48 protein-coding genes, 1 other RNA gene and 2 pseudogenes (2 of these 51 only partly in view) are annotated in these 56,623 nt (G+C 71.4%); 24 read left to right on the top strand and 27 right to left on the bottom strand.

The window, feature by feature from the left end; all coding sequences use genetic code 11:
* A protein-coding gene (locus ABZ490_RS33095) for a nuclear transport factor 2 family protein (RefSeq protein ID WP_358998357.1) crosses the window boundary here: on the bottom strand, nucleotides 1-385 show its 5' portion. The gene continues 62 nt to the left of window position 1, outside the view; the window shows 385 of its 447 coding nt (coding positions 1-385); its start codon is at nucleotides 383-385; its stop codon lies beyond the left edge, outside the window.
* Nucleotides 386-510: 125 nt separating this feature from the next.
* The gene (locus ABZ490_RS33090) at nucleotides 511-1,536 is read right to left on the bottom strand and encodes an MBL fold metallo-hydrolase (RefSeq protein WP_358998354.1); all 1,026 of its coding nucleotides are present in this window, start codon (nucleotides 1,534-1,536) and stop codon (nucleotides 511-513) included.
* A 105-nt stretch (nucleotides 1,537-1,641) separates the two neighbouring features.
* On the opposite strand from ABZ490_RS33090, the gene ABZ490_RS33085 reads away from it, so the two are divergent.
* Together ABZ490_RS33085 and ABZ490_RS33080 are read left to right on the top strand one after the other, a co-directional pair.
* Nucleotides 1,642-3,099, top strand: a complete 1,458-nt coding sequence (locus ABZ490_RS33085; RefSeq protein ID WP_358998351.1) for an aldehyde dehydrogenase — start codon at nucleotides 1,642-1,644, stop codon at nucleotides 3,097-3,099.
* 7 nt (nucleotides 3,100-3,106) lie between these two features.
* Nucleotides 3,107-3,340, top strand: coding sequence for a ferredoxin (locus tag ABZ490_RS33080; RefSeq protein WP_055635455.1), 234 nt, complete (start codon nucleotides 3,107-3,109; stop codon nucleotides 3,338-3,340).
* Between the two features lie 275 nt (nucleotides 3,341-3,615).
* Here the strand turns inward: ABZ490_RS33080 and ABZ490_RS33075 are convergent, their stop codons facing one another.
* The 3 genes from ABZ490_RS33075 to ABZ490_RS33065 all read right to left on the bottom strand — a co-directional run bounded on the left by ABZ490_RS33075 (nucleotide 3,616) and on the right by ABZ490_RS33065 (nucleotide 8,011).
* Nucleotides 3,616-5,697 carry a tetratricopeptide repeat protein gene (locus tag ABZ490_RS33075; RefSeq protein ID WP_358998347.1) on the bottom strand — a complete coding sequence of 694 codons (2,082 nt, stop codon included), beginning with the start codon at nucleotides 5,695-5,697 and terminating at the stop codon, nucleotides 3,616-3,618.
* A 218-nt stretch (nucleotides 5,698-5,915) separates the two neighbouring features.
* A complete protein-coding gene (locus tag ABZ490_RS33070; protein WP_358998344.1) occupies nucleotides 5,916-7,328 on the bottom strand; it encodes a pentapeptide repeat-containing protein in 1,413 nt (470 codons plus the stop codon).
* A 5-nt stretch (nucleotides 7,329-7,333) separates the two neighbouring features.
* Nucleotides 7,334-8,011 carry a TetR family transcriptional regulator gene (locus ABZ490_RS33065; RefSeq protein WP_358998341.1) on the bottom strand — a complete coding sequence of 226 codons (678 nt, stop codon included), beginning with the start codon at nucleotides 8,009-8,011 and terminating at the stop codon, nucleotides 7,334-7,336.
* A 220-nt stretch (nucleotides 8,012-8,231) separates the two neighbouring features.
* Here ABZ490_RS33065 and ABZ490_RS33060 point away from each other — a divergent pair, with 220 nt between their 5' ends.
* Genes ABZ490_RS33060 through ABZ490_RS33050 form a run of 3 tightly spaced genes read left to right on the top strand, consistent with a single transcriptional unit; the run spans nucleotide 8,232 to nucleotide 11,421 of the window.
* Entirely contained in the window at nucleotides 8,232-9,614 is a 1,383-nt protein-coding gene (locus ABZ490_RS33060) for a glycosyltransferase family 4 protein (protein ID WP_358998338.1), read from the top strand.
* Complete coding sequence (locus ABZ490_RS33055) at nucleotides 9,608-10,354, top strand: class I SAM-dependent methyltransferase (RefSeq protein WP_358998335.1); 747 nt, start codon at nucleotides 9,608-9,610, stop codon at nucleotides 10,352-10,354. Before ABZ490_RS33060 ends, ABZ490_RS33055 begins: the two co-directional genes overlap by 7 nt.
* A complete protein-coding gene (locus tag ABZ490_RS33050; RefSeq protein WP_358998332.1) occupies nucleotides 10,351-11,421 on the top strand; it encodes a prenyltransferase in 1,071 nt (356 codons plus the stop codon). The genes ABZ490_RS33055 and ABZ490_RS33050 overlap by 4 nt, the downstream gene beginning before the upstream one ends.
* 55 nt (nucleotides 11,422-11,476) lie before the next feature.
* Here ABZ490_RS33050 and ABZ490_RS33045 read toward each other — a convergent pair whose 3' ends face one another.
* The 8 genes and pseudogenes from ABZ490_RS33045 to ABZ490_RS33010 form a co-directional block, all read right to left on the bottom strand.
* The gene (locus ABZ490_RS33045) at nucleotides 11,477-11,767 is read right to left on the bottom strand and encodes a hypothetical protein (RefSeq protein WP_358998329.1); all 291 of its coding nucleotides are present in this window, start codon (nucleotides 11,765-11,767) and stop codon (nucleotides 11,477-11,479) included.
* Between the two features lie 187 nt (nucleotides 11,768-11,954).
* On the bottom strand, nucleotides 11,955-12,965 hold the full coding sequence (locus ABZ490_RS33040) for an LLM class F420-dependent oxidoreductase (RefSeq protein ID WP_358998326.1): 1,011 nt from the start codon (nucleotides 12,963-12,965) through the stop codon (nucleotides 11,955-11,957).
* 102 nt (nucleotides 12,966-13,067) lie between these two features.
* Nucleotides 13,068-13,877, bottom strand: a complete 810-nt coding sequence (locus ABZ490_RS33035; RefSeq protein WP_358998323.1) for a DUF5336 domain-containing protein — start codon at nucleotides 13,875-13,877, stop codon at nucleotides 13,068-13,070.
* 169 nt (nucleotides 13,878-14,046) lie between these two features.
* A pseudogene (locus tag ABZ490_RS33030) lies at nucleotides 14,047-14,223 on the bottom strand (N-acetylmuramoyl-L-alanine amidase); the annotation flags it as partial.
* A gap of 97 nt (nucleotides 14,224-14,320) precedes the next feature.
* Complete coding sequence (locus ABZ490_RS33025; RefSeq protein ID WP_358998320.1) at nucleotides 14,321-14,839, bottom strand: hypothetical protein; 519 nt, start codon at nucleotides 14,837-14,839, stop codon at nucleotides 14,321-14,323.
* A 144-nt stretch (nucleotides 14,840-14,983) separates the two neighbouring features.
* The gene (locus ABZ490_RS33020) at nucleotides 14,984-15,892 is read right to left on the bottom strand and encodes an N-acetylmuramoyl-L-alanine amidase (protein ID WP_358998394.1); all 909 of its coding nucleotides are present in this window, start codon (nucleotides 15,890-15,892) and stop codon (nucleotides 14,984-14,986) included.
* 154 nt (nucleotides 15,893-16,046) lie between these two features.
* The gene (locus ABZ490_RS33015) at nucleotides 16,047-16,862 is read right to left on the bottom strand and encodes a hypothetical protein (RefSeq protein ID WP_358998317.1); all 816 of its coding nucleotides are present in this window, start codon (nucleotides 16,860-16,862) and stop codon (nucleotides 16,047-16,049) included.
* Nucleotides 16,862-17,404: a SigE family RNA polymerase sigma factor gene (locus ABZ490_RS33010; protein ID WP_358998314.1), complete on the bottom strand. Its 543-nt coding sequence runs from the start codon at nucleotides 17,402-17,404 to the stop codon at nucleotides 16,862-16,864. Before ABZ490_RS33010 ends, ABZ490_RS33015 begins: the two co-directional genes overlap by 1 nt.
* A 268-nt stretch (nucleotides 17,405-17,672) precedes the next feature.
* On the opposite strand from ABZ490_RS33010, the gene ABZ490_RS33005 reads away from it, so the two are divergent.
* Both ABZ490_RS33005 and ABZ490_RS33000 read left to right on the top strand, forming a co-directional pair.
* On the top strand, nucleotides 17,673-19,403 hold the full coding sequence (locus ABZ490_RS33005; RefSeq protein WP_358998311.1) for an MFS transporter: 1,731 nt from the start codon (nucleotides 17,673-17,675) through the stop codon (nucleotides 19,401-19,403).
* A 216-nt stretch (nucleotides 19,404-19,619) separates the two neighbouring features.
* Nucleotides 19,620-20,273, top strand: coding sequence for a class I SAM-dependent methyltransferase (locus tag ABZ490_RS33000; protein WP_358998391.1), 654 nt, complete (start codon nucleotides 19,620-19,622; stop codon nucleotides 20,271-20,273).
* 54 nt (nucleotides 20,274-20,327) lie between these two features.
* Here the strand turns inward: ABZ490_RS33000 and ABZ490_RS32995 are convergent, their stop codons facing one another.
* Together ABZ490_RS32995 and ABZ490_RS32990 are read right to left on the bottom strand one after the other, a co-directional pair.
* Complete coding sequence (locus ABZ490_RS32995) at nucleotides 20,328-20,960, bottom strand: response regulator transcription factor (protein ID WP_358998388.1); 633 nt, start codon at nucleotides 20,958-20,960, stop codon at nucleotides 20,328-20,330.
* A gap of 32 nt (nucleotides 20,961-20,992) precedes the next feature.
* The gene (locus tag ABZ490_RS32990; protein WP_358998385.1) at nucleotides 20,993-22,276 is read right to left on the bottom strand and encodes a sensor histidine kinase; all 1,284 of its coding nucleotides are present in this window, start codon (nucleotides 22,274-22,276) and stop codon (nucleotides 20,993-20,995) included.
* A 394-nt stretch (nucleotides 22,277-22,670) separates the two neighbouring features.
* Between ABZ490_RS32990 and ABZ490_RS32985 the strand changes: the two genes are divergently transcribed.
* The 3 genes from ABZ490_RS32985 (at nucleotide 22,671) to ABZ490_RS32975 (ending at nucleotide 25,763) form a co-directional block, all read left to right on the top strand.
* A complete protein-coding gene (locus ABZ490_RS32985; protein WP_358998308.1) occupies nucleotides 22,671-23,528 on the top strand; it encodes a MaoC/PaaZ C-terminal domain-containing protein in 858 nt (285 codons plus the stop codon).
* Between the two features lie 117 nt (nucleotides 23,529-23,645).
* Entirely contained in the window at nucleotides 23,646-24,722 is a 1,077-nt protein-coding gene (locus ABZ490_RS32980; protein WP_055636572.1) for a Zn-dependent alcohol dehydrogenase, read from the top strand.
* Nucleotides 24,723-24,818: 96 nt separating this feature from the next.
* On the top strand, nucleotides 24,819-25,763 hold the full coding sequence (locus ABZ490_RS32975) for a 3-oxoacyl-ACP reductase (protein ID WP_358998382.1): 945 nt from the start codon (nucleotides 24,819-24,821) through the stop codon (nucleotides 25,761-25,763).
* An 80-nt stretch (nucleotides 25,764-25,843) separates the two neighbouring features.
* On the opposite strand, the gene ABZ490_RS32970 is transcribed toward ABZ490_RS32975, so the two are convergent.
* Together ABZ490_RS32970 and ABZ490_RS32965 are read right to left on the bottom strand one after the other, a co-directional pair.
* A complete protein-coding gene (locus ABZ490_RS32970; protein WP_358998305.1) occupies nucleotides 25,844-26,002 on the bottom strand; it encodes a hypothetical protein in 159 nt (52 codons plus the stop codon).
* Between the two features lie 96 nt (nucleotides 26,003-26,098).
* A complete protein-coding gene (locus ABZ490_RS32965; protein ID WP_358998302.1) occupies nucleotides 26,099-27,265 on the bottom strand; it encodes a hypothetical protein in 1,167 nt (388 codons plus the stop codon).
* A 544-nt stretch (nucleotides 27,266-27,809) separates the two neighbouring features.
* Here ABZ490_RS32965 and ABZ490_RS32960 point away from each other — a divergent pair.
* Genes ABZ490_RS32960 through ABZ490_RS32950 form a run of 3 tightly spaced genes read left to right on the top strand, consistent with a single transcriptional unit; the run spans nucleotide 27,810 to nucleotide 30,964 of the window.
* Complete coding sequence (locus ABZ490_RS32960) at nucleotides 27,810-28,664, top strand: Nif3-like dinuclear metal center hexameric protein (RefSeq protein WP_358998298.1); 855 nt, start codon at nucleotides 27,810-27,812, stop codon at nucleotides 28,662-28,664.
* A complete protein-coding gene (locus ABZ490_RS32955; protein ID WP_358998379.1) occupies nucleotides 28,661-29,404 on the top strand; it encodes a C4-type zinc ribbon domain-containing protein in 744 nt (247 codons plus the stop codon). The genes ABZ490_RS32960 and ABZ490_RS32955 overlap by 4 nt, the downstream gene beginning before the upstream one ends.
* A 12-nt stretch (nucleotides 29,405-29,416) precedes the next feature.
* Complete coding sequence (locus ABZ490_RS32950; protein ID WP_358998295.1) at nucleotides 29,417-30,964, top strand: bifunctional RNase H/acid phosphatase; 1,548 nt, start codon at nucleotides 29,417-29,419, stop codon at nucleotides 30,962-30,964.
* Here the strand turns inward: ABZ490_RS32950 and eda are convergent.
* Nucleotides 30,936-31,583, bottom strand: a complete 648-nt coding sequence (eda, locus tag ABZ490_RS32945) for a bifunctional 4-hydroxy-2-oxoglutarate aldolase/2-dehydro-3-deoxy-phosphogluconate aldolase (RefSeq protein ID WP_358998292.1) — start codon at nucleotides 31,581-31,583, stop codon at nucleotides 30,936-30,938. The genes ABZ490_RS32950 and eda overlap by 29 nt on opposite strands.
* A gap of 113 nt (nucleotides 31,584-31,696) precedes the next feature.
* Nucleotides 31,697-32,479: a peroxide stress protein YaaA gene (gene yaaA / locus ABZ490_RS32940; RefSeq protein WP_358998289.1), complete on the bottom strand. Its 783-nt coding sequence runs from the start codon at nucleotides 32,477-32,479 to the stop codon at nucleotides 31,697-31,699.
* Between the two features lie 73 nt (nucleotides 32,480-32,552).
* On the opposite strand from yaaA, the gene ABZ490_RS32935 reads away from it, so the two are divergent.
* Nucleotides 32,553-34,010, top strand: a complete 1,458-nt coding sequence (locus ABZ490_RS32935; protein ID WP_358998286.1) for an RNB domain-containing ribonuclease — start codon at nucleotides 32,553-32,555, stop codon at nucleotides 34,008-34,010.
* Here the strand turns inward: ABZ490_RS32935 and ABZ490_RS32930 are convergent.
* Nucleotides 33,961-34,590, bottom strand: coding sequence for a hypothetical protein (locus ABZ490_RS32930; RefSeq protein ID WP_358998283.1), 630 nt, complete (start codon nucleotides 34,588-34,590; stop codon nucleotides 33,961-33,963). The two genes, ABZ490_RS32935 and ABZ490_RS32930, sit on opposite strands and share 50 nt — an antisense overlap.
* Entirely contained in the window at nucleotides 34,587-35,375 is a 789-nt protein-coding gene (locus ABZ490_RS32925; protein WP_358998280.1) for a MerR family transcriptional regulator, read from the bottom strand. The genes ABZ490_RS32930 and ABZ490_RS32925 overlap by 4 nt, the downstream gene beginning before the upstream one ends.
* A gap of 134 nt (nucleotides 35,376-35,509) precedes the next feature.
* Here ABZ490_RS32925 and ABZ490_RS32920 point away from each other — a divergent pair, with 134 nt between their 5' ends.
* The 3 genes and pseudogenes from ABZ490_RS32920 (at nucleotide 35,510) to rnpB (ending at nucleotide 37,648) form a co-directional block, all read left to right on the top strand.
* Nucleotides 35,510-36,331: an AraC family transcriptional regulator gene (locus ABZ490_RS32920; protein WP_358998277.1), complete on the top strand. Its 822-nt coding sequence runs from the start codon at nucleotides 35,510-35,512 to the stop codon at nucleotides 36,329-36,331.
* A 19-nt stretch (nucleotides 36,332-36,350) separates the two neighbouring features.
* A pseudogene (locus tag ABZ490_RS32915) lies at nucleotides 36,351-37,130 on the top strand (DMT family transporter); the annotation flags it as partial.
* Between the two features lie 115 nt (nucleotides 37,131-37,245).
* Nucleotides 37,246-37,648, top strand: an RNA gene (rnpB, locus tag ABZ490_RS32910) — RNase P RNA component class A.
* Between the two features lie 64 nt (nucleotides 37,649-37,712).
* Here the strand turns inward: rnpB and ABZ490_RS32905 are convergent.
* Nucleotides 37,713-38,969, bottom strand: coding sequence for a PE-PGRS family protein (locus ABZ490_RS32905; RefSeq protein ID WP_358998274.1), 1,257 nt, complete (start codon nucleotides 38,967-38,969; stop codon nucleotides 37,713-37,715).
* On the bottom strand, nucleotides 38,962-41,067 hold the full coding sequence (locus ABZ490_RS32900; protein ID WP_358998271.1) for an AAA family ATPase: 2,106 nt from the start codon (nucleotides 41,065-41,067) through the stop codon (nucleotides 38,962-38,964). Before ABZ490_RS32900 ends, ABZ490_RS32905 begins: the two co-directional genes overlap by 8 nt.
* A gap of 201 nt (nucleotides 41,068-41,268) precedes the next feature.
* Between ABZ490_RS32900 and ABZ490_RS32895 the strand changes: the two genes are divergently transcribed.
* From ABZ490_RS32895 to ABZ490_RS32880, 4 genes are read left to right on the top strand one after another with little or no spacing between them, the layout of a single operon-like run.
* A complete protein-coding gene (locus tag ABZ490_RS32895; protein ID WP_358998270.1) occupies nucleotides 41,269-42,891 on the top strand; it encodes a TIGR02677 family protein in 1,623 nt (540 codons plus the stop codon).
* A complete protein-coding gene (locus ABZ490_RS32890; RefSeq protein ID WP_358998267.1) occupies nucleotides 42,891-44,261 on the top strand; it encodes a TIGR02678 family protein in 1,371 nt (456 codons plus the stop codon). Before ABZ490_RS32895 ends, ABZ490_RS32890 begins: the two co-directional genes overlap by 1 nt.
* The gene (locus ABZ490_RS32885; protein WP_358998264.1) at nucleotides 44,258-48,508 is read left to right on the top strand and encodes a TIGR02680 family protein; all 4,251 of its coding nucleotides are present in this window, start codon (nucleotides 44,258-44,260) and stop codon (nucleotides 48,506-48,508) included. Before ABZ490_RS32890 ends, ABZ490_RS32885 begins: the two co-directional genes overlap by 4 nt.
* Nucleotides 48,505-49,794, top strand: a complete 1,290-nt coding sequence (locus ABZ490_RS32880) for a TIGR02679 family protein (protein WP_358998261.1) — start codon at nucleotides 48,505-48,507, stop codon at nucleotides 49,792-49,794. Before ABZ490_RS32885 ends, ABZ490_RS32880 begins: the two co-directional genes overlap by 4 nt.
* 129 nt (nucleotides 49,795-49,923) lie before the next feature.
* Here ABZ490_RS32880 and ABZ490_RS32875 read toward each other — a convergent pair whose 3' ends face one another.
* Entirely contained in the window at nucleotides 49,924-52,080 is a 2,157-nt protein-coding gene (locus ABZ490_RS32875; RefSeq protein WP_358998258.1) for a UvrD-helicase domain-containing protein, read from the bottom strand.
* A gap of 94 nt (nucleotides 52,081-52,174) precedes the next feature.
* Here ABZ490_RS32875 and ABZ490_RS32870 point away from each other — a divergent pair, with 94 nt between their 5' ends.
* From ABZ490_RS32870 to ABZ490_RS32860, 3 genes are read left to right on the top strand one after another with little or no spacing between them, the layout of a single operon-like run.
* Nucleotides 52,175-53,341 (top strand): DUF262 domain-containing protein, encoded by a 1,167-nt coding sequence (locus ABZ490_RS32870; protein WP_358998255.1) that lies wholly within the window; start codon nucleotides 52,175-52,177, stop codon nucleotides 53,339-53,341.
* Nucleotides 53,338-54,447, top strand: coding sequence for a DUF3696 domain-containing protein (locus ABZ490_RS32865; RefSeq protein ID WP_358998253.1), 1,110 nt, complete (start codon nucleotides 53,338-53,340; stop codon nucleotides 54,445-54,447). The genes ABZ490_RS32870 and ABZ490_RS32865 overlap by 4 nt, the downstream gene beginning before the upstream one ends.
* Nucleotides 54,448-54,463: 16 nt before the next feature.
* Entirely contained in the window at nucleotides 54,464-55,402 is a 939-nt protein-coding gene (locus ABZ490_RS32860) for a hypothetical protein (protein ID WP_358998250.1), read from the top strand.
* A gap of 19 nt (nucleotides 55,403-55,421) precedes the next feature.
* Here the strand turns inward: ABZ490_RS32860 and ABZ490_RS32855 are convergent, their stop codons facing one another.
* The 3 genes from ABZ490_RS32855 to ABZ490_RS32845 all read right to left on the bottom strand — a co-directional run.
* Nucleotides 55,422-55,931 carry a hypothetical protein gene (locus ABZ490_RS32855; RefSeq protein ID WP_358998247.1) on the bottom strand — a complete coding sequence of 170 codons (510 nt, stop codon included), beginning with the start codon at nucleotides 55,929-55,931 and terminating at the stop codon, nucleotides 55,422-55,424.
* A 51-nt stretch (nucleotides 55,932-55,982) separates the two neighbouring features.
* Nucleotides 55,983-56,378, bottom strand: a complete 396-nt coding sequence (locus ABZ490_RS32850; protein ID WP_358998244.1) for a hypothetical protein — start codon at nucleotides 56,376-56,378, stop codon at nucleotides 55,983-55,985.
* A 77-nt stretch (nucleotides 56,379-56,455) separates the two neighbouring features.
* Nucleotides 56,456-56,623 carry the 3' portion of a DEAD/DEAH box helicase gene (locus tag ABZ490_RS32845; protein ID WP_358998241.1) on the bottom strand. Its footprint extends 3,018 nt past the window's final position, so only the last 168 of its 3,186 coding nucleotides appear in the window; the start codon falls outside the window, past its right edge — the gene reads right to left on this strand; the stop codon is at nucleotides 56,456-56,458.

Here is a 56,623-nt window from a genome sequence, read left to right as displayed (position 1 = left end):
AGCCGTCGGTGGTGCGGCACAGGGTGTCCTCGTAATGCCCGATCCCCACGGGCGCCGGGGTCGGGGCCGGGGGTGTCGGCGGGGCGGTGTGCGTGCGGTACGTCGTGAAGTACGAGGTGGCGGTCGCCGTGTCCGGGGAGGTCACGTCGACCCGGACGTCCGCCATCAGCCGGCGGGCGTGCCGGTCGGCGGGACGGGAGCCGAAGTGGGCGCGCAGGGCGGCGCGGCCCTTGACCAGCCGGTCGCCCTCCGGCCAGACCCAGACGCCGTCCTCGGTGAACAGCTCGGCCACGGAGCCGGGTTCGCCGACGTCGAGGCGGACGACGAGGTCGAGGAGCAGCCGCAGGCAGGCACGTTCCGCGTGAAGCTGGGCGATCGGGTCCATGGGTGACGGCACCTAGGGGTCCGGGACAGAGGTGGGAGCACCGTAGGCCCACGGTGTGAACGGAGCGGTTCCCTCCCGTGAACGGCACCGCTCCCACGCACCCCCGGCTTCCCCTGGGGCAGGCCCTAGGTGGCCGCGTACGTCACCGGGTCGCTCCCCGGCACCGCCTCCGCCCGCCCCAGCTTCACCAGGCGCCGCAGATGGGACTCCGCCTCCGAGACGGCGATGGTGCGGGAGCCGTAGGGGATCTGCTCCCAGGGGCGGTTCCACTCCATGCGCTCGGCGAGCTGCCAGGGGGTGAGGGGAGTGGCGAGGAGGGTGAGGAGACCGGTGAGACGGGCCTCGTGATGGGTGAGCAACTCCCTCACCCGGGACGGGGCGTCGGTGAAGGGGTACTGGTGGGCCGGGAGGACCTCGGCGGGGGCGAGCCGGCCGACGCGTTCGAGGGAGTCGAGGTAGTCGCCGAGGGGGTCGGTGACCGTGGTGTCGTCGGGGTCCTCGTAGAGCCCGATGTGGGGGCTGATCTCGGGGAGCAGATGGTCCCCGGAGAACAGCCGGCCGTGGCCCGGGAGGCCGGCCGGGTGCTCCTCCTCCAGGTGGAGGCAGACATGGCCGGGGGTGTGGCCCGGCGTCCAGATCGCCCGCAGCCGGCGGCCGGGCAGGTCGAGGAACTCACCGGGCACGATCTCCCGGTCGGGCAGCGCGGGCGAGAGCCCGGGGAGCGTACGCCGCCGGGCCGTCCGCATCGGCGCGATGTGCTCCTCGGGGGCACCGGCCGCGGCCAGCTTGTCCGCCATGTACGTGTACCAGCGCTCGGCGCGGGTCTCACGCGCCCGGCGCACGATCGAGGCGTCCGCCGCGTGCATCGCCACCCACGCCCCGGACTCCTCCCTCACCTGGCCCGAAAGCCCGTGGTGGTCGGGATGGTGGTGCGTGATGACGACCCCGTGCACCTCCGACACGGCCGTACCGCAGCCCGCGAGCCCGTCGACGAGCGCGTCCATCGACGCCGGGTCGTCCCACCCCGTGTCGACCAGCACCGGCCCCCGGTCGGTGTCCACGACGTACACCAGCGTGAACCCCAGGGGATTGTCCGGAATCGGCACCCGCAGGGACCGCACACCCCCGCCGTGATCGAACGTCGCCGCCATCTGCCCTCCGTCCCCCGGCCGATCCATGGCCATTGCCCACTATAACTAGAACTGGTATCAGTTTCTGAAACACCGTCAGAAATGATGCGGACGAAGGCAGTGGCCATGGCTGAGCTCGTGGAACACGGAAAGCTGTTCATCGGCGGAGAGTTGACGGACCCCCTGGGCGATGCCGTCATCGAGGTGATCTCGCCGCACACCGAGGAGGTCATCGGGCGGGTGCCGCATGCCTCGGCGGCCGATGTGGACCGGGCCGTCGCCGTCGCCCGGCGGGCCTTCGACGAGGGGCCCTGGTCCCGGCTCTCCCTTGACGAGCGGATCGCGGTCGTCAGCCGGATCAAGGACGGCATCGCGATGCGCCACGAGGAGATCGCCCGCGTGATCTCCTCCGAGAACGGCTCCCCGTACTCCTGGAGCGTCCTCGCCCAGGCGCTCGGCGCGATGATGGTCTGGGACGCGGCGATCGCCGTCGCCCGGAACTTCACCTACGAGGAGCGCCGCGACGGCGTGCTCGGGAAGATCCTCGTACGGCGCGAGCCGGTGGGCGTGGTCGCGGCCGTCGTCCCCTGGAACGTCCCCCAGTTCGTCGCCGCCGCCAAGCTCGCGCCCGCGCTGCTCACCGGCTGCTCGGTGATCCTCAAGCCGTCGCCGGAGTCGCCGCTGGACGCCTATCTGCTCGCGGACATCGCGCGGGAGGCCGGGCTGCCGGAGGGTGTGCTGTCGATCCTGCCGGCGGACCGCGAGGTCAGCGAGTACCTGGTCGGGCACCCCGGCGTCGACAAGGTCTCCTTCACCGGCTCGGTCGCGGCCGGCAAGCGGGTCATGGAGGTGGCCTCCCGCAACCTCACCCGCGTCACGCTGGAACTCGGCGGCAAGTCGGCCGCGATCGTGCTGCCGGACGCCGACCTGGAGTCCGCGGTCGCCGGGATCGTCCCGGCCGCCTGGATGAACAACGGGCAGGCCTGTGTGGCCCAGACCCGCATCCTGCTGCCGCGCTCGCGCTACGACGAGTTCGCCGACGCCTTCGCCGCCGCCGCGAGCGCCCTCGTCGTCGGTGACCCGCTGGACCCGGCCACCCAGGTGGGCCCCCTGGTGGCCGAGCGCCAGCAGCGCCGCAACCTCGACTACATCCGCATCGGCCAGGAGGAGGGCGCGAAGGTCCTGACGGGCGGCGGCCGTCCGGCGGGGCTGGACCGCGGCTGGTACGTCGAGCCGACCCTCTTCGGCGACGTCGACAACTCCATGCGGATCGCCCGCGAGGAGATCTTCGGCCCGGTGATCTGTCTGCTCCCCTACGGCGACGAGTCCGAGGCCCTGAAGATCGCCAACGACTCCGACTACGGGCTGAGCGGCAGCGTGTGGACGGCCGACGTGGCGCACGGCATCGGGGTCGCCCGCCAGGTCCGTACCGGGACGTACTCCGTCAACACCTTCAGCCTCGACATGCTCGGCCCGTTCGGCGGCTACAAGAACAGCGGACTGGGGCGGGAGTTCGGGCCCGAGGGCTTCGGCGAGTACCTGGAGCACAAGATGATCCATCTGCCGGCGGGCTGGGAAGGCTGACCCGGCCATGGGGGACCGCTGGCACGTGGAGGTCGACCGCTCGCTGTGCATCGGCTCGGCCCAGTGCATCCACCACGCCCCGGACGGCTTCCGCCTCGACACCGCCCGTCAGTCCCACCCGGTCGCCCCGGACGCGGACGCGAACGAGCGGGTGCTGACGGCGGCGGAGAGCTGCCCGGTGGAGGCGATCGCGATCACCCTGCTCGACAGCGGGGAGGCGGTGTTCCCACCGGAGGACTGAGAGCCGGGCCGAAAAATCTTGACCTCCGGGGGTTTCATCCCCCTCCGTCCGGCTTATCCTGTTAGTGGCCTACGAGGCGAGTGAGGGAGTCCGACCGGAGTAGCCGACCGCAGCGCGACGCGAAGGCATCCGCTGAGGCCGACGTCGACGGTAGGGCTGAGAGGCCGGAAGGCAGCAGTCGGGCCGGAAGGCGACCCCCAACACCTGATCCGGACCATGCCGGCGAAGGGAACCCGTCTCGTAGGTTTCTCCATGCCCAAGGCGCTCGTGCCCTGTCACGGGATGCTGTTCAGCAGGTCCCGCACCTCCTCGGCCCGCGGATCCTTCAGCAGCTCCATGATCTTCAGTGCCTCGGTCAGTGCTTCGCGGGCCACATCGAGGTTCGACTCGATCCGCAGTCGGCCCAGCGCCATGAGGGATTCCGCGAGACCGGGACGGTCGTCCGCCCTGCGCCGGATGGCGACGGCTTGCCCGTACCAGTCGAGGGCCGAGGTTCGGTCCTCCAGGCGAGTACCGGCCTCGCCCATCTGGTGGAGGACCGCGGCCTCCGTCAGCAGGTCCTCCGCCTCCCGGCACAGGGGGAGCGCGGCCAGGAGATGGTCAAGGGCCCGCTGCGGTCGGTCGAGGACGAGACTTATGGTGGCGAGCTCGTTGAGGCTGATCGCCTGACTGCGCTGGTTCGCCTCGTCGGTGTGCCGTTCCAGGGCTTGTTTCTGCTGGATGTACGCCTCCTCGTACCGGCCGGCGACCCGCAGTGTCCACGCCAGGTTGTAGCGGGCGATGGATTCCCACTTCAGGTCGCCGGTTCTCGTGCTGAGGTTCAGCGCATTGGTGAAGTGCGCGGCGGCCTCGGCGTGCTTGCCGACCTCGCCCGTCGCTCCGCCCAGACAGATCTCGGCCCAGATCTCCGCCCACGTGTTGTGGCTCAGACGAGCGGCCCGCAGAGCGATGGCGGACAGATCGTGCCGGTAGGTGTGATGGTGACGGACCACGAAGTAGTAGATGAGGGCGATCGGGATCTTCCAGGCCATGTCGTGCATGCGGCGTTGCGCGGCCTGGTCGACGGCGGCCGCCAGGCTGACGATCTCCGCGTCGCACCAGGCGAGTGCCGACGTGTGGTCCCCGAGGACGGGGCGCGACAGCGGCCCGCCTTCCTCGTCCTCCTCGTCCAGCGGGACGTGCTGGCGCTGCGGAGCGAGGACTCGGTCGATGCTGTCGCAGCAGTGGAGGTAGAAACGGAGTTCGCGGCGGATCGCGGCGTCGCGCACGGCCTCGGGCTCCTCGGCGAGGACCCGTTCCTGGGCGTAGTCGCGGACCAGGTCGTGGAACCGGAACCGCCGGTCCGACACCTCTTCCAGCAGATTGTCGGACTTGAGGGCGCGCAGCAGACGCAGTGCCGCCCCGGTCCGGACACCGAGCAGCGCTGCGGCGGATTCGGGGGAGAAGTCGGGGCCCGCGTGCAGCGCGAGCAGCCGGAAGGCGTGCGCCTTCTCCGGAGTGAGTCCGTTGTACGACCACGAGAGCACCAGCCGCATGCCCGTCTCCTCGTCGGCGCTGTTCAAGGCGGCCAGCCGCTCACGGGGGTCGGTCAGGTCCTCGATCAGGTCCGCGATGTCGTCGGGGGCCTGGCTCCGCTGAGCGACGATCCGTACGGTGAGGGGCAGCCTGCCGCACTGCCTGATCAACGTAGCGACCTGCTGGGTCTCGCTCTGTCCTGACACGCGGGAGAACAACTCGACGGCGTCCCGCTGCGGGAGCGGCCGCAGGGGCACCCGACTGGCTCCGTGCGTCGCGGCCAGGGAACTCAGGTCGCTGCGGCTGGTGACGACCACACAGCACTCGGGGGTGCCGGGCAGGAGAGGCACGATCTGTTCGGCGTTGCGCGCGTTGTCGGCGACGATCAGCACCCGTTTGCCGTGCAGCAGGGAGCGGAATCTCGCCGACATGGCGTCGAGGTGTCCCAGGAGATTGTCCATCGGGGAGTTGAGGGCCAGCAGGAAGGAGTGGAGCGCCTCCTCGGGTCGCTGCGGGGGCAGTGTGTGATAGCCGCGCAGGTCGGTGTAGAGCTGACCGTCCGGGAATCGGTCCTTCATCCTGTGCGCCCACCACACCGCCAGTGCGCTCTTGCCGACACCGGCCTGCCCGGACACCACGGTGAGGCCGTTGTTCGCGTGGGCTGCCGCGTCCAGCCGTGTGATCTCCACGGTGCGGTCGGTGAAGTGCGTCGCCGCTCGCGGCAGTTGACGAGGAGCGGCGGGACCGGAAGGCAGCGGGGCCGGGGCGTCGGAGGCTGCCCCGGACGCCCCGGCCCCGCCGCCCGGCTGTCCTGCTCCGGAAGGCGTGCTGTGCTCCTCCATTTACCGGCTTCCCTCCTGCGCTGCCGCCGCACGTGCCATGTCTCCAGGGCGTGTTGAAGGCTCAGTATCCTGCGCCACCGCCTCCAGGCGGGCGGCGGCACCTCGTTCGGCAACATGCCCCAGGGGGATATGTGCCGGACCGGTGGCACCGAAACGCCCGGCGGCGGGCCCCGTCCCACCGGAGTCCGCGTCGCCGCCCGCGCGGGTTCCCCGGGTAATCAGGGAGTAGTCGCACGCCAGGCCGGTGGCACGGCGAGCCCGCTCGGCAAGGGGGAAGCCGGTCCGCCCGACGGCAGCAGTGCCGCCGGTGCGGTGCCGCGGGCACCGGAGAAGTCGACGGCGCCACCGGAGAGGGTTCTGTGTCCGAAGTCGACCATGGAGCCGATGAACGCCGCGTTGTCGAAGGCGACCGTCCCGCCGGAGAACATCGTGTCGGTGAACTTGGCCGTTCCGGCGGAGAACACGGTGTCGTTGAAGTTCACCGTGCTCCCGGAGAAGCGGGCGCCGGCGAAGCCGACCCGGGCGCCGGAGAACTCCGCGTACGCGAAGGTGACCAGGCCCCTGGAGAACGTCACCCCGTCGAGCACCAACCGCCCGGAGGAGAACGCCGCACCACCGAAGTCCACCGTGGCGCCGGAGAACTCCGCGTCGCCCGAGGCGGCCAAGGACAGGGTGTTGCTGAAGGAGACCGTGCCTCCGGTGAACCGGGCCCCGTGGAACAGGACCGTTCCGCCCGCGAAGGCACAACCGCTGAAGTAGACCGTTCCTCCCCGGAATTCCGCTCCGGTGAAGTCCGCCGTGCCGCCGGAGAAGGAGGAGCCGCCGAAGTCGGCCGCCCCCGCGGCGAAGACGGCGTGGGTGAAGTCCGCCGTGCCTCCTGAGTGGAACCGGGCTCCCGCGAAGGAGACGGGCTGTCCCGCGAAGGTCGCGCCGGTGAACCTGGCCAGGCCGTCGCGGAAGACCGCGTGGGAGAAGTCGCCCCCGTCGAAGACGACGCCCGTGAAGTCGAAGTCGTGGCCTTGCCAGGAGTGCTGGTGCTCCGGTGGCAGCCGCAAGTGGTCACGGACGACCCGGATGACGGTGTGCCGGACCTCCCGCAGCGCCCGGTAGGTGTGCTGGGCGTCCGGGGCGCCGGAGGGGAGGTCGCCTTCGGCCGTGTAGGGGAGTCGCAGATAGGCGCACAGGACGTCGATGCAGGTCTGGCGGAGCGCACGGGTGGGAGCGTCGTCGGCGAGACCGGCGAGGGCGTGCACCCCGCCGAGACGGACGGCGGCCGATTCGGTGCCGAGCTGGGAGACGGCGGTCGTGAAGCGCTCGGTGTGCAGCCGGGTGGCCTCCCGCAGGGCGCCGTCCTCGTCGACGCGCTGACGCCGGTAGGCGACGACCAGGGCCACCAGGGCTCCGGCGCCGGCCACGACCCCGAACGACAGTTTGACGAGGTCGAACAGGGTGCTGGAGTCGATGCGCCGTTGAGGCTTGAGGCCGTGGGCGTCGAGGAGGTCCCACCCGGTGAGGAAAACGGCGGCGGCGACCACGACCGCGGTGGTGAACGTGACGCCGAGCGCGACGCCGACAGGCCACAGACGCAGGCCGCGCCGCTCGGGGCGGCGCCGGGATGGACGAGAGATCACTCCTGTCAGGACTGCGCTCGCCCGCGGTTGGTTGCGGTGGACGCCGTTGCCTGCGGCGACGGGAGCGCCGGCCCCGCCGGATCCGTCACGTCGATCAGGCGGCACACCGTCTCGATGTCGATCCGCACCTGCGCGATCGAGGCCCGGCCCGAGAGCCAGGTGATCAGGGCCGAGTGCCAGGTGTGCTCGATGACCCGGACCGCCGACAGCTGCTCGGGCGTGGGGTCGGTCAGGCCCATCGCGTCGAGGATGATCGCCGTCGTCTGCCGGGACACCTGGTCGACCTCGGGCGAGACGCTGCGGTCGGCGAAGGTCAGGGCGCGCACCATCGCGTCGGCCAGATGCGGCTCGCGCTGGAGCGCGCGGAAGGCCCGCATCAGGGTCTCCGCGACCCGCTCCGCCGGACGCTCCCCGGACGGCGGCTTCTTGCGGAGCGTGCCGTGCATGTGATCCAGCTGGTCCTGCATGGTGGCGACCAGCAGATGCACCTTGGAGGGGAAGTACCGGTACAGCGTCCCGAGGGCGACCTGCGAGGACTCCGCGACCTCCCGCATCTGCACCGCGTCGAAACCGCCCCGGCTGGCCAGCTGCGCGCTCGCGTGCAGGATGCGCCGGCGGCGGGCCTCCTGCCGCTCCGTGAGAGGGGAGGAGGCGGGGCGCTGGGTGGAGTCTTCCACAGGCATGGGTCCCGTTCCGTGACAGTCGGTGAGGCTCGGTGATCACACAGCATGGCAGGGCCGCCGGGGCGCGGTGAGCCGTGGCGTGAATCACCTGATCCACTTCTTCCGGCACCCCTACCAGCCGGTAGATTCGGAGCCTCCCGAACGATCAAGTCTGAAACTTGTTCTACATTAGCGTCTCGTCGTAACCTCGCGGGACAGTGCAGGCAGAAGGGGGCCCGGAGTGACCGCTGAGGCCAGTCAGGCGGGGTCCCCACGTGACCTCGCCGCTGACGGCGGGCGACCGCTCGACATCGCGCTCCTCACCTATAAGGGGAACCCGTTCTGCGGCGGCCAGGGCGTCTACGTACGGCACCTGTCACGCGAACTGGTCCGGCTCGGCCACCGCGTCGAGGTCATCGGCTCACAGCCGTACCCCGTCCTCGACGAGGGCCACGACGGCCTGACCCTGACCGAGCTGCCCAGCCTCGACCTCTACCGCTCCCCGGACCCCTTCCGGACCCCGAAGCGCGACGAGTACCGCGACTGGATCGACGCCCTCGAGGTCGCCACCATGTGGACCGGCGGCTTCCCCGAGCCGCTCACCTTCTCCCTGCGCGCCCGCCGCCATCTGCGCGCCCGCCGCGGCGCGTTCGACGTCGTGCACGACAACCAGACCCTCGGCTACGGCCTGTTGGGCGACGTCGGCGCACCCCTCGTCACCACCATCCACCACCCCATCACCGTCGACCGGCAGTTGGAGCTCGACGCCGCCGAGGGATGGCAGCAGCGCCTGTCCAAGCGCCGCTGGTACGCCTTCACCCGGATGCAGAAGCGCGTCGCCCGCCGGCTGCCCTCCGTGCTCACCGTCTCCGGCACCTCCCGCCAGGAGATCGTCGACCACCTCGGCGTCCGCGACGACCGGATCCACGTCGTCCACATCGGCGCCGACACCGACCTGTTCTCCCCGGACCCGTCCGTGCCCGTCGTGCCCGGCCGGATCGTCACGACCTCCAGCGCGGACGTCCCCCTCAAGGGTCTCGTCCACCTCGTCGACGCCCTGGCGAAGGTGCGCACCGAGCACCCCGACGCCCACCTCGTCGTCGTCGGCAAGCGCCCCGCCGAAGGGCCCGTCGCCCAGACCATCGAACGCTACGGCCTCGAAGGCGCCGTCGAGTTCGTCAAGGGCATCTCCGACGCCGAACTCGTCGACCTGGTGCGCTCGGCACAGGTCGCCTGCGTGCCCTCCCTCTACGAGGGCTTCAGCCTGCCCGCCGCCGAGGCCATGGCCACCGGCACCCCGCTCCTCGCCACCACCGGCGGCGCCATCCCCGAGGTCGCCGGACGCGACGGCGAGACCTGCCTCGCCGTCCCCCCGGGCGACGCGGGCGCCCTCGCCGCCGGACTCGGCCGGCTCCTCGGCGACGCCGATCTGCGCGCCCGGCTCGGCGCGGCCGGACGCGCACGCGTGCTCGCGAACTTCACCTGGGCACGGGCCGCCGAGGGAACCGTGACCCGCTACCGCGAGGCGATAGCCGGGGGCGCCCGCCGCCCGGTGACCGCGGTGCCCGAAGATGTTGACGTCGTAAACCGAGCATCCGATCGCGAAAGCAGGGCCACGTGCTGACCGTCGACTTCTCCCGGTTCCCGCTCGCGCCGGGCGACCGGGTCCTGGACCTCGGCTGCGGGGCCGGCCGGCACGCCTTCGAGTGCTACCGGCGCGGCGCCCAGGTCGTGGCCCTCGACCAGAACGGCGAGGAGATCCGCGAGGTCGCCAAGTGGTTCGCCGCGATGAAGGAGGCCGGGGAGGCGCCGGAAGGCGCCACCGCCACCGCCATGGAGGGCGACGCGCTGGCGCTCCCCTTCCCCGACGAGTCCTTCGACGTCGTCATCATCTCCGAGGTCATGGAACACATCCCCGACGACAAGGGGGTGCTCGCCGAGATGGTCCGGGTGCTCAGGCCCGGCGGCCGCATCGCCATCACCGTGCCCCGCTACGGCCCCGAGAAGGTCTGCTGGACCCTCTCCGACGCCTACCACGAGGTCGAGGGCGGCCACATCCGCATCTACAAGGCCGACGAACTCCTCGGGAAGATCCGCGAGGCGGGACTCAAGCCGTACGGCACCCACCACGCCCACGCGCTGCACTCGCCGTACTGGTGGCTGAAGTGCGCCTTCGGCGTCGACAACGACAAGGCCCTGCCGGTACGGGCGTACCACAAGCTCCTGGTCTGGGACATCATGAAGAAGCCGCTGGCCACCCGGGTCGCCGAACAGGCGCTCAACCCGCTCATCGGCAAGAGCTTCGTCGCCTACGCGACCAAGCCGCACCTGCCCCGCACCGACGTCGAGGCGGCCACCCGGTGACGACCCCCCGGACAGAACACCTCGTCCTGCCCGGGGTCCTCACCGCCGAGCAGGCCGCCGCGACCGTCGCAGGCATCCTCGCCGTACAGCGGGAGGACGGCGCGATCCCGTGGTTCCGGGGCCACCACCTCGACCCGTGGGACCACACCGAGGCCGCCATGGCCCTGGACGCGGCCGGTGAGCACGAGGCCGCCGAGCGCGCCTACCTGTGGCTCGCCCGGCACCAGAACGAGGACGGCTCCTGGTACGCCGCCTACGCCGACGGCGCCTTCGACGACGTCACCGACACCGGCCGCGAGTCCAACTTCGTCGCCTACATCGCCGTAGGCGTCTGGCACCACTACCTCTCCACCGGCGACGACACCTTCCTCGACCGCATGTGGCCGGCCGTCTACGCGGCCGTCGAATGGGTGCTGCGGCTCCAGCGGCCCGGCGGCCAGATCGGCTGGCGGCAGGGCGACGACGGCACCCCCACCGCCGACGCGCTCCTCACCGGCTCCTCCTCCATCCACCAGGCGCTGCGCTGCGCCCTGGCGATCGCCGAGCAGCGCGAGGAGGCACAGCCGGACTGGGAACTCGCCGCGGGCGCGCTGCGGCACGCGATACGGCGCCATCCCGAGCGGTTCCTCGACAAGGACCGCTACTCCATGGACTGGTACTACCCGGTGCTGGGCGGCGCGTTGACCGGCGCGGAGGCCAAGTCCCGTATCGAGGAGGACTGGCAGCGGTTCGTCGTACCCGGACTCGGTGTGCGCTGTGTCGTGCCCAACCCGTGGGTGACGGGCGGGGAGTCGGCCGAACTCGCCCTGGCGCTGTGGGCGGTGGGCGAGTCCGACCGGGCGCTGGAGATCCTCCAGTCCATCCAGCATCTGCGGGACCCGGAGTCGGGGCTGTACTGGACCGGGTACGTGTTCGAGGACCGGGCGATATGGCCGCGGGAGCTGACCACGTGGACCGCCGGGTCGTTGCTGCTCGCGGTGGCCGCGCTGGGTGGGCATGAGGCCACTTGTGCGGTGTTCGGGGGGGAGCAGCTGCCGTGGGGGCTCGAGGTGGACTGCTGCGGGTGACACGCCGTCGGGCGCGACCAGCCCCGCGCCCCTTCAGGGCGCCTTCAGGGCGCCTTCAGTGGCGGTGGACCCGATTGGCGATGGCGTGCCCGACGAACAGGTACACCACCGCCGCCAGCCCATAGCCCGCCACCACCCTCGCCCACGCCTCGTCGAAGGTGAACAGGTCGTGGGACCAGCCCGCCAGCCAGCGGGCCACGCCATGGACGAACTGGACGAACTCGTTGCCGCGATTGGCGTCCAGCAGGTACATGAGGATCCACAGGCCCAGGATCAGGGCCATCACGTCGGCCACGACCGCGATGACGGTGCCGGCCTGGTTCGCGCCGTTGCGATATCGGGACATGCTCCTGCGGGTTACCGCTCCCACGCGTCCGAAACCCGGCCCACGAGGAAGGGTCGTTTCGCCGCCGTTGAGCAGAACGGTGAGGACAAGGTCCCGCTTGCCCGGGAAGGTGCCCACCTGGAACCGCGGACACGGCGAACTCACCCTGAACCCGATCGCCATCTTCCTCTGAACCCCGGCGCCACCCTCAGGAGTTGAGCTCCGCCAGCACCCGCAGCGTCTCCGGATCCGGCGCCACCACCAGCAGATCCGTCACCGGCCCCTTGCGCCACGCCTCGAGCCGCTCCGCGATCCGCTCCCGCGGACCGACCAACGAGATCTCGTCCGCGAACGCATCGGGCACCGCCAGCACCGCCTCCTCCCGCCGCCCCGCCAGGAACAGCTCCTGGATCCGCCGCGCCTCCTCCTCGTACCCCATACGCCCCATCAGATCGGCATGGAAATTACGCGTCGCGTGCCCCATCCCCCCGATGTAGAACCCGAGCATCGCCTTCACCGGCAACAGCCCCTCGGAGACATCCGCACAGACCTTGACGCGGACGAGGGGCGCCACGACGAACCCCTCCCGCAGCTCCTCCAGCCCCGGCCCGTACGCGTCCGGCCGGCCCGGCGACCAGTACAACGGCAGCCACCCGTCCGCGATCCGCACGGTCTGCGCCACATTCCGCGGCCCCTCCGCACCCAGCAGCACCGGCAGATCCGCCCGCAGCGGATGAGTGATCGACTTCAACGGCCGCCCCAGCCCCGTCCCGTCCGCCCCCCGGTACGGGTGCGCGTGGAACCGCCCCTCCAACTCCACCGGCGCACGCCGCGCCAGCACCTGCCGTACGACCTCCACGTACTCCCGGGTCGCGGTCAGCGGCGACTTCGGGAACGGCCGCCCGTACCAGCCCTCCACCACCTGCGGACCCGACAACCCCAGCCCCAGCATCATCCGCCCGCCCGACAGATGGTCCAGCGTCAGCGCCTGCATCGCCGTCGTCGTGGGAGAACGCGCCGCCATCTGCGCCACCGCCGTCCCCAACCCGATCCGCGAGGTCCGCGCCGCGATCCAGGTCAGCGGAGTGAACGCGTCCGAACCCCAGGACTCCGCCGTCCACACCGAGCCGTACCCGAGCCGCTCCGCCTCCAGCGCCAGCTCCACATGACCGGGCGCGGGGCCACGACCCCAGTAGCCGAGCGCGAGACCGAGCCGCATACCTGCCTCCTGACGAACCGTCAGATTCTGGACCGGGCTGCGACTGTACGACAACGGCCCCCCACCCGGAAGGGCGAGGGGCCGTCGGTACGAAGCGTCCGCTCAGCCGCGCTGGATACCCGACGTGTCCCGCAGCACACCACGCCGCCCGTCCTGCGTCTGGGCCACCAGACCCTGCGCACCCTGCTCGACCGCGAGGTACCAGGTACCCGGCGCCAGCTCCGCGATCGGCATCGGCGCACCGTCCTCCGCGTACAGCGGCCGCGGCACCGGCACCGCGAACCAGAACGGCGAGAAGTCCGGCGCCGGCGGCTGCGCGGCCGGCCCCGGCTGCGCCCCGAACGGCTGCCCCGGCTGCGGCTGCCCACCGAACCCGGCCTGCGGCTGCGCCCCCGGATACCCGTACCCGGCCGGCGGCTGCGCCCCGTACGGCTGAGGCGTCGGCGGCTTGGGCGCGGGAACGAGCCCGGCCTGCAGAGCGGGCACGAGCGGGGTGGCGACAGCCGCACCGGCCATGAGCAGGGTGGCGATCAGGGCGATGATGAGACCGGTGCCGGCGTCCGGACCGTTGGAGCTGTCACCGACGTTGTCGTAACCCCCGGCCGGGTCGAAGACGTTGCCGAGCGCGCTCCACGCGGCGAAGACCGTGAAGGCCACACCGAACTGACGCAGATCCAGCCCGACGATCTTGCGCTCCTGCGGCAGCATCCTGCTGACGACGACGATTGCGGCGCCGATGATTCCCGCAAGGACGACACCCAGCAGAACCGGCCCGCTGCCCCACAGGCTCGGAAGGTCGATGTTGTCGGGCACGCCGTCGATCGAATAGAGGTCGAGGAACGACGCGATGAACAGCAACACCGCTGCTCCGATCACCACGCCGTCGCCCCGAGTGAGGGAGCGGATATTCACTTCAGGTCCTTCGTCAGTCGTCTCGTCGTCATCGGTACGTCCGGTAGAGGCGTCGCTGTCACCTTGCCGCCCTCGGGCCCCGGTGTGAAGCGCGTGGAACCCCCTGATCGCAGGGACGACACTATCGCCCGCGCGATCGGACTGTCCGCCGGGATCAACGTGCGGATCACTACCCGCCCAGGAAACTCACGATTCCCTCAGAGATCCCCTGCGCCGCCGTCTGCCCCCGGGCGCCGCTGGTCAGCGGCGCCGCGTCCTTGTTACCGCGCGGAGTGCCGAACTCGATGAACGCGTAGCGAACCGTTGACAGATTGAGACCGCGCAGGCTCTCACATGTGACGGGACCGGCGCTGCACCGCTGCGGTCGCAGGGTGAGCGCCGGTGGCGGACGACGGTGGTCGGCGTCGGACCTCGCGCCGAGCCATCAAGACGATGAGCGGGATCTACCTCTCCTTGTAGGTGAAGCAGACGCCGATCGGCTTGTAGGCAGTCTTGTTCCTCTCGACGATCTTCTGTGTGAGGTTGTCGAAGATGTCGAACTTCTTCCCGCTGTACTTCGCGTAGGCGGTGAGAGTGCCGTGCTTTCCTCGGGACACCTCTCGGCTCCCGCTGATCGTGATGCTGCGGCTCTTCTGGACGTTCCAGCCGACGCCTGCGCTGATGACCTTGTAACTCACGCCGATGTCGGCGGAGAGCGTCGTGCTCACCGACTTGGTTTCGGAGATGGTGAGCCTGATACCGCCGGACCCGGACGCCTTCGCGATCGGAGACGTGCCGCACTTCGTCCCGGCGGACCTGACGTTCACCAGCTTGCCGAGCGGGTAGGCGGCGGCCGCGGTGACGGCGCGGATGTCGGTGGAGCGTTCTGCCGACTGGGCTTCGGCTGTTGAGCCCGCGCCGACCAGGCAGGTGGTCAGAGCGGTAAGCGTGCTCCCGAACCGCACCATGTGACGGCTTTTCATCGTGCCCCCCCTTTTGATCGTTGAAGAATTTCTTCGATCACGTTTGGTCGATCGGAGTTGATCAAAGGGGCGCGTGCGCCCGCAATGGACTTGAGAAAGATCTGAGCATGGTCATGACGATATTGCGCCAGTGTCGTGCACCGGTCATTTACGCAAGAAGCCTGCAATCCCCTCGGAGATCCCCCGCGCCGCCTTCTCCCGCCAGGCGCCGCTGGTGAGCAGGGCCGCGTCCTTGGTGTCGCGCATGTTGCCGCATTCGATGAACACCTTGGGAACCGTCGACAGATTGAGGCCGCCGAGGTCCTTACGGGTGTCGAGGCCGGTGCCGTCGCCGATGTAGTTGGACGGTGAACTGCCGGTGCTGTGCGCGAAGTCGGCCGCGATCAGCTTCCCCAGGTCCTTCGACGGGGCGACGATCGAGCGGGTGTCGGCGGCGCCCTCGTGCACCAGGCCCGGCAGGATCACATGGAAGCCCCGGTTGCCCTCCGCCGATCCGTCCGCGTGGATCGACACCACCGCGTCGGCGTGCGCCGCGTTCCCGATCCGGGCCCGCTCGTCGACGCACGGACCGAACGGCCGGTCCCCGTCCTGGGTCAGCTTCACCGTCGCGCCCTGCTCCTGCAGCAGCGCGCGCAGCCGGTGCGCCACGTCCAGGGTGAACCTCGCCTCGCTGTACCCCGCGTTGGTGGACGTCCCCGTGGTGTCGCACTCCTTGAGGTTGGTGCCGATGTCCACCTTGCGGTTGATCTCGGCGGTGTGCTGGGAGTTGGTGACGTTGTGCCCGGGGTCGATGACGACGACCTTGCCCTTGAGGGGGGTGGCGGTGTCCTGGCCGGGGGAGGCGGAGGCCGAGGCCGAGGCGGAGAGGGTGCCGGCCTTGTCGTCGGGGGTGCTGCCGGGGGGTGAGTCTGCGGCCCCTGTCGGGGCCCCCACCCCCACCCCCGCCGCCCCGTTCCCGCTGTTGCCCGATCCGCCCAGCGCCTCGTACACCAGCCAGCCCAGCAGCGCCCCGGGCACGAGCGCGGCCAGCGCCACCGTCAGGGTGCGCCGCAGCGGTGAGCGGCGCGGCTGCGGTGAGCCATAGGGGTCGTACGGGTCGGTGGGGCCGAAGGGCTCGGAGTGCGGACCGGTGTAAGACACGCCTGCCACCCTAACGGGCACCCCCGCCCGGACCCGGGAACCGCGGCCCCGCCGCCCGGCCGCCGCGCTACCCCGTCACCTCCGCCGACTTGTACTCCGTGCCTGCCGGGGCCAGGCAGACGAACCAGTTGTACGGGGAGCCGTCGATCGTGCGGATGGTCAGGTCGTCGCTGTTGACGTCGGCTCCCGCCGGAACTCTGTGGATCTTCGTCGTGGTGCCGTCCTTCCAGGTGCAGGTCACCTCGCGGGCCGTCTTGGCCACATGGCCGATCACCAGGCGCTCGGGTCCTTCGGAGGCCGGGGAGAGGGGGACCGCGGCGGCGTCCATGTCCTTGCCCGTCATGGTCTCGTCCGGGCCGGTCAGCCCTTGCAGGGTCAGGTGCTCCCACTCTTCGCCGTTCTGCGTGGTGGTGCCGCGATGGACGAACCAGGCGCTTCGGCCGACCAGCTCCTCGGGCGTGTTCACGCCGGGGGTCTCGCCGTACCGCGCCATCGCGCTCATCGAGGCCCGGGCGTCCTTGATGCCGACCGGTGCCGGCCAGACGTCGAGGGTGACGCGCCACTCCGCGCCCTGGTCCGTGCCGGTCGCGAGGATGCCCCCGGTGCGGGGCTGGAGCGGCTCCGGTGAGCCGGTCGTCGTCGTGGGGGCCGCTCGGTTCCCGCCTCCGGGGAGGCCGGTCAGTGCCAGAGCTCCCGTCGAGCCCGCGACCACCAGCGTCGTGGCCGCCGCGACCGCCCAGCGGCGGGCCCTGCGGCGGCGGCCGCCGCGGATCAGCGCCTGGGTGGGGGCTATACCGATCTCGACCTCGTCCGCGGCGTCGGCCAGCAGCAGGGCGATGTCGTGCTGTCCCATGGGGTGGTCCGTCTCCCGGTCCGCGCTCATCACTTCCGCCCTCCGTACGTCACCATGTCCGCCAGCGCCGGTATGGCGCGAAGCTTCGCGATCCCCTTGGCCGCGTTGCTCTTCACCGCGCCGACCGAACAGCCCATCGCCGTCGCCGTCTGCGTCTCGGTCAGGTCCTCCCAGTACCGCAGGACCACCGCCTCCCGCTGCCGTGGCGGCAGCTCCGCGAGCGCCTTGAGCAGGGCGTGGCGGTCGTCGGCCTGCGCGATGCGGTCGCCGGTGTCGGCGACCTCGTGCGCCGGGCCCGGGTCGTCGCCCTTCGGGGCGAGGAACTCGCGCAGTCTCCTGCGGTACCTGCGGGCATGCGCGTTGATCATCACGCGCCGTACATACGCCTCTGGCTCGTCGGCCGAGGCGACCCTGCGCCAGGCCACGTAGACCTGCTCCAGGGTCGTCTGGACCAGGTCCTCGGCGGCGTGCTGCTCCCCCGTGAGGAGAAACGCCGTGCGCATCAGCCGCGGCCAGCGGCCGATGACGAAGGCCTGGAACTCGCTGTCCCCGGCCTGTTTCGATTCCCCCATGTGCGCCTCCTAGATACACAAAGGAGGCCATGAGGGGGCCGGACCGTTGCCTCGGACGGTGACGGAGTGTGCGGAGATTCTCCCGCGTCCTTCGAGCCTCCGCCCCGCCTCCGCCCCGCCTCCGTCCCGCTTCCCTCCGGCTTCCCTCCCGTTTCCCAAGAGAAGCTAAAGAAATTGTTAGTACGCCGAAGCATCGGAATAGTTGCCCGTGCATACAGGTTCAGCTTCCACGTACCCCTGAACGTCCCGCCCCGGAGGCCCCCACCCCATGACGCACACGACCGACCGGCCCACCCGCCAGGCGAGCGGAGCCGTCGTCCCCGTGCTCGCCTTCGCGGGCATCGTGGTCGCGGTGATGCAGACCCTGCTCGTCCCGGTCATCAAGGACCTGCCGCAGCTGCTGGACACCGCCCCGAGCAACGCCACCTGGGTCCTGACCTCCACCCTGCTGTCCGGCGCCGTCGCCACCCCGATCATGGGACGCCTCGGCGACCTCTACGGCAAGCGGCGCATGCTGATCCTCAGCCTCGCCGTGATGGTCGTCGGCGCCCTGGTCAGCGCCCTCACCAGCACCCTGCTCCCGATGATCGTGGGCCGCACCCTCCAGGGCTTCGCGATGGGCGCGATACCCCTCGGCATCGGCCTGATGCGCGACATGCTGCCCCGCGAGAAGCTCGGCTCGGCCATGGCCCTGATGAGCTCCTCCATCGGCGTCGGCGGCGGCCTCGCCCTGCCCGCCGCGGCCCTGGTCGCCCAGCACGCCGACTGGCACGCCCTCTTCTACGGCGCCGCCGGCCTCGGTGTCCTCTCCATCGTCCTCACCCTCCTCGTCGTCCCCGAGTCCCCGATGCGCGCCGCGGGCACCTTCGACCTGCCGGGCGCGCTCGGCCTCTCCGCCGGCCTCGTCCTCTTCCTGCTGCCGATCACCAAGGGCAGCGACTGGGGCTGGACCTCCGGCACCACCCTCGGCCTGTTCGCCGCCTCGGCCGTCGTCCTCGTCCTGTGGGGCGTGTACGAGCTGCGCATCGCCGCCCCGCTGGTGGACCTGCGGACCACGGCCCGGCCCGCCGTCCTCTTCACCAACCTCGCCTCGATCATGGTCGGCGTCAGCTTCTACGTCGTCTCGCTCGTCCTTCCGCAGCTCCTCCAGCTGCCCACCGCCACCGGCTACGGCCTCGGCCAGTCCATGGTCGTCGCCGGACTGCTGGTCGCCCCGCTCGGCCTGACGATGATGTTCACCGCGCCCGTCTACGCCCGGGTGTCCGCCAAGTACGGCCCCAAGGTCACCCTGATCCTCGGCATGCTGATCATCGCGGTCGGCTACGGCGCCGGACTCGGCCTGATGAGCGCGGCCTGGCAGAGCCTGGTCATCGCGGTCGTCCTCGGCGCGGGCATCGGCCTCGCCTACTCCTCGCTGCCCGCGCTGATCGTCGGCGCGGTCCCGGCCTCCGAGACCGGCGCGGCCAACGGCCTCAACACCCTGATGCGGTCCATCGGTACGTCCGTGTCGAGCGCCGTCATCGGCATGGTCCTCGCCAACACCGCCAACGACGTGAACGGTGTCGCCGTCCCGACCATGCACGGCTTCCGTGTCTCCTTCCTCATCGCCACCGGCGCCGTGGCCGTCGGACTGCTCTTCGCGCTGATGCTGCCGAAGGGCAATCGGGCGCCGCAGCTGCGGGCCGCCAGCGCCGGGGACGAGATCGTCGAGCGCGCCGAGGAGGTGCTGCGCGGCTTCCGCGGGCTGGTGCTGGACGCCGAGGGCGCGCCGGTGGCACGGGCCACGGTCACGCTGATCGACCACCGGGGGCGGCAGGCCGGGGCGACCGTCTCGGGTGAGGACGGGAGCTATGCGCTGGGCGTGCCGGCGCAGGGGGCGTATGTCGTCGCTGCCAAGGCTTTCGGGCATGGGCCGCTCGCGTCGTCCGCGTCCCATCACGGGGAGGAGCGGGCGGTCGAGCTGGATCTGTCGCTGCCGGGGGAGACGGTGAGCGCGTAACGCGCCTCATGAGGTGCCGGGGTGCGTCGGCCGGCGGCTGCGGGTTCGGCGTGGCTTGTCGCGCAGTTCCCCGCGCCCCTGAAGAAACCACTCCCCGTCCCTGAAGGATCCACTCCCCGTCCCTGAAAGACCACGCCCGTACCCCCTGTCGCATGCGCGGCCGGGGGTACGGCAGCATGGGGCCCGCTGATGTGCCGTACGACCGAAAGGCGCTCCATGGCCGCCGCCGTCCCCAAGCCCGCAGTAGTCGCCGCGTTCGAGGCGGCCAAGGGGTTCATGCCCGTGGACGAGGGGCTCGCGTTGTACGCGGCTGCCGTCGGGGTCGGGGCGCTCGGGCTGCCGTTGCTGGAGGTCGGGACCTACTGCGGGCGGTCCACGGTGCTGCTGGCCGACGCGGCCCGGGAGGCCGGGGTCGTCGCGCTCACCGTCGATCACCACCGGGGCAGCGAGGAGCAGCAGCCGGGCTGGGACTACCACGACCCGGAGACCGTCGATCCCGAGATCGGGCTGATGGACACGCTGCCCACCTTCCGCCGCACCCTGCACCGGGCGGGTCTGGAGGAGCACGTCGTGGCCCTGGTCGGACGCTCCCCGCAGATCGCGAAGATCTGGAACTCGCCCCTCGGTCTCGTCTTCGTCGACGGCGGTCACACCGACGAGCACGCCACCGCCGACTACGAGGGCTGGGCCCCGCATGTCGCCGAGGGCGGCCTCCTCGTCATCCACGACGTCTTCCCCGACCCCGTCGACGAGTTCACCGGGCAGGCTCCCTACCGGGTCTATCTGCGGGCCCTGGCCTCCGGCGCCTTCACCGAGGTCCCCGGCACCGGCTCGCTGCGGGTGCTGCGACGCACCGGCGCCGGGATCTGAACCGTCGGGCCCAGGAGGCCCCGACGGCCCCGGAGGCCCCGACGGTCCGGTCCGCTACAGCCAGCCCTGGTGGCGGGCCTCGCGCAGGGCTTCGGTCCGGTTGCGGGTGCCGGTCTTGCCGATGGCCGAGGAGAGGTAGTTGCGGACGGTGTTCTCCGAGAGGTGCAGTCCCGCCGCGATGTCGGCGACCGTCACCCCGTCCGCCGACGCCTTCAGTACGTCGCACTCGCGGGTGGTGAGCGGGCTGGGGCCGGCGCTGAGCGCGGCCGCGGCGAGTGCCGGATCGACCACCGTCTCGCCGGTCAGCACCCGGCGGATCGCCTCCGCCAGCTCCTCCACCGGACCGTCCTTGACCAGGAACCCGGCGGCCCCGGCCTCCATGGCCCGGCGCAGATAGCCGGGTCGGCCGAACGTCGTCAGGATCAGCACCCGGCAGCCGGGCGCCTCCTCCCGCAGGACGGCGGCGGCGTCCAGGCCGCTCATGCCGGGCAGCTCGATGTCGAGCAGGGCCACATCGGGGCGGTGGACCAGGGCCGCGTCCACGATCGCGTCCCCGGTGCCGACCTGCGCGACGACCTCGATGTCCGGCTCCAGCCCCAGCAGCAGGGCCAGCGCCCCGCGCATCATGCCCTGGTCCTCCGCCAGCAGGACCCTGATCGAGCGGGCGGGACGGCGGTCGCGGGGCATCTCGTTCACCGGTCGGCCACCGGGCATGTCGTTCACGGCCCAAGCGTAGAGCCGGTCTGAAGGGACGGCACCTCCCTTGCGGGTGCGGAGCAGCCGATCACCGCGTCCGCCCGCTCCGGTCGCTCCGCTCCCGGGAAGCCTGGATCCACCGGGAGTTCCGCGGTCACCGTGAAGCCGCCGCCCCGGCCCGGACCCGCCGTCAGGGAGCCGCCCGCCGCCGCCAGGCGCTCGCGCAGACCGGTCAGACCCGTGCCGGTGCGTTCGGTTCCGTAGCCGTCGGTGTCGCCCTTGCCGGTGTCGGCGGCACCCGTGCCGTTGTCCGTGATCGTCAGGGCGACCCGCTCCGGTGTCCCCGACACCGTGATCTCGCAGCGGGTGGCGCCGCTGTGCCGGACCACGTTGGTGACCGCCTCGCGTACCACCCAGCCCAGCAGGGCGGCGGTCCTCGGCTCCACGGGCGACCCCGACCGGTGCACGGACGGTTCCACGCCCGCCGCGGTGAGCGCCGAGTGGGCCCGGTCCAGCTCGGTCGCGAGGCTGCCCTCGCGGTAGCCGGTGACCGCCTCCCGTATCTCCGTCAGCGCCTGGCGGCCCACCGACTCGATGTCCGCGATCTGGGTGAGGGCCGCGTCGAGCCGGGCGGGGGCCAGCCTGCGGGCCGCCTCCGACTTCACCACGATCACCGAGAGGGTGTGCCCGAGCAGATCGTGCAGATCGCGGGAGAAGCGCAGCCGCTCCTGGTCGACCGCCTGACGGGCCAGCTCCTCGCGTGCCGCCCGCAGCTCCCGGACGGCTTCCGACAGACTCAGGATCACGGCCGTCACGATCGTCGAGATCCAGGTGGCGTACGCGGTGTCCAGTCCGCCCCAGCCCTCGCGGCGGAAGGCGACCGCGGCCGCCACGACGGCCAGCGCCACCCCCGCGAACTTCAGCGGCCGGCCGCGCAGGGACGCGCCCGTGGCGAGGCCGAGCAGCGGGAAGAACAGCACCCAGCTGCCGCCGTAGCCGAGGGCGAGACCGATGGTCACCAGCGCCATGACGGCCAGCGCCACCCGGGTGGAGCGCGACTCCCGCTTCTCCTTCACGAAGGCGCGGACGGCGACGTAGATATAGCAGGAGTTGAAGGTGAGCACGCCCAGGCCGCCCAGCCACGGGTTGGGGGTCTCGCCCTGGAAGAGGTTGGAGAAGGCGCCCATGCCCAGCAGCAGCCAGGGCAGCAGGGCGAAAGGGTGCGACGGCGGGCCCGGGGGCTCGGCGTCCTTGCACTCCCGGCGCTGCTGCCCTTCCCGTCGTACGCCCGCCCGCCAGGCCTCCATACGGGAGGCGAGCGCACGCCTCCGCCCGGACCGGCCCGGACCCGGTGTCGACGTCGTCATCTCTGTTGCCCCCGTTCCAGCGGTGTCCACGCTCTCGACGCTACGGCCCCGGGCGGCGCTCCGGCAGATCGGGATGTCACCGGTCCACCGGTACAAATGTCACAGTGCCCGGGCCCACCCGTCCGTACCCCGCCCGATCTCTGACACCCCGTCAGGAGCCTTCACAACTGTCGAGCGCTGGGCTATACAAAAGGCGCCGGACTGGAACGCGTTCTAGGTCGGCGCGCGACGGCCTCGGTGCGCCCGATCGGTGCGGACGGTCGCACCGAGGTCTTGGACAGGTCCGTGCCCTCCACGGACACCACCGTGCCCTCCACGGACACACAGGAGCCCCATGCCCATCGACGCAGCCAAGGCACTCGCCGCCGAACCCCGGTCCGGCGAGATCTCCTGGACCCGCAAGGACGTCCAGCTCTACCACCTCGGGATCGGCGCCGGCATCCCCGCGACCGACCCCGACGAGCTGCGGTACACCCTGGAGTCCCGTCTGCACGTCCTGCCGAGCTTCGCCACCGTCGCGGGATCCGGCTCGCCCGGTGTGATCAGCGGACTGTCCATGCCCGGCGTCGACGTCGACCTCGCCCGCGTCCTGCACGGCGGCCAGCGCCTGGAGATCCACCGCCCCCTGCCCACCGAGGGCACCGCCACCGCGACGGGCCGTATCGCCGCCGTGTACGACAAGGGCAAGGCCGCCGTCCTCGTCATGCGCACCGAGGTGGCCGACGCCGACGGCCCGCTGTGGACCAACGACGCCCAGATCTTCGTACGGGGAGAGGGCGGCTGGGGCGGCGACCGGGGGCCGTCCGGACGCCTCGACGCACCCGCCGGGGAGCCGGACCGGACCGTCGAGCGGGCCGTGCGCGAGGACCAGGCGCTGCTCTACCGCCTCTCCGGCGACTACAACCCCCTGCACGCCGACCCCGAGTTCGCCAAGCGCGCCGGGTTCGACCGGCCCATCCTGCACGGCCTGTGCACCTACGGGATCACCCTGAAAGCGGTCGTCGACACACTGCTCGACGGGGACGTGAGCCGGGTGCGGTCGTACACCACCCGCTTCGCCGGTGTCGTCTTCCCCGGGGAGACCCTGCGCATCCGGATGTGGCGCGGGCAGGGCGAGGCGCGGGTCGCCGTGAGCGCGGTCGAGAGGGACGACGCGCCCGTCCTCGCCGACACGATCGTCGAACACTCCTGAACCCCAGCCAAACCCGAGCCCGAACCCAACCCCGACCCCAACCCCGACCCCGACCCCAACCCCAACCCCAAACAGAACCCGAACCCGAACCCTGGACGCCCTGAGGGGAGCCGCACCATGCGCGCAGCCGTACTGCACGAGATCGGCCAGGACAAGCTGGAGGTCCTCGACGACGTCGAGGCGGTCGGGTTCGGCCCGGGCCGGGTCAGGATCCGGGTCCGGGCCACCGGGCTGTGCCACTCGGACCTCTCCGCGATGGGCGGGGTGCTGCCGCAGCCCGCGCCGTTCGTGCCCGGACACGAGGGCGCGGGCGAGATCCTGGAGGTGGGCGAGGGCGTCACCCGGGTGAAGCCCGGTGACCGGGTGGTGGTCTGCTGGCTGCCCGCCTGCGGCGCCTGTCCCGCCTGCAAGCGCGGCCAGACCGAGCTGTGCCTGGCCGGGTTCATGAACGCGGGAACGCCCAACTTCCGCCGTCCCGGAGGGGATGTGTTCGGTTTCGCGGGCACCGGTACCTTCGCCGAGGAGGTCGTCGTCGACGCGGGCTGCGCGGTCCCGATCCCCGACGACGTGCCGTTCGACATCGCTGCGCTCATCGGCTGCGGGGTCACCACCGGCCTGGGCGCCGCGCTCAACACCGCCGACGTGGCGGCCGGTTCGTCGGTCGCCGTCATCGGCTGCGGCGGGGTCGGCATCTCCGCCGTGCAGGGCGCGCGGCTCAAGGGCGCCGCCGAGATCGTCGCCGTCGATCCCGTCGCCTCCCGCCGTGAGTCCGCGCTCCGGTTCGGCGCCACGCGGGCGGTCTCGCCGGAGGAACTGCCGGGCGCGAAGCAGGAGGTCACCGGCGGCGAGGGCTTCGACTACGTCTTCGAGGTCGTCGGCCGCTCCGCCACCGCCCGCACCGCCTACGAGAACACCCGGCGCGGCGGCACCCTCGTCGTCGTCGGCGCGGGCGCCATGGACGACCACCTCCAGCTCAACATGTTCGAGCTGTTCTTCGACGAGAAGCGGATCCTGCCCTCGATGTACGGCGGCGGGGACGTCCTGACCTCCTACGAGCGGACCATCGCCCTGTGGCGGGCCGGCCGGATCGACCTCGCCGGGCTCATCACCCACCGCGTCCCGCTCGCGGAGATCAACGAGGCGCTGGACCAGATGCGCACCGGGACCGCCCTGCGCACCTGCATAGAGATCTGAGGGGCGGACCCACGGATGGCATCAGGGACGGGACCAGGGACGGGGCCAGGGACGGGACCAGGGACGGGACCAGGGACGGCATCGCGGACGACACCGCTGTCATCGCCGCTGGAGGGGCTCACGGCGATCGTCACCGGGGCCGGGCGCGGGCTCGGCCGGGCCGAGGCGCTGGAACTGGCCCGGCTGGGCGCGGCGGTCGTCGTCAACGACTACGGGCAGTCCGGGCGCGACGGCTCCGGCGAGGCGTCGGCGGGCCCGGCCGAGGAGGTCGCGGCCGAGATCCGCGTGGGGGGCGGCAACGCCCTCGTCCACACGGGTGATGTCTCCGACTTCCGACAGGCCCGTGACCTGGTCGAATCGGCGATCACGGAGTTCGGCAGGCTCGACATCGTCGTCAACAACGCGGGCATCCTGCGCGACCGCATGGTCTTCTCGATGGCGGAGGGGGAGTGGGACTCGGTGATCCGGGTCCACCTCAAGGGCCACTTCAACACCACCCGCTTCGCCGCCGCGCACTGGCGGGAGCGGTCCAAGGCGGCGGGCGCCCCGGTGTACGGGCGGATCGTGAACACCTCCTCGGAGGCGTTCCTCGCCGGATCGGCGGGACAGCCCAACTACGCCGCGGCGAAGGGCGGGATCGTCGGCCTGACGACGTCCAGCGCGCTGGCGCTCGCCAAGTACGGCGTGACGGTCAACGCGATCTGCCCGCGTGCCCGGACCCGGATGACCGAGGACGTCTTCGCCGGGCTCGAACAGCCCGCCGAGGGTCTCGACCCGCTCGCGCCCGAGCATGTCGCCCCGCTCGTCGGGTACTTGGCGTCACCGGCCGCCGCACGCGTCAACGGGCAGCTGCTCGTGGTGCACGGCGGGATGATCGCGGTGGTCGAACGGCCCCGGGTGCGGGCGAAGTTCGACAGCAAGGGGGACACGTTCGGCTTCGAGGAGCTGGACACCGTCCTGGGCGCCCACTTCGCGGACCGGCCGGCGGGGGAGACGTTCGCGGCGGCGGAGGTGCTGGGCCTGAAGAGGGAACAGCCGTGAAGCGCTCAGCGGCTTAGGGCGTGATGTGCGAAGGGGCTCCGCCGTCCGGGTATGGACGGCGGAGCCCCTTCGGCGTACTGTCAGGCAGCCGCCTCGGCCTTGTCCTCGGCCGGCTTGCGGTGCCGCCCGCTGGGGGCCGCGTTGGCGTCCTGAGCCGAGGTCTGGCCCCGGTGCCGGCCGTGGCCGGCAGCCTCCTGGGCGTCGGCGGACAGCGGCTGCGTCGTGCTTGCGTCGCTCATCTGGTGAGTTCACCCCGTCAACATGATCTTTCTTACAGCCGGGCGATTTTATCCGGCGGACCACGGGGCTGATCCAGGCGGCCACGCCAACCGCAGCTAGTTCGTTACAAGACGGCTCAGAGGAGCCTGCTGCAACGGCACGGGGCGAGGCGTGGCGGGCTCCGGAGCCGTCGCTTCCGGGACGTCCGGTGCGGCCCGTGCGTCCGGCTCCGGTTCCACGGGGGTGACGGGCGGGATCAGCCGGGCCACCGCGCAGGGTTCGTCGTGGGTGGCGTACGGCAGTCTCAGCACGCCGTCCGGTGTCCACAGGCCGCTGCCCGCCAGCCAGCCCTCGGGGGCGGCGAGCTGATGGAGGCGCCGCTCGGCGGGGCGCCAGGTGCCCACCCAGGTGCCGAAGGAGCCGTCGATGCGCAGCGCCACCGCGCAGCGCTCCGGGAGCAGCACCTGGCCGGGCTGGACGGCGAACGGCGTGAGCGCGCAGTCGGGCAGCCGCAGGGACTCAGGGAACCGCACCGGCAGGGTGCTGCCGAGGACGCCCCAGCCGAGCCGGGGGGCGCCGGGGGAGGGGGCGTCCGAGCGGATCAGCAGCAGGCCGCTGTCCGGGTCGGCGAGCAGCAGCCGGTCGTCGCTGTCGGCGGCGATCTGGAGCAGCGGGGAGACCTCGCCGAGCTCCAGGTCCACCACGACCGTCTTGGTCCGGCCGCCGAGCTCCCGGTCCAGGGCGAGCATGCGGCCCGTACGGTCCAGCCAGATGCCGCCCGAGCAGCGGCCCGGGACCACGGCGAGCCGCTCGGGGCCGAAGGCACCGCCGGCCACCAGCCACACGGTGCTGGTGCGCTCGCCCACGGCGAGGGCGTAGGCGCGCCCGCCGCAGGGGGCCGGGGGGAGCAGCCGCAGCCGGGCGCGCGCGTCCGGGCACTCCACGGCGCCCAGGGGGAGCTCGCCGGTGCCGGGACCGGTCGGGTAGAGGAGGGAGAAGGTGTGCCGGTCCTGGACGTACCGGCGGATCAGCACCCGGCCGTCGGCCAGTGGCTGCACCTCCGTGCCGGGCTCCTCCGGCTGGTGGACCGGCAGCGGAACCGCGTAGGGCTCGGGGCCGTCCAGGGTCCAGCGCTCCGGGAACCACGCGTCGGGGTGGGGTCCGCGGGCGAGACGGGCGGCGTAGGCGCCGTCCGCGGTGATCACACAGGGGGCCGTGGGGACGGGCGGGACGGGGTCCTCGTCGCCGCCCTCCGCGGTGGGTTCGATGGCACAGGCCGTCATGGGTCGGTCACCTCCGCCGAAGAAGCTAGTTTTCGCACGCGCGGCCGGGGGAGCCGGAGGCGGGGGGCTTCCCTCGTACGAGTGGTGCAGAAGCGATTCATCAGAGGCGGATGGGGTGGCTGTGCTGCTCCCGGCGAGGTGCGGGGATTGACGCGGCGGGGGCGGGGCGGCGATGCGGCGGCCGACGTGGCGGCGATGTGACGGCGGGCGGCGGCGATGTGAGGGCGGGCGTGGGGGCGGGCGTGGTGGCGTGTGTGGCGGTGGGCGGGCAGTGCGTGTGGCGGTGGGTCGGGTGGCGATGCGGGGGCGGGCGGCAGCGATGTGGGGGCGGGCGTGGCAGTGCGTGCGGCAGCGGGCGTGGCAGCACACATGGCGGCGCCAGCAGTGCCCGCGGCGGCGTGTGCGGTGGTGGCGACGGCGGCGTGTGCGGTGGTGGCCACGGCGGCGTGTGCGGTGGTGGCCCGGCCGCCTCGGTCCGTGGGTGTCATGTGCACACACTCCCGCCCGTCCCAGGTCCGCAGAGCGGCCAGGTAGCCTTTTCCCCGTGCCCCGTCTGTCTGAAGTCATCGCCGCGCTGGAGAACCTGTGGCCCGCCGAGCGGGCCGAGTCCTGGGACGCGGTCGGCACCGTCGTGGGGGAGCCGGATCAGGACGTCTCCCGGGTGCTGTTCGCCGTCGATCCCGTCCAGGACGTCGTCGACGAGGCGGTGAAGCTCGGTGCCGGCCTGCTCGTCACCCACCACCCCCTCTATCTGCGCGGGACGACGACCGTCGCGGCCTCCACCTTCAAGGGCCGGGTCGTGCACACCCTCATCAAGAACGACATCGCCCTGCACGTCGCCCACACCAACGCCGACACCGCCGACCCCGGCGTGAGCGACGCCCTCGCGGGCGCGCTCGACCTGCGGGTCGTACGGCCCCTCGTGCCCGACGCGAGCGACCCCCAGGGCCGGCGCGGCCTCGGCCGGATCTGCGCGCTCGACCACCCGGTCACCGTCCGCGAGTTCGCCGCCCGCGCCGCCGAGCGGCTGCCCGCCACCGCGCAGGGCATCCGGGTGGCCGGCGACCCCGAGGCGCTCGTCCGCACGGTCGCCGTCAGCGGCGGCTCCGGGGACAGCCTGTTCGACCACGTCCGGGCCGCCGGCGTCGACGCCTTCCTCACCGCGGACCTCCGCCACCACCCCGCCTCGGAGGCCCGCTCCCACAGTCCTCTCGCGCTGCTCGACGCGGCGCACTGGGCCACCGAATGGCCCTGGTGCGAGCTGGCCGCAGCCCAGCTCGACGAGATCTCCGACCGCAACGGATGGGGCCTCAGGGTCCACGTCTCGCGCACGGTCACCGACCCCTGGACCGCCCACGCGGCGTCCACCACCTCTAGCGCAATGGGAGCCCCCAACTGAACGCCGCGCCCGCCGACCAGATCCGCCTCCTCGACGTCCAGGCCCTCGACGTCCGCCTCCAGCAGCTCGCCCACAAGCGGAGGTCGCTGCCCGAGCACGCCGAGATCGAGTCGCTCACCAAGGACCTGGCACAACTGCGCGACCTGCTCGTGGCCGCGCAGACCGAGGAGAGCGACACCGCCCGCGAGCAGACCAAGGCCGAGCAGGACGTGGACCAGGTGCGCCAGCGCGCCACCCGCGACCAGCAGCGCCTGGACTCCGGCGCGGTCACCTCCCCCAAGGACCTGGAGAACCTCCAGAAGGAGATCGTCTCCCTCGCCAAGCGCCAGGGCGACCTCGAGGACGTCGTCCTGGAGGTCATGGAGCGCCGTGAGTCCGCGCAGGACCGGGTCGCCGAGCTGACCGAGCGGGTCGGCGCCTTCCAGGGCAAGATCGACGACGCGACCGCCCGCCGTGACGCCGCCTGCGCGGAGATCGACGGCGAGGCCGCCTCGGTCACCAAGGAGCGCGCGGTCGTCGCCGGGTCCGTCCCCGCCGACCTGCTCAAGCTGTACGACAAGCTGCGCGAGCAGCAGGGCGGCATCGGCGCGGCCAAGCTGTACGCCCGCACCTGCCAGGGCTGCCGCCAGGAGCTCGCCATCACCGAGCTGAGCGAGATCCGCAAGGCCGCGCCCGACACCGTCGTACGGTGCGAGAACTGCCGTCGGATCCTCGTGCGCACGTCCGAGTCCGGGCTGTAAGGGGGCCGCGGCGTGCGGGCGTTCATCGTCGAGGCGGACGGCGGGTCGCGGGGCAACCCCGGGCCCGCGGGGTACGGCAGTGTCGTGATCGACGCGGCGACCGGGGAGACCCTCGTCGAGCGTGCCGAGTTCATCGGGGTCGCCACGAACAACGTGGCGGAGTACCGGGGGCTGCTGGCCGGTCTGCGCGCCGTCCTCGATCTCGACCCGTCGGCGACGGTGCGCGTGCGGATGGACTCCAAGCTCGTCGTCGAGCAGATGTCGGGCCGCTGGAAGATCAAGCACCCGGACATGAAGCCGCTGGCCATGGAGGCCGCCCGGCTGCTCCCGCCCGCACAGGTCACCTACGAGTGGATCCCGCGCGAGCGGAACAAGCACGCCGACCGGCTCGCCAACGAGGCGATGGACGCGGGCCGGCGCGGTGAGCAGTGGGACCCGGAGACGTCCCGGGCCGCCCTGGCCACGTCGGCGGCCGCCCGGACCGCGGCGACCGCGCCGGAGCCCGCCGGCCCGCCCGGAGACGCGACGGCGGGCGCGGCGAGGGCCCGCGAGGCGCTGGCCCAGGCACGTACGTCGTCCTCGACGGCGGCCGATGTGACGGACGCTGATGGCGCGGGCGCCGATGTGACGGGTGCTGATGTGACGGACGTCGATGTGACGGGCGCTGATGGCGCGGACGTCGATGTGACGGACGCTGATATGACGGACGCTGATATGACAGAGGCCGATGCGACAGAGGCCGATGCGACGGAGGCCGGGATGAGCAGCTCGAAGGGCGCTGAGGCCGACGGCTCTGCCGGTGCCGCCGACACCGACCCCACCGCCGTCCCGAAGGCCGCCGCCGATCTGCGGGCGGCCCGGACGGTCGCCACCCCCACCGGCAGGCCCCCCGCCGCCAAACCCTCCGTCGGCTGGGGTTCCGCCCCCGACCTGGGTGCCCCCGCCACCTTCGTCCTGCTCCGGCACGGCGAGACCCCCCTCACCCCCCAGAAGCGGTTCTCCGGCCGCGGCGGCACCGACCCCTCCCTCTCGGACGTCGGCCGGGAGCAGGCGGAGCGGGTCGCGGCGGCGCTCGCCCGGCGCGGCACGATCCAGCACATCCTCGCCTCCCCGCTGGCCCGCACCCGCCAGACCGCCGGTGCCGTCGCCGACCGCCTCGGTCTGGAGGTGACGATCGAGGAAGGCCTGATCGAGACGGACTTCGGCGCCTGGGAGGGCCTCACCTTCGGCGAGGTCCAGGAGCGCCACCCCGAGGACCTGACCCGCTGGCTAGGCGACCCGGAGGCCGAACCGACCGGCGGCGGTGAGAGCTTCGCGGCCACCGCGGCCCGGGTCGCCGCCACCCGCGACAAGCTGGTCGCGGCGTACGCGGGCCGTACGGTCCTGCTGGTCACCCATGTGACCCCGATCAAGACGTTCGTCCGGCTCGCGCTCGGCGCCCCGCCCGAGTCCCTGTTCCGCATGGAGCTGTCGGCGGCCTCGCTGTCGGCGGTGGCGTACTACGCCGACGGGAACGCCAGCGTCCGCCTCTTCAACGACACGTCCCACCTGCGTCCCTGAGCCTGGAGGCGGCGCGCGCCAGGCCCTCGATCCGGGCCCAGTCCCGCGCCGCCACCGCGTCCGCCGGAAGCATCCAGGTGCCGCCCACGCACGCCACGTTCGGCAGCGCCAGATACTCCGCCGCGTTGTCCGGGCCGACCCCGCCCGTCGGACAGAACCGGGCCTGGGGGAGCGGCCCGGCCAGCGACCGCAGATACGCCGTACCCCCCGCCGCCTGCGCCGGGAAGAACTTCATCTCCCGCACCCCGCGCTCCAGCAGCGCCACCACCTCGGACGTGGTCGACACCCCCGGCAGACACGGCAGCCCGGACGCCCGCATCGCGCTCAGCAGGCCGTCCGTCCAGCCCGGGCTCACCAGGAACCGCGCCCCCGCCGCCGCGCACGCCGTCACCTGCTCCGGCGCGATCACGGTCCCGGCCCCGACCACGGCCTCCGGGACCGCCCCGGAGATCTCCCGGATCGCGTCGAGCGCGACCGGCGTCCGCAGCGTCACCTCGATCGCGGTCAGCCCGCCCGCCACCAGCGCCCGCGCCAGCGGCACGGCGTCGGACACGTCGTCGAGGACCACGACGGGCACGACCGGCGCCAGATCCATTACCCGGGCAGCCGAAGAATCCATTACCCGGGCAGCCGAAGAGGAGGGCGGCGATGAGGTCATGCGCCTCATCCTGCCCCTGGGATGCAGCCTGCGCAAAGGTCATTGCACATGCTGCAACACCACCATGTCCGGGTTCAGTGCACCTCGTCCACCAGCACGTCCAGCGCCCAAGGGGTGCCCGCTCGCGCCGGCTCCCCGACCTCCACCACGTACCCGAGCCCGCGCAGCGCCTCCACCAGCTCCGCCGGGCCCTTCGGCGCGATCCCGGTCGCCAGCAGGCTCCGTACGATCCGCCCCTTCGTCGCCTTGTTGAAGTGGCTGACGACCTTCCGGGTCGGCGCGTGCAGCACCCGTACGGTCGCGGTCCGCCCGGCGACCTCGCCCTTCGGCTTCCACGCCGCCCCGTACGCCGCCGACCTCAGGTCGAGCACCAGCCCGTCCCCGGCCGCCTCGGGCAGCACATCCGCCATCGGCGCACGCCAGTGCGTACCCAGCGCGCCGAGCCCCGGCAGCCTCACCCCCATCGAGCAGCGGTACGACGGGATCCGGTCCGTCACCCGGACGGCGCCCCACAGCCCGGAGAACACCAGCAGCGACCGCGCCGCGCGCCTCTTCGCGGCCGTGTCCAGCGAGGCCAGGTCCAGGGCGTCGTACAGGACGCCCGTGTAGATCTCCCCGGCGGGCCGGGCGCCCGCGGTGTGCAGTTCCGCGTTCTTGGCGACCTCGCCGCGCAGTCCCTCGCTGAGCCCCAGTACCTCGCGCGCCTTCTCCTCGTCGCTCGCGCACAGCTCGGCCAGCTCACCGAGCACGGCCGCACGGGCGGCGGTCAGCCCCGGCAGCGCCAGCGACTCCAGCTTCAACGGCGCGCCACGACCGGACGAGGCCTTCCCCTCGGAGGGCGGCAGCAGGACAAGCAAGGTGTCTCCTTCTGTAGAGCTCTGCGACAGCGTACGGCGTGCCACCGGGCCGCCCTCGCCCTACGCTCGCCGTATGCCCCGCCGCCACATCCGCGTGACCGGTGCCCCCGAAGCCGCCCTGCGGGAGGCCCTCGACCGGCTGCGCACCGAGCTCGGGGCGCCGCTCGCCTTCCCGCTCGGCGTCCTGACGGAGGCGGAACGCGCGGCCAGGGCCCCGGCCCTGCCGCCGCACGACGCCACCGACATCCCGTTCCTCACCATCGACCCGCCCGGCGCCACCGACCTGGACCAGGCGCTGCACCTGTCCCGCCAGGGCACCGGCTACCGCGTCCGGTACGCCATCGCCGACGTCGCCGCCTTCGTCGTACCCGGCGGACCGGTGGACGAGGAGGCCCACCGCCGCGTCACCACGCTCTACTTCCCCGACGGGAAGCTCCCGCTGCACCCGGCCGTCCTCAGCGAGGGCGCCGCCAGCCTGCTGCCCGGCCGGGACCGGCCCGCCGCCCTGTGGACCGTCGACCTCGACGCGGACGGCCGTACCCTCGCCGTCGACCTGCGCCGCGCCCTCGTCCGCAGCCGCACCCGGCTCGACTACACGGAAGCCCAGCGGCGGATCGACGACGGAACGGCGGAGGAGCCGCTGAGCCTGCTCGCCGAGGTGGGACGCCTACGGGAGACCCTGGAGGCGGAGCGCGGCGGCATCTCCCTCAACGCCCCCGAACAGGAGATCGTCGACCGCGACCGCGACCGCGACCGCGACCGCGACCACGGCTATGAGCTGACCTACCGCGCCCCGCTCCCCGCCGAGGGCTGGAACGCCCAGCTCTCCCTCCTCACCGGCATGGCGGCCGCCGACCTGATGCTGGCCTCGGGCACCGGCATCCTGCGCACCCTGCCCCCGGCCCCCGACGGCGCCGTCGGCCGGCTGCGCCGCACCGCGCACGCCCTGCGCATCGACTGGCCGCACCACGTGTCCTACGCCGCCCTCGTCCGCTCCCTCGACCCGCACCGCCCCGCCCACGCGGCCTTCCTCCAGGAGTGCACGACCCTGCTGAGGGGCGCCGGCTATACCGTCTTCCGTGACGGGAGGCTGCCGGACATCACCACCCACTCCGCCGTCGCCGCCCCCTACGCCCACTGCACGGCCCCCCTCCGCCGCCTCGCCGACCGCTACGCCACCGAGCTCTGCCTCGCCGCCGTCGCGGGCGAGCCCCCGCCCGAAGGGGTCCTCGCCGCGCTGGACGCCCTGCCGAAGGAGATGACCGAGGGCGGCCGCCGCGCCAACGCCGTCGAGCGGGCCTGCGTCGACCTGGTCGAGGCGGCGCTGCTGAAGGACAGAGTGGGGGAGGTGTTCGAGGGCTGCGTGGTCGACGTGGACGACCACCGCCCGACCACCGGCACGGTCCAGCTGGAGTCCCCGGCGGTCGTCGGCCGCGTCGACGGCGACCCGCTCCCCCTGGGCGAACGCCTCCGCGTCCGCCTCACCGCGGCCGATCCGGCACACCGGACGGTGCGTTTCGCTCTCGCGTGAGGGCGTGTACGACGGCTTGTTCGACGGCTTGTACGAGACGGTCGGCGTCGTCGGCGTGCAGCCGCACGAGGGTGAGGTCCCGGCGGCGGCCGAGGAGGGTGACGTGGGGTACGGGCTCGGCCAGCTCCAGGGTGAGGGACGTCTGTGACCCGACCGCGAGGTTCAGCTCACCGTCGGCCCGCTCATGGGTGTGGGCGCGCTCACGCCGTACCGCCGCGATCCGCTCCAGCGGGATCCGCAGATCGACGTGACCGGCGTACCGTACGCGCAGCTCACGGCCGTACAGGACATGCGGCCGCACCGCCATCGCGGCGTACAGCCCGACCACGAACAGGAGGGTGTACAGGTCGAGGACCAGCACCACCCGGTGCGCGGTCGGCCGGTCCCGCAGCAGCACCGACATGGTGAACGTCTCGACGAGGCACACGAACCCGAACCCGGCCATCACCGCGCCCTGCCCCCGCGCATACCCGAACGCCCGCCCGTCCCCCACCCCGTGCAGCCGCCGGCCACCCCACAGCACCAGACTGACGAGAAGCCGTATCTCATGCCCGACAAGTGCCCGGACCGCGGCCCTCACGCCTCCTCCGTGAGGATCCGCAGGGTACGGCGGACGGCTTCCGCCTGGGCCGGGGCGAAGTCCGCGTACAGGGCCCGCAGGAAGGAATGCTCATGGTCGATGGCGGCGCCGTCCGGGAGCAGCTCGCGCGGGGTGCACTCGGCGAGCCGCCGGGCGGCCGCCTCGACCCGGGGATCGTCGGGCTCGGCGTCGGCGAGGGCGTCCAACAGGGCGTACGCCTCGTCGATGCGGGCCACCGCCTCCGGTGACTCCAGGAGCGAGTCGAGGGCCGCGAGCAGCCGCTCCCGTTCGGCCGGGGGAGCGGCCGTCTCCATCAGGGCCAGCACCTCGCGGTCCAGGGCGGCCATGGGCGAGTCGGAGACCCGCCCCGCCGTCCGCGCGAACAGCGCGGCGAGCTCGGGCGACACCGGCCCCTCGGCAGGCAGCTGCTCCGTCTCCAGCAACACCCGCAGCCGGGCCCGCCGCTCCCGGATCGCGGCCTCCTGCCGCGCCAGATCCTGATCGAGCTCGGTGAGCACCTCGACGAGGTCTTTCCCGGCGACTTCGGCGAGACGCTTCCCGGCGCCCGCCCCCTCGTCCTCGGCGAGGACGTCCCTGATCTCCGCCAGCCCGAGCCCCAGCTCGGTCAGCCGCCGGATCCGCGCGAGCACGACGGCGTGCCGCAGCGTGTAGTCCCGATACCCGTTGGCCAGCCGCTCGGGCTCGGGCAGCAGCCCCAGATGGTGGTAGTGCCGCACGGCCCGCGTGGTGACGCCGACGGCCTCGGCGAGTTCTCCGATCCGCATGGGATTAGTAGAGACGTTGACGCTGCGGCAGGGTCAAGGGCGGACGCCTTCGCCCCGGACACCTCGGACACCTCGGACTTTCTCCGACCCGCCCCGTGTTGCACCCTTCGAGCGGACGAAGGGGTGCGGCAGGCATGGAACAGGCGCTGTGGACGAGAGCGAGGCTGGGCCGCTGCGGCCCGCCCCTGGACCTCCTGACCGCCCGCTTCGACAAGCACGTGTACGCCCCGCACGCCCATGACGAGTTCACGGTCGGCGTCTGCGTCGGCGGTTCGGAGATCATCGACTACCGGGGTAGCCACATCCGCACCGGCCCCGGCTCCATCGTCGTCCTCGCCCCCGGCGAGATGCACACCGGCGGCCCCGGCAACACCACCGACGGCTACGCCTACCGCGCCCTGTACGCCGGCCCGTCCCTCCTCACCGAGGGCACCCTCGGCGGCACCCCGCACTTCCGCGAGCCCCTGATAGACGACCCGGAACTGGCCGCGGCCTTCCGCGCCGCCCACACCACCCTCAGCACCTGCCCCGACCCCCTGGAGGCGGAATCCCGCCTCCCCTGGCTCCTGACGGCCCTGTCCCGCCGCCACTCGACGGCCAGACCGGCGCCGGACGCGGTCCCCGGCGCACACCGCATAGCACTCGCCGTACGCGACCGCCTGGCCGACGAACTCCTGGCACCCCCCTCCCTCGCCGACCTCGCCGAGGGCCTGGACCTGTCCCGCTACCAACTCCTCCGCGCCTTCCGTACGACGATGGGGGTACCGCCGTACGCCTGGCTGGCCCAGCACCGCGTGCACCGCGCCCGAGCCCTCCTGGACGCCGGCCTGCGCCCCGCCGAGGTGGCCCCTTTGGTCGGCTTCGCGGACCAGGCCCACCTGACCCGCTGGTTCCGCAGAGTCCTGGGCGTGACACCGGCGGCGTACCGCAACAGCGTTCAAGACGCGAGGTACTGAGACGGTTGATGGTGGGTGCATGACTGCACGCGGCTGGTTCCTGTTCTCCCTGATGGGAGTGGTCTGGGGCATCCCCTATCTGCTGATCAAGGTGGCGGTGGAGGACCTCTCCCCGTCGATGGTGGTGTTCACGCGATGCGCCCTGGGCGCACTGCTCCTCCTTCCCTTCGCGATCCGCCAGGGAGGCTTCGTGCGGACCGTCCGCACCCACTGGGTGTGGATGCTGGCCTTCGCCTGCATAGAGATCATCGGCCCCTGGTTCACCCTGACCGACGCCGAACGCCACCTGTCCAGCTCCACCGCCGGCCTGCTGATCGCGGGAGTCCCGATCGTGGGCGTGGTGGCGGCCCGCTTCCTGGGAGAGGGAGAGATCCTGGGCGCCCGCCGGATGACAGGCCTGGCGGTCGGCCTGGCGGGCGTAGGAGTCCTCACCATCCCCCACCTGACCGGCGGAGACGCGCGCTCCCTGGCCGAGGTACTGCTGACGGTGGTGGGCTACGCGACGGCCCCGCTGATAGCGGCCCGCCGCCTGAAGGACGTCCCGACCCTGCAACTGATCGCCCCCTGCCTGGCCCTCTCCGCGCTCGTCTACGCCCTCCCGGCGGCGCTGACGTGGCCTTCTGAGATGCCGTCCGCCCCCGTCCTCTCCTCCCTGGCGGCCCTGGGCGCGATCTGCACGGCGATCGCCTTCGTGGCCTTCCTGGAACTGATCAAGGAGATAGGCCCGACGCGCTCGACGGTGATCACGTACGTCAACCCGGCGGTGGCGGTGGCGGCCGGCGCCCTCTTCCTGGACGAGCCGTTGACGACAGGCGTCCTGCTGGCCTTCGCGCTGATCCTGGCGGGCTCGGTCCTGGCGACGGCGTCCGGTCCTAAGCGCGACCGTCGCCCGGTAACATGGTCGACACGGCAGACGAGCCGGGCGGACGGCCGCGTGGAGTCCCCCTAGGGGGCTTCCCGAGGAACGTCCGGGCTCCACAGGGCAAGGTGGTGGCTAACGGCCACCCGGGGTGACCCGCGGGACAGTGCCACAGAAAACAAACCGCCCGGTGCTTCGGCGCCGGGTAAGGGTGAAACGGTGGTGTAAGAGACCACCAGCGCTTGAGGTGACTCAGGCGGCTAGGTAAACCCCACCCGGAGCAAGGTCAAAAGGAAACACCCCGGTGTTTCTGCGCGGACGCTCGAGGGCTGCCCGCCCGAGTCCGCGGGTAGACCGCACGAGGCCGGTGGCAACACCGGCCCTAGATGGATGGCCGTCTCCCCGGCCGCCGCGAGGCGACCGGGCGACAGAACCCGGCGTACAGCCCGACTCGTCTGCCGCTACCTGCGGCTTTCCCTCTGATGTTGTCATTCCTTGGCGTAGCTGCCGTCGGCTGCCCACTTACCAGTCGCCCCAGGGCAGTGCCGACCCGATCCATCGGGCCGCCTGCGGAGGGGGCGCGGCGGTGTCCACGCCCACAACGTGGATGCTTCCGAGCATGCCTCCCGGCCCGCGCACCTGGAGGAGCCGGTGGGAATGCCCGCCCAGGTGAGGGTGGATCAGGACGGCACGCGGAGGGGCCTTCGAGGTGTAGCCGGCGCTGTAGGTCAGAAGCTGGTGGATGTCAGCGGCGCCGACGCCGTACCTGTCGTATCGCTTGTACTTGGCGTCCACCGGCAGCAGCGTGTGCTCGGCTGCGTGATGTCCTTGGAGGCTGAGCAGAACGTCCGGCCGGAAGGCCGACACAGCGCCCAGGTCGCCCTGGACGGTGATGCCTGTCGCTCCGCTGCTGGGGACGGCGCGTCCGCCGTGCGGCGCGACGGCCTCGGTGGCCAGGCGCCGGACGACGGCCTCCCACAGGGCGGGCATGGCCAGCAGGAGACCGTCCGCCCTGGTCCCCTCATCGGTGAGGAGATCGGTCACGCCTCCGCCGCGCAGCAGCAGGTGGGCCCACGTGTGCGCCGCGCGGTAGCGGGCGTTGAGACGGGTGTACCGGACGCGGTCCAAGGCGCGGAGGGCGGCGTTGGGGGTCGGCGCCTGCGGGAACGCGTCGGCAAGGGCGTGGAGATCGCGGACCAGGTCGGGATGTATAGCCAGGCCGCGGGCCTCTCGCAGAGCGGTGCCCAGGATGCGGTTGTCCCAGGTGTCCGTCTCGCGGGCGAAGAAGCGGACGTGCAGTTGATCGAGTTGCCCATAGCGGCGGGACACCTGGGCTGTGAGGTCGAGGCGCCCTCTCAGGACCGGTTCCAGACTCTGTCGGCTCACATAGTCCCGGCGCAGCCCTTCCCGTATCAGCTGCTCGCACTGTTCGAGCAGAGCGGCTGCCACAAGATCGGCATAGCCTTGCGGACCGGTGGCCCAGCGTCGGGCCGTCGCCGGGAGCGGTGTCGGTGCGCGGAGGGCGTAGGACAGCCAGCTCATGAGCTGTTCGCCGGGGATGGCGAACTTCGGTTCGACGACCAGCCGTACGTGGTCGAGCACCAGGATGCCGACGGTGGCGTCGGCTTTGATCCGCCACCCGGCCGGGACGCGGTCCAGACGGAGACAACCACGTGCCTGAAGAGCGTGGAGACGCTCGATGTCCCGGGCTGTGAGCTGCTGGATGTCGAGGAGGGCGGATCCGTACTCACCGAGCCGGACCTCGGTGGGGTCAGGCATCGGTGCCCGATGTTCCACTGGTGAACTCGTTCGCCAGCGTTGCGGGAAGATCTTGCGGTGACATCACCGCGGGACGCCCGGACTGCTCGTCGACGAGGCTCCCGAGGATGCGGTGCAGCAGGTCGGCACGGCCGAGGCAGTAGTCCTCGAGCAGCGGGATCACCTCATGGCGGAACGCGGCCGCCAGATCCTCCTCGGTGGCGATCGGCTCGCCGTTGCGGAGCAGGTAGGCGTGCCCTATCTGATGGTCGGCGTCGAGGTGTCGGGTGATACGGGTGTTGAGGGACTCGAAGAACTGCGCCAGGTCCAGTGGGCCGACCGTGCCGGACACGGCGTCCGGGTCGGGGCCGACCGGGAGGAAGGCGAAGCGGCGGCGTACGGCGGCGTCCAGATGGCTGATGCTGCGGTCGGCGGTGTTCATCGTGCCGATGATCCGGACGTTCGGCGGGACGTGGAAGGTGCGCTTGCTGACGGACAGGGCGAGGGGCAGACCGCGTTTGTCCAGTTCCAGCAAGGTGACCAACTCGCCGAAGATGCGTGGCAGATCGCCACGGTTGATCTCGTCGATGATCAGCAGGAACTCCTCCTCCGGGCGAGCGGAGGCCTGGGTGCACAGGGTGTGGAACACCCCGTCGGTGAGTGCCAGTGTCAGTCCGGGGCCCGTGGCACTCAGCGACGGCTTGAACCCCTCCACGAAGTCTTCGTACCCGTAGGACGGGTGGAAGGTCACCATGTGGATGCGGCCGTTCTGCAGCATCTCGGCCTGGGCCGCCGCCCGCCGGTCCGGCGTCGAGTCGAGCGCGTCCGCACGACCGGCGAGGGCGAGAGCGGCACCCAGCGCGAGCCGGGTCTTGCCCGTGCCGGGTGGCCCGTGCAGGATCACCTGCCCCTTCCGCTTCAGCGCTTCCAGTACGTCCGCGACATCCTCGGGCAGTGTGCCGAGGCCGTCGGCGTACGACTCGGCGGTGGGCTCGGGGCCCTGTTCGGCCAGGCCTGCGGCGAACTGTGCGAAAAGCGCCGGCTGCACCTTGGCGAACGTGGACCGCCAGCCGTGCTGGGGCTGCGGCAGTTTCCGGGCGCGGGAGACGTCCCAGGCCACCGGGACGACGTGCCGGTATTCGGTGTGGTCGGACTCGAAGTGGTAACTCCCGCTGACGGTACCGGTCGCCAGCACCTCGTCCACCCCGCGGTTGGCGACGATCCGGTCGCCCGCCTCCAGGTCCCGGAATGCCAGCAGTCGTCGGGCGAGCGTCAGGCTGCCGCCGCTGCTGCGCGGCCACTGGGCGTCGAGGGCCTGCTTCAGGTCGGTGTCGCTCTGGTACTGGCCGAGATCGCCGAGCTCGTCCCAGCCCACTCGGATCACACCGCCGTCACGGCACGCGTCCCACAGCCGTCCTCGTTCACCCGGCGCGATCTTCCAGATGCTCCGCTGCTGCGGACGCGGGTTGAACCGCTCGTACAGGAAGCGCATGACCTCCTGTCGGCTCCAACCGTCGAACTCCGGTCGTGAGCGGACAAGTTGCAGCAGTCGACGGTTGGTGTGCCAGGCCGGTGAGTCGCTCTGCGCGGTCCCGCCCAGGAGTGCGACGAACTTGCGTAGATGCTCTGCTGCGTAGATCGGCAGGAAATGTTCGGGGAAGTAGACAGCCAGGGACTTCGTGACCAACGTCGGGCCGAACCGCAGCACGTCCAGGTCGTCCACCACGTCGAAGTCCTCCGCGGCCACGGCCTCGAAGGCACGCACGAACTGCCCGCGCAGCTCCCTCCACGCGTCCTCCGGCTCCAACCCGCGCAGGGGAGCAGCCACCCGCCACTCGCCGGAGTTGTGGTGGTACATGATGTGCTTCGCCGCGCTGCCACCCTTGATGCTGCCGAGGTTCGGGGTGCCGAACTCCATCAACCGGCAGTACGTCGGCCCGCTGCCGGACGGCGCTCCCTGCCCCAGCGCGTAGCGCGAAAGCGGCAGTGTCGCCCACTCCTCCAAGGGGAACTGTGCGAGCACCTGCTTGCGTTCGTCCTCCGCGGCCGTCTCGGTCTCCGGCGTGCTGCTCCGGTCGAATGCCGCCGCTGCCGTCTGCAGGTCCATCGCGTCCGTCATGCGCGCAATGATGCCGGAACATCATGTCCCGGGCGCCGGCCCTGGGCAGTTCGAGGAGAGGGCCGGGCCATCGGCCAGCTCCTCCCCGGCTGCCACGGGACGGCCGTCAATCGGCCGAGTGCTTTGCCTGCGTGTGGTGACACAACTCAGTTTTCCGGACTGTGCCCCGGAATGTCAGTGCCGGTCCGTACGCTCGGCGGCATGGAGGGGAACCCGGGAAACTCACTACGCGGGGAGGACGCAGGCACCGAGGCATGGCAGCGGCTGAGTGCCTACGCCTACCTCAGCGCCCCCGAGCGTCTGGAGTACGTCGCCGTGATGCGGGTGTTCTGCGGCACGCTGCTCGCTGATCTGGCGGTGCCCGATGTGCACGCCAAGCTGGCCCGCGCTGATGGCCCTGGGGCGGACCTGGACGCCGAGACGCTCACCGCCCGGCTCGAGCGACTGGTGCACTGGGGCGTTCTGCTGCGCAGCACGCACACCGTCCGGGCGACGAGCATCGCCGAGTACCAACGCTCGCGGTCCCGCTACCAGTTGTCCAAGCTGGGGGAGCGGGTCCAGCGGGACGCCGACGAGGTACTGGCCGGGGCGGACGCCGCCCGGGAGGTGAGCAGCGAGCTGCTCGCCCTCGTCGAGCGCGGCCTGCGCGACATCGCCGCCATGGCGGCGGCGCCGGGCGGCGCGGACCCGCAGCATGCGCTGGAGCGGGTCAGCACGCTCTTCGTGCAGTTCGCCGAGTTCGCCGAGTCGGTGCGGGACTTCTACGCGTACCTGGGTCAGGTCCTGGCCCGCTACGACCTCGACGGAGCGGAGTACCAGGGGTTCAAGGAGCTGCTTCTCGACTACGTGGAGGCCATCACCGAGGACATCTCCTTCCGCGCACCCCGTATCGCCGCGCACCTGGACGCCGTATGGCCGCACCTGCCCGCGCTGCTGGCCCGCGTCGACGCGCACACGGCAGGCATCGGGGCGCTCGCCGACGGGCTGCCCGAGACCCGGGTACAGCGCAGTCGCGGCCGTGGTCTCGCCGACTGGGAAGGACTGCGCGACTGGTTCACCGACACCGGTGGACACGAACACGGCAGTCAGGTCGACCAACTGCGCGACGCCACCCTGCGCGCCCTGCAGTCGCTGCTGGCCAACGCCAAGCGCATGCTGCGGTCGGCCTCCGGGGAGATGTCCCACCGCAAGGACCTGTTACGGCTGGCCGCATGGTTCGACTCGGCCGAGCCGGAGGAGGCCCATGACCTCGCCGTCGCCGCCTTCGGGCTCTACGGGGCCCGGCACCTGGGAGTGGCGCCGGATCCCGACCAGTCCGTGCCGGCGTACGTGAGCTGGTGGACCGGGCCGGTGGTGGAGGTTCCCGTGGCACTGCGCGAGCGCGGCAGCCGGGCGCCACGCGGACGGGCCGCCGCGGTCGAGGACCATGCCGAGCAGAAGCGCCGCCTCATGGAACAGGCGCGACAACAGGCAGAGGCCCGGCAGGCGGCCGCCGACGAACTGCGCAGCGCGTCCGGGAGGTTCGAGCAGGTACGACTCGGGGCGCCGGCCATGCGACTGCTGCTGGAGCTGCTGACCACAGCCCTCGGAAACGCCCAACTGCGCACGGAGGCCGGTGACTTCCTGCTCGACGGCGCGCAGGCGAGCGACACGGACCTCGGTATCCGGCTGCTCGCATGGCGGACCCCCGGCCGGCACACGCTCCTGCGGTCCGTGGACGGCGACCTGACGGCGGACTCCCTCACCCTGTCCGTCGAGAGCACGTCGACCACGTCGAGCACGTCGAGCACGTCCTTGACGAACGTCGGGGAGGCGAGCGCCTGATGGTCCTGCCCTCCGCCCATGATGTCGCTCTCGCGGCCGAACGCCGCGCCGCCGCACGACTGCTGCTCGCCCACCCCCTGGTGACCAGCACCGGACCGCACAGCGACACCTTTCCGTTGATCCGCCGCCACGCCGACTGGCTCGCGCAGCGCTTTCAGCAGGTTTTCGGCTACCGCCTGCTGGTGGAGGCGACGTACGCCCGCCTGTTCAAGGCTGGCCTCGGCCCGGGCTCGGGTCGTCGGCTGGAACGGCCCTCCACCGGCACGCCGTTCACACCGCGGACCTACGCATATCTGGCTCTCGCCCTGTCGGTCCTCGTCACCGCCCCGGAGCAGCTCCTGCTCTCCCAGCTCGTGGCCGACCTGCGGGCCGCGGCGGTCGACGCCGGAATCGAGATCGACGACACAGGCCGGCAGGCGGAACGCCGCACACTCGCGGCGGCGCTGCGCCAACTCGTCGACTGGGGTGTTCTGGTCGAGACCGAGGGCCAGGTCTCTGCCGTCGCCGAGGAGGGCGGTGGCCAGGCGCTGCTGACCGTGGACCGCGAGATCGCGCGGGCGGTCGTCGCCGGCCCGCTCGCCCAGAGCCGCGACGGCGCCGACCTCGTACGCCGGGCCGCCGACCCCGGTTTCGGAGGGCCGCGCACGTACGTCCGCAGGCGCCTGGTCGAGACCCCCGTCGTCCACCTCGACGACCTCACGACCGCCGAGCGCGAATGGCTGCGCACCCGGCAGCGCCGCGAGGCACAGGCGTTCTCCGAACTGCTCGGCCTGGAGGCGGAGATCAGGGCCGAGGGCATCGCCCTGGTCGACCCGGAAGGCGAGCTCACCGACCTGCACCTGCCCGGCACCGGGACGGTGGCTCAAGCCGCGCTGCTCCTGGTGGAGCGGCTGGTCGCCCGACTGCGCCCCGAGCATCCCGGGCATCCCGCGGTCGGCGGCCGACTCGTCATCGGCGTACCCGTCCCGCAGGATCTGCTGTCCGACCTGCTGGACGAGCTGATCGAGGAGTACGGCAGGCGGAGCAACTGGCAGCGCGGCCACCTGGACGACCGGGCCGGATTCCTCGCCGCCGTCCTCGACTTCCTCGGCCGGATGCGCCTGATGGCACCCGCCGGACCCGTGCGCGCGGACGGCCACGGTCTGCCCGAGGGGTACGAGGAGACGGCAGCCGACGGCCGTTCCGTCACGGATGTCGCGGGCGCACGCGGGCAGGACCGTACGAACGGCTGTGCGAGCGGCTATACGGACGGCGCCTGGATCCTGCTCGCCGCGGCCGCCCGCTACGCCACCACCGTGGCCGTCAAGTCCCGTACAGACCACTCCCGTACCGACCAGTCCCCAGACGTCACCCAGGAGCCGCTCCGGTGAACCGCCCGCCGTCCCCGCACCGCTACCGACTCCACCGCGCCGGCATCCGCAACGTCTGGCAGTACGACGAGCAGGAATTCGCCTTCGGCGACGGCCGGCTGCTGCTGCGCGGCAAGAACGGCGCCGGCAAGTCCAAGGCCCTGGAGATGCTGCTGCCGTATCTGCTCGACGGCGACGCCCGCGCCCTGGACGCCACGGGAACCGGGCGCACCACCCTGGTCTGGCTGATGCTCGACGGTTTCGGGCAGACCAACCGGCTGGGCTATCTGTGGGTGGAGTTCGCACGCACCGACGAGGAGGGCGCCCACCAGTACCTCACCCTTGGCACGGCGATTCGCGCGTCCCAGTCGACCAGGACGGCCAAGCCCTTCTTCTTCGTCACCCCGCTCCGGGTCGGCGAGGATCTGCAGCTCGCCCCCGCCGGCCAGCCGCTTCCCGTCGACCAGCTCAAGGCCCTCGTCGGCCCGGAGAACGTGTCGGACCGCGCCGTGGAACACCGGGCCCGGGTGGCCCGTGAACTGTTCGGCCTGACCGACCCGGCCCGCTACCGCAACCTCACGCACCTCCTCCACCGGCTGCGCCGCCCCACGATCGGCGACCGCATCGACTCGGGCGGCCTGGTCTCCGTCCTCGCCGAGACCCTGCCCGCCCTCGACGACGAGATCGTGGAGAAAGTCGCCCGCAACCTCGACGACCTCGACGCCGTACGGGCCGACCTCGGACGCCTGGAACGGACGGACCAGGCGCTGCGCACCTTCCTCACCACCTACCGCGGCTATCTGCACGGTGCGCTTCGCCGCCGCGCGGACCGGTCGGGCGGTGAACTGGAACGGCTCGCGCAGTACCGCAGGTCCGCCGGGGACGCCGCGAGGACCACGGAGACGCTCCGGGAGCGCGAGGCGGAACTCGGCGCCCGTATCGAAGTCCTGGAGGATGAGCAGGCCGCGGCGGAGACGGACCTGGCCGCGCTGCACGCCAGCAGCGCATACCGAGGCCTTACGGAACTCGGGGAGAAGCGCGCCACGGTCTCCGCTCTGCACAGCGCGGCCGCCACCGCGTTCAAGTCCGCGCGCCAGGCACACATCAACCAGGAGGAGGCCGGGCGGCGACTCACCGCCGAGGCCGGTCGCCTCGGCGGTGAACTGGTGGAACTGAGCACCGCACACGGCGAACTGACGCAGGAGGCCGAGCGGTCCGGGCTCGACGCCATGCATCTGGGGGAGCCCGTGGCGAGCGTCGCCGCACCGGTGGCGCCCGCCTCGACAGCCGAACTGACCGCTCCGGAGGGCGACTTCCACCTCGTACGGCATGAGCGGGTGCTGGCGCTGGACACCGAGGCGTGCGCGAGCGCGCTGCAGGCGTGGGACGCCCGGCTCGACACCGCGCAGCCCGTGATCAGAAACCGCTCCCGGTCGGTGGCCGAACTGAGCGCACTCATCGGGAGTTCCGACCGGGCCACACGTGAGGCACAGGAGGCCGACGCCACCCGTGAACGACTGGAGGAACAGGCGGACCAGGCGCGCTCCCGGGCCGGGCGGCGCCGACAGGAAGCGGCGCACGAGTCGCAGTCGTACGCCGACTCGGTCCGCGCCTGGACCGACCGGCTGCGCGAGCTCACCGGGCTGCCGCTGGACATCGTGGACGCCCTGGTCACGCGTGATCCCGCGGACGGCGCGCTCCCCGCCCGCACCCCCGACGACGTGGCCGAAGCGGCCCGGTCAGCCGTCGACCCATGGCTCGCGGAGCTGAACGAGCAACGCGACGCCCTGGCCGTCGGGGTCCGCGAATCGCACACCGAACGAGACCGGCTCCGACGCGAGCGCGAGGACTGGGAACGCCGCACCGACCCCGAACCCCGGCCCTCGCCCCACCGCGCGGCTGCCCGTACGCCCGGCACCGGGGCGCCGCTGTACCGCCTGGTGGACTTCGCCGACGACCTGGGGCCCGAGGCGCGGGCCGGGCTGGAAGCCGCGCTGGAGGCGAGTGGCCTGCTCGATGCCTGGGTCCGGGCCGACGGCACGGTCCTGGATCCGGCCACGTGCGACACCCTGCTGGTTCCGGGAGTCCCCGTGGCCGGGGCGACGCTCGCGGGGTTGCTCCGCCCGGTCCCGGCGCCGGACACCGGGGTGCGCGTCGAGCAGGTCCAGCGGGTGCTGGAGGCGGTGGCCGTCATCACGGACAGCGGTCACCCGGCCGGTATGGCAGAAAGAGCGAACACGACAGCGGCGCCGGATCCAGATGCTCGGTCCACAGCCGCCACACCGCACACCGCCCTCGGTACCGACGGCTCCTGGAAGCTCGGCATCGCACATGGCCGGCACGGGAAGCAGGCCGCCGAGTACGTCGGCGCGGAGGTGCGGGCGGAGACCCGGCGCCGGATGCTGGCCGACCTGGACCGTCGGCTGGCCGCTGTGCGGGACGAGGCGGCACGGAGAGAGCACAGCCTGCGCGTTCTGACCCAGCACCGGGACCAGGCGGCCGACGTACTTCGTCGCCCGCCCCCGGCACGCGGGCTGACCGACGCGTGGGCCCGTACGGCCGAGGCCGAGCGCGCCGCCGAGGCACTCGCGGGTCAGGCTGCCTCGGCAGCCCGCGAGGCGGAGGAGGCGCGTACCCGTGCCGTCGCCGCCAGACGGGAGACCGAGGCGACGGCGAGTGCCCACGGTCTCCCGGCGGAGGGGGCCGCACTCGACGCGGTGCGCCTGGCCCTGAAGGGGCTGAGCCAGGGGACGGAGCAGTTGCGGAGACGTATCCGCGCCGTCGTCGCGACGGCCGACAGCCACGGCGGCCACCGTACGGACTACGAGCGCGCCGTGGTGGCACGGCGGGACGCCGAGTCCGACTACGGCGTGGCGCTCGGCCGTCTGGAGGACGCCCGCCGTACCGTCCGAACCCTTGAGGAGGCGCTCGGCGCCGGCGAACAGGAGATCCTCGCCCGTGAGGCCGAGGCGAAGCGTCGCCTGGACGCCGTGGGACGCCAACTTCCCCGCCTGCGGCAGGACATGACCGACGCACACGACCAGCGGGTCCGTGCGGAGGAGGACGAGAAGGGCCGGCGTGCGGCGCTGGCCACCCAGGAGGGCGAGGCACTGGCCTGCGGCAGGGGACTGCGTACGGCCCTGTCGCTGCCCGGCGTGGCGCAGGCGGCGGCCCTCGACGCCGGCGAGGACGATCGCGAGGGACGGGCCCTGAAGTCCCCGGACCCGGTCCACGGCGACGCCCGGGAGCGCATCCAGGCACTGCGCGAGCTGGTCGACGCCGTACGCCGTCGTCTGGACGCCGAACGCCACGACACCTCCGACACCACGCTCCTCAAGCGTCACACCGAGCTGCGTGACCAGCTGTCCGGCGGCTACGACGCGACGATCCAGGAACACGACGGAATCAAGCTTTGCCGACTCGTCGACGACCACGGCCCGCACGACATCGCCCTCGTCGGCGGGCGCATCGCGGCCCAGGCGGCGGAGGCACGGGACCGGCTGACGGAACGCGAACGGGAGGTCTTCCAGCGTTTCCTGACCGGTGAACTGGGCGACCACCTCTCCGCCCAGGTCCTGGCCGCGGGCGCCCTGGTAGCCGCCCTCAACACCACTCTCTCCACGGTCCGCACGTCGCACGGCCTGGGTGTCACCCTCGACTGGAAGCTGGCGGACGGTGTGGAAGCGGACGTCAAGGCTGCCGTCGACCTCCTGCGCAGCCCCTCCGGCCTGCGTACCCGTGAGCAGTCCGAACAGCTCCGCGACCTGCTCCAGCGCCGCATCGAGGACGCCCGGCGCGCCGATCCGAGCGGGGGCTACGCCTCCCACCTGCGCACCGCTCTCGACTACCGCGACTGGTTCACCTTCACGCCCTGGGTGGTGAACGACGCCGCCCCGGGGAGCCGCCGCAAACTGACCGGCCGCACGGGCATGAGCCAGGGCGAGCAGCGCGTCCTCTCCTACCTCGTGCTCTTCGCAGCGTCGGCCGCCCACTTCACGAGCCTCGCCGAGTCGGCGCCGCACGCCCCGCGCCTGATCCTGCTGGACGACGCCTTCGCCAAGGTCGACGAGCCCACCCACGCCCGCCTCGGCCGCATCCTGGTCGACCTGGACCTCGACTTCGTCCTCACCAGCGAACGGCTGGTAGGCAACTGGCCCGACGTACCGTCCCTGCACATCTACGAGTGCCTGCGCGACCCGCATGTGCGGGGCGTGGCGACGCTGCACTACACGTGGAACGGGCGACAGCGGAGGCTGATGTCGGTATGAGGGAGGCCGGGGCGGCGGGCGACCCGCCCTTCGACGCACAGGCACTGGCGTTCCTGTCCAGGCCGGGCCTGAGCCGCCTGTGGGCGGCGGCCCGCACCCGCCTCGAACGAGGAGGCCTCCAGCCGACCGGCACGATCAGACTCCAGCACCTCGACCCGCAGGAACGCGAAGCCCTGTCCCTCCTCCTGGCCAAGCCGGTCACCGGCCCCACCGCTTCCATCCGCCTGCCCGACCTGGACGCCCGCCTGCGCGCCAGCGCGGCCGGCCGGGGCCTGGCCGCGACGCTGACGGCACTGGGCCCGCCCCTGACCGACCGCCGAGCGGTCCGCGACGCCGCGGCAGCCGAACGCGACCACCTGTGGTCCATGGCGGAAACGGCCTTGGCCGCGACGCCACTGGTCGACCAGCCCTGGGCCCATGCGTGGCTGACGGAGATACGACGGACAGGCACCGTCACCCGTCAGTCACCCACCATCGCGCTCACCACGCTCACCCAGGCCATCCAGACCCTCGCGACCCTCTACCCCGGCACTGAGCCCGCCGTGACCTGGGGTCGAGGCGAACTCGCCACCCGCGTCACCGGCTCGGCACACGGCCTGGACGACGGCACCCTGCTGTCCCGCCTGGTCCAGCGCGGCATCGCCCTCGCCCAGGGCGTCGACATCCCGACCGACGCACCGGCCCGCCGCGCCCTGTGGCGCCAGGCCTCCGTCACCCCGGACGAGGTCTCCAGCACGGTCCTGACCTACGGTCTGCGCCCGCGAGGAGCCACCTGGCAGGAGACCGCCCTGCGCGAACGGGCGGACCACCACCTGGAGACCCACCTGACCCTGCGCGAACTGCGCACCCTGCGCCTCGAACTGCCCTCACGCACCCGCGTCCACATCTGTGAGAACCCACGCGTGGTCGAGGCCGCGGCGGACGCCGGCTGTACGGCTTTGCTGATCTGCACCTCGGGCAGCGCGACCACAGTCGTCCTCACCCTGCTCGACGCGCTGGCCGCCGCCGACTGCGCCTTCGCCTACCACGGTGACTTCGACTGGCCGGGCCTCACCCTCGCCAACCGGGTCATGGGGCGGTACGGGGCGGAGCCATGGCGTATGGGCGCGGCGGACTATGAGTACCTGGTGACGCGCGCCGAGCTACGGGGCACGCCGCCGCTGCCGCTCGTCGGGACGCCGGTTGAGGCGACATGGGATGCGGAACTGGGCCCGACGATGAAGGCGTTGGGGGGCGCGCTGCACGAGGAGGCAGTTGTGGATCTGCTGCTGGAGGACCTTCGGTGAGAGAGCTTCTGTACCCCCAAGCGACAGCGTCCCGCGTTTTCTCCGCCGTTGGTACGGCACAGCCGATGACTCATCGGCACCCGCCTTCCTGGAATTCGGAGTGGAACGGGGAAGCTCCTTCCGTGCGGCTCACGCGCCTCGGACACCAGAAAGCAGGAAGCGGCTTCCCGTCCCGCTGTAGGACACGTACAGCTCCTCCCTCGCGCGAGTGCAGGCCACGAACAGCAGGCAGCGCTCCGACAGCATGTCCGACTGGTGCTGCAACTGGTCCGCCTCGGCAGGAGTGACCGCGGGCGGGAAAGGAAAAGCGCCTGCGGTCACACCGACCACTGTCACACACCTGAACTCCAGGCCTTTCATGGCATGCAGCGTGGCGAGCCGAACCCCGGAGTCCTGCTGCTTCGGCCCGTCCTTGACCAGGACCGCGGGAAGCCCGGCCCGCTCCAGCCGTGCCTTGGCCTTGTCCAGCGTCTGATGGAAACGAGCGGTCACCGCGATCTCCGCCGGTGCTATTCCTCCCGCCACCCAGTCACGGACCCGCTCGACGACCATGGCCAGTTCGTTCTCCTCCGCGTCGAATTCAGCGAGGCTGGGGCGGCGACCGTGCAGGAGGGAGCGATAGCCCGACAACGAATCCAGTCCGTCGCCCGCCAGCGACTCCACTGGCTCGTTCTCCATCAGCCGTGCCGCCCAGCGCAGGATCTCCTCCGTGCTGCGGTAGTTGATGCGCAGTCGACTCGAACGCCCGGCGACGGAGATGCCGAGCGAGCCGAGCGAGACCCTCGAGTCGTAGATCCGCTGATGCGGGTCGCCGGTGATGAAGAGATCGTCCGCTCCGGGGGCGACTGCTCCGCGCAGCACACGCCACTGAACGGGGTGGAGGTCCTGGGCCTCGTCGACCACGACGTGCGCATAGGGAAGGGGATCGCCCGCAGCGGACTCGCTGAGGAGCCGCCCTGCTTCCGCGCACAACTGCAGATACGTGCACTTGCCGTCTTTGCGGAGCCCCTGCTCGAACATCTGCATGGCCTGCCATACGAGAACACGCTTGACCGGCGACAGGGCGGACCCTCGGCCACGACGTACGGCCCTCAGATACTCGTCCTCCGCGAAGATCGACTGGGCCAGTACGACGTGCCGGTACTCCTGCGAAAGGAACTGCTCACTCCACTCGAGATCCAGCTTCTGACGGATCTTCCTCCACCGGAACCGTTCGTCCGCGTCGTCACAGAGCCTCGGTACGGAGCCTCGTCGGCGTCGCACGACGTCCCTGGCCAGCGCGTCGACCGTGGTGACATCGACGCGCCTCAGAAGCGTGTCGTCCTCCAGCAGCAGAGCGAGGTTCTCACGCAGCGACTTGGCGAGTGCTGTCGTATATGTGGTGAGCAGGATTCTGCCGCCGTGCGGCGACCGCGCGAGGAGGTGCTTCACCCGGTGCAGGGCGACCACCGTCTTGCCCGTGCCGGGACCACCACTGACCTGGGCGGGGCCGCCGAACGTCGCACGGTAGGCGACCCGGCGCTGTGCGGGATGGAGGAAGATGCGCCAGGCCGCGAACGGCTTGGTGAGGATCTCCTCCAACTCCTCGGCACCGGTGACGACGGTGATACGGCTGCTGGTGTTGGCCATGGCGGACGTCAGGTCGTCGGGGTCGTACGGCCCCGGATCCGCGGGCCGGCGCAGGGCCACGACCTCCCGCCACACCGTGTCCTTGTCGAACCCCTCGGCAAGGAACTGGAGAACCTCGAACTGGTCCTCCGGGAACAGCGAGGCGAACGCCTCCAACTGCGGTGTGTCGAGGATGGTCCGAGCTGCCCGCCGGGTTCCTTCGTCGATCCCCAACCGCTCCAGGCACGCGTCCGTGAAGCCGTCGAAGAGGCGGGCGGGCGCCTTCGCCGCCGACTGCTCCAGTACGGGAGTGAGCTGCTCGATGGCGACGACGTTGCGCACTTCGAGGCCACGGGTGGCACTGTTCACGGTGTAGAGCCGCTTGGCGGCCCATTCATAGGCCTTGTCATGCGGTACCACATTGACCAGCAGGAAGGTGTCTCCCCCGTCGTCGGGAGCGAGGACCACACCACGCCAGAAGTCGGTGATCCTGATGGTTCGCATCCGCCGGTCGGCGGCCTTCTCCACGGATTCGAGGTGAAGCCCCTTGTCGGCGTGGAGTTCGGCGACGGTGAGCTGCTGGAACTTCGCCATCGCCTTGCGCACGCCCGCGCGGACCGGCTTCTCCAACTGCTCGTACTTGTCCCAGAAGGTGTTGGCGAAAGCCAGCTGCGGCAACGGACCGTCCTCCCCACGCGGCGCGATGCGATACACCCTACTCAGCGAGTCCCGGGACCGTCCCGCCACCGTGGGTCACGGCTACGATCTCCTCATGACCACCCCGGAGATCCAGAAGGCGCAGGCGGCCCGAGAGGAGTACTTCCTCGACGACGGCACGGATGTGGAGGCCGAGACCGAGGCGGAGGACACCACACCCGAGATCGCCAGGCCGTGGAATCCGGAGCAGATCCGGGTCAATACGAAACAGTTCTCGCTGCGCAACGCGCTGGACATGATCGACGACGATTCGCTGGAGCTGGCCCCGGATTTTCAGAGGGGGCGCGTCTGGAAGCTCGTGCAGAAGTCTCAGCTCATCGAGTCCGTCTTGCTGCAGATTCCCCTTCCGGCGTTCTACTTCGCGGAGGACGCGGACGGACTCCTGCGTGTGGTGGACGGCCTGCAACGCCTTTCGACCATCCATGACTTCGTCCGCGGAGGAGACAAGTCGGGCTTTGCCTTGAAGGGCCTCGAATACCTGGACAGCGTGGTGGAGGGGAAGCGCTTCGACGAGCTTCCCGCCCCGTGGAAGCGGCGTATCAACAACGCCCAGATCATGGCCCACGTGATCGATCCCACGACCCCGCCGGAGGTCATGTACGACATTTTCCGGCGGATCAACACTCTGGGTACTCCGCTCAACGCGCAGGAGATCCGGCACTGCATGAGCCGCGACCGAAGCCGGGGCATCCTCAAGGCGATGACTGCGACAGACGCCTTCTACGAGGCGACAGGCATGCGTGATCACATCCGAATGAACGACCGGGAAATGGCTCTGCGCTTCGCGGCGTTCTGGCTGATGGGTGTGGACGGATATCTGGAAGAGGGTGCCATGGATCCATTCCTGCAAGAGGCGACCCGTCTCCTGGATTCGGATGAAAAGGTCGATGACGACGAGAAATCTCGTCTGATGGATGACTTCGCCAAGGGCATGACGAACTCACGTCTGGTTTTCGGGGACCATGCGTTTCGGAAGTGGCCTGAGGGCGTCTCCTGGCGGAACCCGATCAACCGTCCGCTCTTCGAAACCTGGGCTCTCACCCTCGCCCGCTACGAAGCCAAGGATCTGGAACGCCGCAAGGACGCGATCGTGGCAAAGGCCCGCAGGCTGATGTCGCGTGACATCTCCTACTTGGATGCCATCACGTCGTCCACCGGTGACACCAGGCGTGTCATCTACCGCTTCGACGCCACGGCGAAGGCGGCGGAGGCCGGTAAGTGATCACTTCTCTGGGCATTCGCCACTTCAAACGCTTCGCTGACGCGTCGTTCGAGCTCCGTCCGCTCACCGTGCTCACCGGCCTCAACGGCACGGGCAAGAGCACGGCCATCCAAGCTCTGCTGCTGGCCCGGCAGCTGGCGGATGCGCACAGCAACAGCAGTGTGGTGCAGCTCAACGGGCCGTACGGGCTGGCGCTGGGCGAAGCGCATGAGGTGCTGCATCCGGACGCGCCCGACTCCGTTATTGAGATCCACCTTGACAACGATGACGGTGCGTCCGTCGCGCATCGGTTCGAGGTACCGGACGAGCAGGCCCTCTACCTCGAGGTGTCCGACCCCGGGGTCGTTCTGCCGGAACTGCACGGGTGGGGCAGTGAGTTCACGTACCTCTGCGCCGAGCGACTCGGTCCGAGGGATCAACTCGGTGTGTCCGCCGAACATCCGAACGCGATCGGCGTGGGCGTGCAGGGCGAGTACACGGCTCAGGTCCTCGCCCTCCGCGAGAGCGAGCAGGTTCCCGAGGCGCTCCTGCACCCGGACACCGAAGCAACCCACGGCGTCACCATCCTGCGCACTCAGGTCGAGATGTGGACCTCCGACATCATCCGCCCCATAAAGATCACCGCGCAGTGGCCGCCGGGCATCACCGCGAGCACCATCCGGTTCCAGGAGCCGGGCCTGCTGAGTGAGCCGATCCGTCCCACCAACATGGGCTTCGGATTCTCCTATGCCCTGCCGGTGATCGTCGCAGGTCTGCTGGCCCGGCCCGGCGATCTGCTGATCGTGGAGAACCCGGAGGCGCATCTGCACCCGGGGGGCCAGTCCAAGCTGGGAAGGTTCCTGGCCCGAGTGGCGGGCACCGGAGTTCAGGTGATCATGGAGACTCACAGTGACCATGTGCTCAACGGCGCCAGGCTCGCCGTCGCGGAGGAGCGTGGGCTGGCTCCGGAGGCCGCCATCGTCCACTATTTCGGTGCGGACGGGGTCGGCTCGGTTCCGATCGAGTTCACTGGGAGCGGTGAGTTGACGGACTGGCCTCAAGGCTTCTTCGATCAGATCGAGCGAGACCTGGGGAGGCTGGCGCGTGCCAGGCGCAGGGGACGGTGAGCCGTACCGGTTCGTCGTGGACGAGACCTCCTTCGACTTCCGGAACCTGACGGAGCAACAGCTCACGGATCTGCTCGACGACTTCAACGACTCCCTGGAGGAGTTACAGGAGGACCACAAGGTCGCCCGCTCGCCGTCGTGGTACGAGGTGGACTGCGCGGACGAAAGCAAGCTGTACGACGTCCTGTACGAAAACGGAACGCCGAGGGCGGGCCGTGATGCACGGCTGAGAACGGTCAAGTTGATGGACAAGAGCCCGTCCTGGGACACGGGACTGTCCGGGCGGCCTGACCGTGTCGAAGTGGGAGGAGAGGACGAGGGGCCGGCCGGGTCCCTGGGCTATGCGTGGTGTCGCACCCGGCAGGGCCACCACACTGCGTGCGTGGTCTTTCCCGTCGCCCACAGGCGTGGTTGGCAGCCAGTCTCCGCGGTGGACGGCGAGAGCGGAGAACCGGCAGCAGTAAAGGTGTTCTTCCTTGCCGAGCCCGCTGCCCTGACGGAGTTCTGGCGGTCGCTCTTTCACCGTGAGGACGTTACGGAACCGGACTTCCTCGACCGCGCCCGGGAGGCGTTCCCGGGGCTGGTCCTCGTCGACTCGCTCTCCTTCCGCAAGTTCGACGGGACGTACAAGGAGATGCGGGACTGGGTTGTGGATGTTCTGTCCGTGGTGCAGGACCACTTCGCGGATGCTGTGCGCAAGCACGGGGGCAAGCCCAACGACGTCCAGGCCGAACTGGGGCAGCACGGGCTCACACTGTCACCGGAAAGCCCCAAGACACACAAGAACAAGAAGGTCATGCGGCAGCGGGACGTCACGTACGACGGGGAGACCTACCGCTGCGAGTGGCATGCCAAGAAGGAAGGTCACCGCAACCGGGTGCACTTCAGCCTGCCGGAGCAGCGTCTTGGCGGCCGCGTACTGATCGGCATCTTCGTGGACCACCTCGACACGTAGAGCCGAGGCGGGGCACGGCTCACGGCCGTTGAAGGGTGTACTCGCCGACGACCACGCTGTAGGGCTTGAGCAGGGGCTGCAGTTCGCGCTTGACCAGCGCGGCGTCCGGTTCGGGCAGCCGCAGCGAGGCTCGGCGCATACGGACGCTCCAGGAGTGGGGGTCAGGGAAGACCTGAAGGTCGTTCACCAGGTCCCGCAGCACGACTCCTTCCCTGAAGGGTGTCAGCCCATGGACGCGCAGGCTGCAGCCCTCCGTGAACCGGCGTTCCCCGAACGTCACCGCCTCGTCGAGCGTGCTCACCTTGCTGGTGAGCGTGGCGAGGCCGATGACGCGGCCCAGGTCGCGGGTGGGATTGCCGAAGCAGCCGCGTGTTGTGTAGAGGAGCACCTCGTCGCCCTTGTCCAGGCTGAGCGATGCGCGGGTGCGGCCGGCGGGGAAGGCCATGCGCTGGTTCTCGAGGACCCAGGTGAGGGGCTTTCGGTCGCTGATGATCAGGAGGTGGGTGGCGGGGGAGTGCGAGGGGGCCATGGAGTGCCGGTCCTTGCGTCGGAGGCGGTTCGGTGTGCGGGTGCGGGCCGGTCACATGGTGCTGGTCCGCCTGCGGAGCGACTTCAGCTCCTCACCGGTTCGGGTCACGTGCCAGAACGACCACCCGTTGGCGTTCGGGGTGGTCCGGTCCGGGTTGAGGGCCTGGATCACCGCCATGGCGGCGGCACTCGGGGAGGGGAAGGCCCGGCCGGACAGGGGTCCGGTGGCGACCGCCAGTGTGCGGGTGGCCGGATCGAAGAGCCCCTCGACGCGTTCGCTCCGGTACACGGCGTAGACGCGCACGCCGTCCGCCTCACCGGCCGCTTCTTCTTCCGTACTCCAGGACTCGACCAGCCGCCCGACCACCTCGGAAGGGGTGCAGCCCATGACGCGGGCGGCGAAGACGACCTTGCCGTACGTGTCCCGATCGAGCTCAATAGCTGGCATAGCAACTATTAGTACTCAAGCTTGCTCGCGCGTCAAGCTTCGCCGGTGTGACCGCGAGTTATCTCGCGCCGACCGGGTCACTGCACCCCGTCGAGGATCTGCCACACCTTCCGGTAGGCCGCACCCTTCGAGCCCAGGGCCGACTGCCATACGGAGTCGGGAAGGGCGGCGAGGCGGGTGCGGGCCCTGGCGGGGGTGGTGGGGCCCGACGGGCCGGTGGTTGCCGCGGCCATGCGGGTGGCCGC

It is taken from the genome of Streptomyces sp. NPDC005811 (assembly GCF_040630405.1).
GTDB lineage: Bacteria > Actinomycetota > Actinomycetes > Streptomycetales > Streptomycetaceae > Streptomyces.
This window is presented reverse-complemented; position numbering and strand designations above follow the sequence as displayed.

Coding starts and splice junctions, on each gene's coding strand:
- ABZ490_RS33090 (WP_358998354.1), bottom strand. CDS start 1,536: ATGGCGGCGACGTTCGATCACGGCGGGGGTGTGCGGTCCCTGCGGGTG.
- ABZ490_RS33085 (WP_358998351.1), top strand. CDS start 1,642: ATGGCTGAGCTCGTGGAACACGGAAAGCTGTTCATCGGCGGAGAGTTG.
- ABZ490_RS33080 (WP_055635455.1), top strand. CDS start 3,107: ATGGGGGACCGCTGGCACGTGGAGGTCGACCGCTCGCTGTGCATCGGC.
- ABZ490_RS33075 (WP_358998347.1), bottom strand. CDS start 5,697: ATGGAGGAGCACAGCACGCCTTCCGGAGCAGGACAGCCGGGCGGCGGG.
- ABZ490_RS33065 (WP_358998341.1), bottom strand. CDS start 8,011: ATGCCTGTGGAAGACTCCACCCAGCGCCCCGCCTCCTCCCCTCTCACG.
- ABZ490_RS33045 (WP_358998329.1), bottom strand. CDS start 11,767: ATGTCCCGATATCGCAACGGCGCGAACCAGGCCGGCACCGTCATCGCG.
- ABZ490_RS33040 (WP_358998326.1), bottom strand. CDS start 12,965: ATGCGGCTCGGTCTCGCGCTCGGCTACTGGGGTCGTGGCCCCGCGCCC.
- ABZ490_RS33025 (WP_358998320.1), bottom strand. CDS start 14,839: ATGAAAAGCCGTCACATGGTGCGGTTCGGGAGCACGCTTACCGCTCTG.
- ABZ490_RS33015 (WP_358998317.1), bottom strand. CDS start 16,862: ATGAGCGCGGACCGGGAGACGGACCACCCCATGGGACAGCACGACATC.
- ABZ490_RS33010 (WP_358998314.1), bottom strand. CDS start 17,404: ATGGGGGAATCGAAACAGGCCGGGGACAGCGAGTTCCAGGCCTTCGTC.
- ABZ490_RS33005 (WP_358998311.1), top strand. CDS start 17,673: ATGACGCACACGACCGACCGGCCCACCCGCCAGGCGAGCGGAGCCGTC.
- ABZ490_RS33000 (WP_358998391.1), top strand. CDS start 19,620: ATGGCCGCCGCCGTCCCCAAGCCCGCAGTAGTCGCCGCGTTCGAGGCG.
- ABZ490_RS32995 (WP_358998388.1), bottom strand. CDS start 20,960: ATGCCCCGCGACCGCCGTCCCGCCCGCTCGATCAGGGTCCTGCTGGCG.
- ABZ490_RS32990 (WP_358998385.1), bottom strand. CDS start 22,276: ATGGAGGCCTGGCGGGCGGGCGTACGACGGGAAGGGCAGCAGCGCCGG.
- ABZ490_RS32985 (WP_358998308.1), top strand. CDS start 22,671: ATGCCCATCGACGCAGCCAAGGCACTCGCCGCCGAACCCCGGTCCGGC.
- ABZ490_RS32980 (WP_055636572.1), top strand. CDS start 23,646: ATGCGCGCAGCCGTACTGCACGAGATCGGCCAGGACAAGCTGGAGGTC.
- ABZ490_RS32970 (WP_358998305.1), bottom strand. CDS start 26,002: ATGAGCGACGCAAGCACGACGCAGCCGCTGTCCGCCGACGCCCAGGAG.
- ABZ490_RS32965 (WP_358998302.1), bottom strand. CDS start 27,265: ATGACGGCCTGTGCCATCGAACCCACCGCGGAGGGCGGCGACGAGGAC.
- eda (WP_358998292.1), bottom strand. CDS start 31,583: ATGGATTCTTCGGCTGCCCGGGTAATGGATCTGGCGCCGGTCGTGCCC.
- ABZ490_RS32935 (WP_358998286.1), top strand. CDS start 32,553: ATGCCCCGCCGCCACATCCGCGTGACCGGTGCCCCCGAAGCCGCCCTG.
- ABZ490_RS32925 (WP_358998280.1), bottom strand. CDS start 35,375: ATGCGGATCGGAGAACTCGCCGAGGCCGTCGGCGTCACCACGCGGGCC.
- ABZ490_RS32920 (WP_358998277.1), top strand. CDS start 35,510: ATGGAACAGGCGCTGTGGACGAGAGCGAGGCTGGGCCGCTGCGGCCCG.
- ABZ490_RS32905 (WP_358998274.1), bottom strand. CDS start 38,969: ATGCCTGACCCCACCGAGGTCCGGCTCGGTGAGTACGGATCCGCCCTC.
- ABZ490_RS32900 (WP_358998271.1), bottom strand. CDS start 41,067: ATGACGGACGCGATGGACCTGCAGACGGCAGCGGCGGCATTCGACCGG.
- ABZ490_RS32895 (WP_358998270.1), top strand. CDS start 41,269: ATGGAGGGGAACCCGGGAAACTCACTACGCGGGGAGGACGCAGGCACC.
- ABZ490_RS32890 (WP_358998267.1), top strand. CDS start 42,891: ATGGTCCTGCCCTCCGCCCATGATGTCGCTCTCGCGGCCGAACGCCGC.
- ABZ490_RS32880 (WP_358998261.1), top strand. CDS start 48,505: ATGAGGGAGGCCGGGGCGGCGGGCGACCCGCCCTTCGACGCACAGGCA.
- ABZ490_RS32870 (WP_358998255.1), top strand. CDS start 52,175: ATGACCACCCCGGAGATCCAGAAGGCGCAGGCGGCCCGAGAGGAGTAC.
- ABZ490_RS32855 (WP_358998247.1), bottom strand. CDS start 55,931: ATGGCCCCCTCGCACTCCCCCGCCACCCACCTCCTGATCATCAGCGAC.
- ABZ490_RS32850 (WP_358998244.1), bottom strand. CDS start 56,378: ATGCCAGCTATTGAGCTCGATCGGGACACGTACGGCAAGGTCGTCTTC.